Raw genomic sequence first — 41,544 nt, forward strand, 5'->3', positions numbered from 1 at the left:
AAAACTTTAATTATATATTATTTAATAATATGTATTAGTTTTTCTGGTATTATATACTGGGTTATGCCTTCTAAATATGGTAAAGAAACAGATATAATTCAATATAAGTTTAATAGTATAATTAACAATCAAGAAGAGAGCACCTCTGATTTTGCTACTATTGGGATAAATACCAATGGATTATCTCTTTTAGGAAAAAAGTTACAAATAAGTAATGATAAGATTTCTTTAATAAGTGGAGATGTACCAAGTTATTTGAGAACAAAAGTATATTATAATTATAGTTTTGATAGTTGGACGGCAAATGTAAATCTGCCTTTAATAAAATCCAAACAAGTATTGAATGTATTAGATTTAGCACCAGATGATGAAATTGTTAAAAGAAATATTGACTATAACAAAGAAAAAGGTACTAAAATTAAAACTCTTTCAATCCAAAATTTAAATAATAATTTTTTTGATGTTATGATATCTCCTAATTACATTACAAAAGTGGTTTCTTCAGCAAATTCATATATTTCCATGTACGACAATGAAAATTATTTAGTAGGAAAACTCCAATCTAATTACTCCATAAACTTTTATGATTACAGTGATACAGAAACCTTTGAAGATTATTCTAGCTCAAAATATAAAAACGATATAAATAATATCCAAGAAAATATTAATAAAAACAAACTAAACCATAATTTCATCAGAACTTCTCTTTACTTTAACAGTTCGCAGAGGGTAAAAGAATTAGCAGATAGAATAACATCAACAGCTTCTAATAATGATGAAAAATTAAGACTCATTAAAAACTATTTACTTAATAATTATAGCTATAATTTACAGCCTAATGAAAAGAATAACAATTCTCAAGACTATGTTGATTTCTTTTTATTCGATGAGAAAAAGGGATACTGTAAGTCCTTTGCTTCTGCTGCTGTAATGTTATGCCGGGCTGTTGGTATACCCGCTAGATATGTAGAAGGTTTTAAAGTTAGAAAAGAGATAGATAATAAGGGCAGCTATGTTTTAAGATCCTCTGATGCCCATGCCTGGTGTGAGGTACTTACTTCTGTAGATAAAGGCACTTGGTCAATATTAGAAACCACACCCCCTTTCGACTCCTTAAACGGTGTCGTCAGTAGCACTGAAAATTCTTCTCAAAATAACAATACTGAAAATATGGGACAGCAAAAGCAATCGGAAAAACTTAGGGATAATAATCAAGTAAACACATCTACTGTAACAGAGAAAAAAACTGCTGCTGAAGATAAACAAAACAATAGTAATAAAAAAATTAGTAATGTAAATTTAATTAAAAACCTTAAAAAAGTTCTAAATTATAATTATGCAATTATAATAATATGTCTAATTATTTTATATATCCTAATTAGATTTTTAAGAAGAAACTTTATTATTAAAAACCTAAGAACTAATGAATCTTTAATACCCCTATATGTTTTTATATTAAAAAGATTAAAGACAATAAATATAATTAAACAGCCTTATGAAACCGATAAAGAATTTGCTTTTAGAATAAAAGACAAATTAAATATTGAACATTTGGTAGAAGTCGTATATAAAGAAGCCTACGGAAATGAAAAAACTCCTTTAGACAAAAATTCCATTATATTAGCTGTTGAAAAAGCAGTAAAAAATAATTCAAATATTTTTAAATACTATATATTTTTTTGAAAATTAAACTCTTACCTATATATAGGATAGCAAAAATAATTGAACGTACTTAGGCTTTCAATTCTTTTTGCTATGCAATTATGCTAAACAATACAAACTCAATGATATTCTATGTTTATACATTTATAAATACAACATACAATCCTATAAATACGTGCATACTAGTGCTTATAGGAGGAGATTACTTTGAATTTTAAAAAGTTTTTTGCTAATATCTTTATTGTATTCATATTTTTAATATTATTTATTTCTTTAACTTTTTTAGAGGTAAGTGCTAAATCACCTAGTTCATATTACATAAAAAATACCACAAGACCAACAAAACTTTACATAGTATCTCTAAGTAAAATGACTGATTCTGAAAAAACTATGATTGTTACACTGCAAGGTCAAGTTAATAATACTTCTACTTCTCAGATTTACACACTAAGCGCTGGTGAACCAGATTATGAAATATGGCTGAATGATTTAAAATCCAATTATGATGTTAAATACGAAATGGTAGAAGATCCATGGTTACTATTAGATAAATTTAAAAATTCTATAAACGGATACGTATTATATAGCAAAAATAGCAAAACAGATCCATCTATAAATAATGCTTGTTCTTTAGCGGCGTTAAAAAAATCTATTGCCATAGATAAATCCATCGAAGAAAAGGTTAAATCTAAAGGTATAACTAAATTGAATGGCGATTGTAGTAATACTGATAAGTATTGGGCCTATAACAATCTATGGAATAAAGGATTAAATCACTCAATTGCAGTACAATTATCTCCAAATAAAACTGGTCCTCTACGTGATTATGCAATTATGTCAAAGGCACTAGTATTTTATGAAGATATGCCATCAGATTTTTCTCTTAGAGATAAGGTCTTTGGATCTATGAAAAAGGATTCTATTTGCTTAGGTTGGGGCCCAAATGAATTTCATAACGTAGTAGAAGCTTCAAAGTATGGAGTAAATGTAATACCTTCAGACTGGTCTTATAATCTAACTTTGTTAAGTAGCTTTCCATCTATACCGCTTACTCAAAATAGTGGTACTAAGGCATTAAAAGAAGATAATGTACACTATGTAACCTTTGTAATGTCTGATGGAGATAATCAGCAATGGAATCTTGGTAAAAATTATTCATCTCCTAAGTGGTATGGATCTAAAGATAGAGGCAATTTTAATATGGGATGGGCTATGACACCATCTCTATATGATTTAGCTCCTACTGTATTAAAATTGTATTATAAAAATGCTAGCTCAGGTATGAATAGTGATAATTTTATTGTATCACCTTCCGGTAATGGATATATGTATCCGAGCAAATTTGACAAAGCAGCATTAGATATGCAGGTTAAAAGCTTAAACACCTACATGAAAAATGTTGATCAAAAGTATGTAGCAATTCTTGATGATTGGGCACTAGATAATATATCTGTTTGGAATAAGTACACTGAACAACCTAATATACATGGTCTATTTTATCTTAATTTTAGTAAACAAAATGATTACAAGGGAAAGATTATATGGTCTAATAATAAACCTATAGTATCTTGTAGAGATTTGCTTTGGTCAAGTCTTGAAGATAATAATACTTTAATTAATAAAATTAACGGATATGTTAACTCAGGATTTACAGATATAAATGATCCAAATGCCTACACATTTGTCTACGTGCACGCTTGGAGTAAAACCATGGCAGATGTTCAATCCGTAGTAAATAAACTAAATAAAAATTCTAAAATACGAATTGTTACTCCTGATGAATTTATGCAGCATGTAAGTGAGAATGTTAAACATTAGATTAAGTTAAAAATAACTAATTACAGATAAATGCATTTAATGCAAAAAATTTTTTCGAGATATTCTTATAAAAGCAGGTACTATAAGAAGACTAAGTTTTATTGTAATTATAATAAAACCTAGTCTTTAGTTTTTATACAAACTAATTTATGTTAAACTAACATTCATTCACTATTTAATTCCTGCCTGTTTTAAATAATCTTTATTTACAAATTTATCTACATCTACTGAAGTTGTAATTAAATTAGAACTTTTCATAAAGTCCTCTGTTTTTTTCAACTCTGTGATGTCATCAGCTGTTAAATTAGGATTAAAATCATATTTAGGTAATACTTTAATAAGCTGATCCTGAGGTAAATTTACTTCACTGCTTATTAATTGAGCTGTTTCATTCAAATTTTCCTTTTCAAAATCAACTCCTTTTTGTACATCCTGCAAGAATATTTTAACAAGTTCCGGATTTTCTTGAGCAAACTTATTTCTAACTATATAAGTACATATTCCAAGTTTTATTCCTGTACCATCCACCAAAACTTTTCCTGCACCATTGTTTTCCATTTTCGTAATGGTAGGTTCCCACACCGCACCTGCATCAATACTTTTATTTGCAATAGCAGCACTTATATCACCATTAGTATCCATATTTATTAGCTGCACATCGTCAGTAGTCATATTATTCTGTTTTAAAATCAAATATATAAGATGGTGAGCATAAGATCCCTTTACTACAGCTACCTTTTTACCCTTTAGTTGTTTCGGTGAAGTAATGTTTGAATCTTTAGCTATCATAACAGCCAAAGCCTTAGGTCCTATAGAACTAGATGCAATAATACTTGTATCCTGTCCAGCAGCTTTTCCTATAAAAGCTGGTGAATCTCCCATCATTCCAATATCCTGACTTCCTGATGCCAAGGATTCATTTTCTGGTGGACCAGATGCAAATGATGTCCATGTTACCTTAACACCAACCTTTGCCATATCCTGTTCAATCCATTTTTTCTGCTTGGCAACAAAAATTGGTGCATAGTTCGGTATCGGTTGAGTTGCTATTCTAATTTCTTTAACTTTAACACCTGAAGTACTATTACTTTTTTCTGAAGAAACATTATTTTTGCTACTGCATCCTACAGTTAAAATAATTAATAAAACCATACTTGCTGCTAATATTTTACCTTTTCTTCTTAACATTTTATTCTCTCCTCATGTTTTATTTATTAAAGCATTCTAATAAATAGTCATGTATACTAATATATTTAACTTGCTATTTATTTTCACATACCTTATTTTAAATTGTATAATAGAAAGTTTCTTTTTTATCAGAAAAAAATTCCTTATATATGGGTTTTCTTATTTCTGAAAAATCATAACTATTTCTTTCTCTTGGTCTTCCAATTTCTATGGGAATTACTTTCTTTATTTTTCCTGGTCTTTGTGACATAATTACAACTTTATCCCCTAAATATATGGCCTCATCAATGTCATGGGTTATAAATATTATAGTAAGTTTTTTTGTTTTCCAAATTTTAAGACATTCTTCCTGCATTTGAATTCTAGTAAGTGCATCCAAAGCTCCAAATGGCTCGTCCATTAGAAGTACTTCTGGATCATTAGCCAAAGCTCTGGCTATAGATACTCTCTGCGACATACCTCCTGAAAGCTGACTTGGATATGCATTTTCGAATCCCTTTAATCCAACTAATTCTAAGTGTTGCTTGACTATATCTTGTTTCTCTTCACTTGATTTATTTCTTAATCCAAATGATATATTGTCGCTTACAGTAAGCCATGGGAAAAGTCTATGTTCCTGAAAAGCTACACCTCTTTTTAAACTTGGCTTTAATATACTTTCTCCATCCATTACAACCGTACCTTCATAATCATTATCAAGTCCGGCGATTATTCGAAGAAGTGTACTTTTACCACAACCACTGCTTCCTATTATACTTATAAATTCACCTTGCTTTATATCTAAATTAATATTTTCAAGTATAGATACTTCCTCTTTATCAATAATAAACTTTTTATTTAGATTCTTAATTGAAATACCCGTTTGAATCGATTCACTCATTTGTTCATGGCACCTCCTTAATTTTCATCTTAGATTTCCCATCTTATTAAACGTCTTTGAAGCTTTAAAAGTAAAACATCCATTATCTTTCCAATTACACCTATTATAAGCATTCCAACAATTACAACATCAGTCTGAGAAAGCTGTCTAGCATCAGAAATCATATATCCAACACCACTTGTAGATGCTATAAGTTCAGCTGCTACAACACACATCCATGCACCACTTAAACCTATTCTTATACCTGTCATTATAAATGGCAAAGATGATGGTATTATAACCTTCTTTATTAGTTTTCCCTTCGGTATTTCAAGAACACATGCTACTTCAACTAATTTTTTATCAACCTGATGAATACCTTCAACAACATTTGTAAATATAGGAAAAAATGCACCGAGAAAAATTATGTATATTTTTGAATTTTCCCCTATTCCAAACCAAAGTATGGCCAGGGGAATCCATGCAATTGGAGGTATGGGCCTAATAACTTGAATCACAATATTTGTTATTCTATCAAAGTGTTTTGACAGACCTACAATTACTCCTAAAAATATTCCACTTACAGTAGCCAGTAAAAAACCTTCTATAACCCTAAGAATACTCATGCCTATATTTTTATATAAAGTACCTGCTTTTATAAGACTTATAAATGAATCCCATACCTTTCCCGGTCCTGGTAATAATATAGGATTTACTATACCTGTCCTAAAAAGTATTTGCCAAATAATTATTATAGATACAGGTAAAATTAAGTATTCTATAATTTTATAAACGTTTTTTATTTTGTACATTGGACAATCCTCCTTATCATTAGTTATAGTGTATTTATATCATTTAAAAATATCTCTATTAGAATTAACTGATTCAGCTATACTTCTAAGTTTTTTCATTTTCTCATCATCTAGTTTCACATCATCCATAGGATACTGCCTGCCTAGATATTCATATTTAGGCCTTCCAAGAGGATGATAGGCTAAAAGTTCATGACTTACATTTGACTTTCCATTAATAAAATCAACTATTTCCTTTATATCTTCTTCAGAATCATTAAATCCTGGTATAACTGGAGTTCTTACCAGTTTATTAAGCTTAGGAAATTTTTCACACAGCTTAATAAAATTATCTATTATAAGTCCATTAGATACTCCTGTGAATTTTTTATGCTTCTCCTCATTTATGCATTTTATGTCAAATAAAACTGTATCTAAAAATTCCATAGCTTGTTCTAAATCATCCCAATCAGTATATCCACAGGTTTCTATGGCTGTATTCATTCTTCGTTTTTTTGCTGTCTTAAGAAGTTCAATGGTAAACTCTGGTTGATTTAACGGTTCTCCGCCACTGATAGTTAATCCTCCTCCAGATCTTGAATAGAATACACTGTCTTTTTCCACTGTTTTTAAGATCTCATCTACAGTCATTAATTTACCGTAAACAGAGAGAGCTTTTGATGGACAAGCATTAGCAAAAATATTTGGATCCTTATCTATATTTCTATCAATCATAATTTTATTGTCATCAGTTTTTCTAATTTCATCATCACTGCATAAGCTTAAACATTCAGTGCATCCGCTACCTAATATGCATTTGCTGCTGTTATAAGTAATCTCTGGTTCCTTCTTTTGTGATTCCGGATTGCTGCACCATTTGCATCTCAAAGGGCATCCTTTTAGAAAAACAATGGTTCTAATACCAGGACCGTCGTGAACAGAATAGGGTTGTATATTTATAACATATCCCTGTTTTTTATTATCAGAATCATTGTCTTTAATCATTTTTTCCTCCAAAACGTTTCATTGTATGCATACTTATAAAGTAGGTTTTACTTCATAGTAATATCAATAGATCTTACCTAGTGAGAGTTTGTGCTCCCACTAAGTTTAGATTAATTATACAGACTTATTATATTTCTAAATACAACCTAAGCTAAATTTTCATGTTCAGTTCTTGCAATAATGTCATTTTGCAAATCTGGTGAAAGATCTGTAAAGTAGGCACTGTACCCTGCAACTCTTACTAATAGATTTCTATATTTTTCGGGCTCCTTTTGTGCGTCCAAAAGAGTTTGTTTATTTATAATGTTAAATTGAAGATGCCATAATTTTAAATCGCACCAAGTTCTTATAAAGGATACAAGCTTCTCACTTCCACTATTCCCCTCAACACAGGATGGGCTCAATTTTACATTTAAAAGTCTAGCTGCTCTTTCTCTATGACTGTAGTTTTTAGAAGTAAAATTTGATAAAAGTACAGCTGTAGGTCCATTCACATCTGCACCATGTGAAGCAGAAGAACCATCAGCTAATGGTGTATAAGCTTTTCTTCCATTTGGAGTAGCACTAACAACTTTTCCAAAAGGTACATGGGATGTGAAGGGAACATATCTTAAATCAAGATGAACACCTAATTCTTCAGAATATTTCTCTGTGAACTTAAGAGCTTCTAAGTCTAGTGCTTTAGCAATTGAGTCTGCATAAGAATCATTGTTACCATAGCTTGGTGCATTAATAAGTAACTGTCTTATTATTTCGTAGCCTTCAAAATTATTTTCTACAGCTTCTATTAATTTTTCCATTGTTATTCTTTTATCTTCAAATACAAGCTTCTTAATAGCCGCAAGAGAATCTATAACTGTACCATAGCCTATAAATTCAAAGTAGCCAAGATCAATTCCACCTTCGATTTTAGGAGTATGAAGATCTTTAAGATCTTTCATGCAAAGATCATGTAGTGCAGAGCCCATAGGAGCCGCAAAATGCTTTGCTCTTAAATTGATTATTTCATGTTGCTGAATAAAAGCATGTTTTAAGAAATTTGTCTGCTGAGCAAGATATGCATTCCAAAATTCTTCCCAAGTCGTAAAATTTCTTGGATCTCCAGTTTCAAGACCTATATTTTCATCTCCATAGAGTTTCATTTTACCATTATAAAGAGTCATTTCTACCGCTGCAGCAAAATTTATATAAGCACATGGACTTGTATAAGTATCTCTGTTTGGCATTCTGCATTCAGCACATCCGGAAACCGCATAATCGTAAGCTTCTTCAAATTTAGCACCTTTAGCAAGTAGTAATGGTACAACTTCTTCATCATTTATTAATTTTGGAAAACCAGAACCATCCTTTATGGTTTCAGCTACTTCATATAAGTATCTTTCAGGTGATGTTCCATGAATTCTTGCTGCAAGGTCAGGATAGTTTAGAGGAAATTCTCTTTTTGATTGTAAGAACAGGTAGGTAAGTTCATTGGTAGCATCTACACCGTTCTTTGTTTGTCCTCCAATGGTAACAGCTTCCCAATGTGCATAGCCTTCATTGAAAGCTCCACCCGTTGGAGAAATATAAAGATCAATGAACTGAGCCATAGCTCCCCATACGCATTCTAATAATTCAATGGCAGAATCCTCTGTTAATGTACCCTCTTCTATATCTTTTTTATAATAAGGGTATAGATACTGATCCATTCTTCCATTAGAAATAACTGTACCTGTCTTTTGTTCCATTCTTGAGAACATCTGTGTAAACCACTGAGATTGTACTGCTTCGCGGAAATTACGTGCAGAATTTTCAGGGACCCAAGCACATACCTCTGCTATTTCTTCTAATTCTCTTTTCCTCTTAGCATCAGTTTCTTTAAGTGCTAATTCAGAAGCTAATTTTGCATGTCTTTTAGCCCATAGTATAATAGCTTCACTAACAGTAATTATAGCTTTAAGGAAAGGGGCTTTTTCCATACTGTCCACAGGACTAAACGGATCAAGAACTTCTAATTGTTTTTCCGCATCCTCTTTTATACCTTTGAATCCTCTCTTAAGTACCTTTTCATAATCATGAACCCACTGTATAGAAGAACGGAAAGATGCAGTTTCATTTACAATAAATCTTGACTTTAGAGAATCCTTTGGATCATATGTAAACTTTACTGTTTCCTTTGGAAGTGCTTTGGCTAAATCTTCATGAAAGGTTTTTCCCTTCCAGTATGGTGCAATGTCTTTTACAATTATGTCAGCATCTTCTTTTGAAATGTCAAAAGGAGACTTAGTTCTTTTGGGAAGTTCCTCAATAGCTAGATCTAGAAAATCTCCATCAAGTTCAGGATAAAGTATTCCGTATCTCCCTTCATAACCTGACCTTCCTACAATGAGTTGATTATCATCGATGTAAACAGTTATATTTTCAGCTATATGCTTTAGCGCTTTTGACCATCTTAGAATAAGAGGCTCTCCCTCAGTTTTTTTAAAAGATTCTGTAAAATATTTTGCTCTCTCCACATCAATACGAGGACGAGTGCTTTGAAAACTATCTAATATTTCATAGGCTCTTTTTCTACCATAAATTTTATGTTTACCATGAATTTCTTCCTGTATTCTTTCCTCTTGAGGTGACAAAATAGAATGAGTTGTTAACATAATAATCTCCTCCTAAGTATTTATTAATTTAATATTCACTTCATCAATTCAAACTTTTCTTACTGGATTACTATGATATTAGCATGTATGCTCTTAATTGTCAATAATTAATTGTTCCTTATTTAGGTAAGTAATTTTAAAATTTTTATTACTTATTAGTGTAAATAAAAAAACTAAGTTTTATTTTTCAATCATAATAAAACTTAGTTTTCTATATAATATATTTACACAATTTATATTAAACTTATTTTGATATCTAATTTATAAATATTTTTTTATCTCATCCACCTTATCAAGTCTTTCCCAAGGTAAATCTAGATCAGTTCTTCCAAAATGTCCATATGCTGCTGTTTGCTTGTATATTGGTCTTCTTAAATCAAGATCTCTTATAATAGCTGCAGGTCTTAAATCAAATATTTCATCTATAATTTCTACTATCTTATCTTCTTCTATCTTTCCAGTTCCAAAGGTATCTGCTGTAATTGATACTGGCCTTGCAACTCCGATAGCATAGGCTAGTTCTATTTCAATTTTATCTGCAACTCCTGCCGCTACTAAGTTTTTTGCTACCCATCTAGCTGCATAAGCTCCTGATCTGTCTACTTTTGTAGGATCCTTTCCTGAAAAAGCACCGCCGCCATGTCTTCCATAACCGCCGTATGTATCTACTATAATTTTTCTACCTGTTAATCCAGAATCTCCTTGCGGACCTCCTATTATAAATCTTCCTGTTGGATTTATAAAATATTTTGTTTTGTCATCCAATAAGTTTTCTGGTACTGCAACTTTTATTACATGCTCAATAATATCTTCCTTTATTTGCTCTAAAGTAGCATCTGGACTATGCTGTGTTGAAACTACTATAGTATCTACATGAACAGGCTTATCATTTTTATCATATTCAATAGTTACTTGAGTTTTACCATCTGGTCGTAAATATTTAAGTGTACCATTTTTTCTAACTTCTGATAACCTTCTTGAAAGTTTATGGGCTAATGCTATCGGTGTTGGTAAATATTCTGGTGTTTCAGTTGTAGCAAAACCAAAAACCATTCCTTGATCTCCAGCGCCTATAGCTTCAATTTCATCTTTTTCTCCTAATTTTGATTCTAAAGCTTCATCTACTCCTAGAGCTATGTCAGCAGATTGCTCATCTATTGATGTTAATACTGCAAGAGTACTAGCATCAAAGCCATATTTTGCACGATTATACCCTATTTCATCAATAGTTTTTCTAGCTATTTTAGGAATATCTACATAAGCACTTGTAGATATTTCTCCTACTAGTAAAACTAGCCCGGTTGTCACTGTAGTTTCTACCGCAACTCTACCATTAGGATCCTTTTCAATTATTGCATCTAGTATTGAGTCAGATATTTGATCTGCAATTTTATCTGGATGTCCTTCAGTAACAGATTCAGATGTAAATAATCTTGTCATTTTAAATCACCTTCCAATTTTAAATTAAATATACATTTATTTTCTTTGACATAATTCATATTTCTTTATAATACTTTAAATTTAATGAAATAAAAAAAGACCAAGTTTTATCTTTTTATAATAAAACTTGGTCTCCAGTTTTTCTAGTTAACCAATTCTTAGTATTCATATATGTTTTCTATAAATATATAGCTTATTGGCATATTTGTCAATACTAAAATGAAAGTTTTTGTATGTATTTTAAAAAAATTTATATTAATATTGCATGGAATACCATACCCTGTATTCTCTTATCTTTACTATTATACTAACTTTAGTTATCTATAATTTTATTATTAAAAAACACTATATCCTCAAGTTTTCTTTTTGGCACATGCAAAACATTATTTATATCTTTATAATATTTAATAGAGTTTTCTTTTTCATCTTCAATAACCGGAGTTTCATTCGGATATCCTATTGCAACAAGAGTATGCAAAATATATTTATCTGGTATATTTAACAGTCCTTTTATTCTTTTTCTATCTATAGCACCTAGCCATGCAGTTCCTAATCCCTCTTCAACTGCAGTTAGCAATAAGTTTTCAACTGCTGATCCGGCATCTACATCATAACCTTCTTTTTTTATTTCACTGTCAACAAGAATTAATATATAAGCAACTGGTTTTTCTCCATCTTGTGGATCAGCTGCTGGTCTTATATAACCAGCCCAAGCTATAGTTTTAAAAATTGATTCTAATAGTTCTTTATCATTAATGATTACATATTTTAGAGGCTGCAAATTTGCACTTTGAGGTGCCACTCTTGCTGCATCTACTAATTTTTTCAACTTTTCTACAGGTATTACCTCTTGTTTAAAGCTTCGTATTGTTCTTCTTTTAAAAATAGTTTCAAATACACTCATTTTATTTCTACTTCCCTTCATTTCAAATTATGTAACAATATTATTTTCATTACTTATATATTAAATTTTTATAAATCAGAAACTTTTTTAAATTTCCAAACAACGAAAAACATTAATATTAAAGTTACTGCACCACAAAACAAAAAGCTGGCATTAGATCCCCAATATTCACCTATTGTCCCCGCAAACAAATTTCCAATTGGAGTTGTTCCAACAAGTACCAAACTATAAACACTTACAGTTCGTCCTCTATATTCATCACTTGAATTTATTTGAATTGTAGAATTAATTGATGCCATAAAGATTATATTAAAAAATCCATATATTATTAGTATTAATATAGAAAAATAATATGTATGAACAAACCCTTGAATTATTAAACACATTGATAAAATTAAAGCACTAATAAATATTATATTGAATTTTCTTTTTGTATTTAAAGCAAATTTTACAGACCCAATTAACGCACCTATACCAGAAGCCGTTAGAAGTGTACTATATGCTCCAGCTGATTTATGCAAAACCTCCTTTACATAAACAGGTATAATCACCTCATTATTAAACGCGAAAGTTCCAACAAAGAGCATTGATATCACTGAGGTAAGTATTATTTTTTGTGACTTAATGTATTTCAATCCATTTATAATATCCTCTATAATATTGCATTTTTTCTTTCTTATACTTGCATAATAGGACTTGATGTTAATCAGTCCCATTATAACAGCTATAAAACTAAACCCATTAATAATGAAACAAAAAGTAGGTCCTAATTTAAGTAATATAATACCCGAAAAAGCAGGACCTAATATCCTGGCTATATTTACAATAGTAGAGTTCATACCTATAGCACTTATTAAGTCATCTTTACCTACCAATTCTATAAAAAACGACTGTCTTGTCGGCATATCAAAAGTTTGAACAACACCATAAATACCTGCCAATATTAAAACATGCCAATATTTTATGTGTCCCGACCATATTAATATAGCAAATACAAACGCCTGCATCATTTGTAAAAACTGTGTTATCAATAAAAGTTTTTTCTTAGGAAATCTATCAACAAAAACACCTGCAATAAGAGAGAATAAAAGCATTGGGGTAAATTGAAAAACTCCTAAAACTCCAAGTAAAAATGCTGATTTAGTAATATCATAAAAAACCCATTGTTGTGCCGTTCTTTGCATCCATGTTCCCATAAGAGATACACATTGTCCAGCTAAAAAATATCTAAAATACTTATATTTTAAAGCTGGGAAACTTTTAATAATTCTATTCGATATCTTCTTCATTGGTAGCCTCTCGCCTAGCAATTCTCCCACTGATGACACCTTCACTTAAATTTCCCCCTAGTAGATATAAGTGTCCAAATTTTTCTTCAACTTGCTTATTTTATTGTTTAGTTATATTTTGTAAGAACCTCATAATGGACACCCTTGTCTTAAGCCTTTGTCTTAAGCTAACGATTGTCACTATTAACCTCCGTATAGGACTTTCACCGATAAACAAGCACCCATGCTGGGAGCACCATAAAAAAACTAAGTTTTATATTTATAATAAAACTTAGCCTCCAGTTTTTCTGGTTAACTACTTTTAAGTATTCATAGTTGTTTTATATGTTTTATATTAAAATATATTATAATTTCTAAATCTAGCTATAGCTAGTGTTAATATTTATTTAAGTCTTATTTTTTCGTTTGTTTCAATCTGTATAAGAACTCCATCTTGAATAACTAATGTTACGGAACCATATTTAATTTCACCTAATAATTGCAATATCTTTTCTAAATTTGCTTGAGAAACAGTCTCCTTCTTTTTATATAACCTACTTACATTATTTACATCACCCAAAATATTCCCCCCTAGAAACATAAAGTTTTTATAACATTTTCTATTTTTCTTGGTTACTCAGCACATAAATAAAAACCCCCTTCATCTATAAAACTAGTTGAAAGAGGTTTTATACTTAACATACATCCCCTCTCATCTATCGCTAAACATTTAACAGCAGGATTTGGCACCTTTCTCTAATATAATGATAGGAAGGTTGCCGAAGCTTCATTAGGCCAGTCCCTCAGCTTCTCTTGATGAGATTAATTTTATTATTAGTTTACAATGTATATTTGTTTTAATATCGATTATTGCAATAATTCCATTATACACATTAGTAAACTAGGTATTTAAATATAACCAACACATATTCCTTATTATATTTTTAACATATAACTATCAATTTGTCAATAATCTAGGAAATATTTACATTACTTATTTTTAATTCTAATTGTTCTTATTACTAGACATTAAAAAATATTATATCACTATATATTATTTTTAGCTGTCTATTAACATCTTAACATGCTCTATATCACATTCTATATGACTAAACATCATTTCAGCCGCCTTTTGAGCATCTCTTTGCTTCATATATTTAAAAATTTCCAAATGCTGTTTATATATTTCTTCGCATCTGTTTTTCTCATTCAAGCTTATAATTCTATAAAAATAAACCAAGTATTTTAGATTATCCAATTGACTTTTAATACGAAAATTTTTACTGTGTTTTAAGATTAAATCATGAAACTTTGTATTCATTAAAATTATATTCTCATTTAATTTATAATTTGGTTTTTTTATTTCATTTTCTACTTCAAACAAGCTACCTTGAATTTCCTTAAGATCATCTTCTGAAGCTCTCTCTGTTGCCAATTTAACGGTAATAAATTCTAGACCCTGTCGACATTCAAAAATTTGCTGCATATCTTCTTTTGAGGGTTCATATACTCTAAATTTTCTTCCTTCTTTTAATAGTAATCCCTCTTTTTCCAAAGTTCTTATGGCCTCTCTTACAGGACTCCTACTAGTCTGAAACTGCTCAGCAATCTTTGTTTCACAAATAAACTCACCATTTTCAAGTGTACCATCGAAAATCATCTGTTTAATACTGTTATAAGCCTGCTCATAATATGATTTTGTTTTTTTAATTATGAATTTATCCATTCTCTTATGTTATCTCCTTTGACTTATATTGTACATATTACACTTAAAATACTTTATTTTGTTTTACTAAACTTGTAACCTGTAATTGCCACTATTTGAGTAATTAATCCCAATATACAAACTCCACTCCAACCAAAATGCATATAGCTATATGAACTAAATAAGGATCCAAAAGCTCCTCCTACGAAATAGGATACCATAAAAACTGTATTAATTCTATTACGTGCCATACCATCTAAAGCCTGTATTCTCGCTTGATTGGATACCAGACAGGATTGAACTCCTAAATCAAGTAATATAACTCCAATAATTAATCCCCAAATTTTAAAACCAAAGAATAGAAAAAATATATATGCTATTATTGTAATAATTATTGCTATACCAATAGTAAATTTAGGACTCTTTTTATCTGCTAGTCTTCCTACTGCCGGTGAAGCTAAAGCACCTGTAATTCCAACTAATCCAAATAACCCTGCTACTTCTGCCCCCATATGATAGTGACTTTCCAATAAAAAGGTAAGTGATGTCCAAAGTATACTGAATGCTGCAAACATCATAGCTCCATTAAATGCTGCTTCTCTTAAAACTGGCTGAGTTTTTACTATTCCACCTATAGATTTTATTAATTCACTATATTTTAATTTTGAAGTTGGCTTACATATGGGTACCGCTATCCTTATGATAACAGCTAAAATAAGCATCATTATGGCAGCAATGAAATAAACTACTCTCCACCCAAAATGTTGCCCTATAATTCCACTAAAAGTACGTGATAACAATATTCCTATTAATAAACCACTAAATACTGTACCAATTATCTTACCTCTAACTTTTGAATCAGCAAGTTCTGCTGACAGCGGCACCACAAGTTGAGGAACTACAGATGTAAATCCTACCGCAAAGGCTGCAATTGAAACTATTTTTATATTAAAAGATGAACCCATAAGCATAAGCGAACAAGCAGCGCAAATTAATAATATAACAATCATTAGTCTCTTCTCCTTTATGTCTGCCAAAGGTAATAAAAAGAACATCCCCACTGCATAACCCGTTTGAGTAAGCATTGCTACAAAACCTATATTTACTTCATTTACATTAAAAGCTCTTGCTATTTCTGAAAGCAAAGGCTGTATATAATACAAGTTTGCTACAGTAACTCCACAAGCTATTGCCATAATTAAAACTAAAGTATTGCTTAACTTAAAATTTGTTTCAATAGCAGTATCATTTTTCATAATCACCATAATCACTTCTTTCAAACAACTTTATATTTAGTCGACGTCGACTAAATATAATTCCATTATAGTAAACAAACTATTTTTTATCAATAGTTTGTTTATCTTAAATAAATAACCTCTTATTAGTATCTTTCAATTTATTTTCTACTAATATTGATTTAAAATTAATGTTTATTAATCCAATTTAATATATCTTTAAATACCACACTTCTATTAACTTCTCTTAGTATGCTATGTCTTTTTCCTTCATATAGATTAAAAGATATATCTTTTAATCTTTCTTCTCTATAAATATTAAATAATTCTTTAATACCATTACCAAAAGGATCATCACTACCTGATAGAAAAAATAGAGGCAAATCCTTTGGGATTTTTCTAAGATTATTCTTATCAATTCTATCTTTTAATGCATAAAAAAAATCCAAATAAAATCCTGTATTAAATTGTATATTAGCATAGGGTGATGATAGAGATTCCTTAAGCATTTTTTCGTCACTGGTTATCCAATCAAATTCAGTACTAGCTGGCTCAAATTTATCATTTAAATGTCCGAAAATAGCATTAAATGCCTCTAATGAAGGTTCCGATCTACCATATGTTTCCACTTCATTTTTAGCTATCCTTATTAAATTCCCAAACTTTTCTTCTCCCAAATCACTTATGGCACCAGTAAATATTATTCCATTTATACTATCCCCATATTTATAAGCATAGATTTGTGATAAAACAGATCCTAAACTATGACCTATAAGAAAAATCTTTTTATTAAAATATTTTCTTTTAATATCATCAGTCAACATTTTCAAATTGTTAACCATATGATTTAATCCATCTGTTCCAGTATTACCACCAGTATATTTATAGGATAAATCATTTATATCTCCAGCAGTCCTCCCATGGCCTAACGCTTCATTGACATATACTATATATCCATTTTGTATAAAAAAATCTGCGAACTCTTCATAATACTCAATAGTTTCACCTAACCCATGGGCAACTTGAATAATTCCCTTTACTTTATGTCTTTTTCTCGGATACCATACTTTTGTATAAATATTATTTTTATCATTATCTTTAAAGAAAAATACTTTTTCATTTACTGTATTCTCAACTTTTCTTAATGCATTTACTGACATATATACCTCCTCATAAATAGAACTTTAAGATTCAAATGAAAATTTTACTCCTATTGAACTTTAGAAGTAGTTATCATATAAACTAAAATATTTACCTTAACATATTGTAATTTTAAACTTTTAGACGAGCTAAAGGCTAAGTTTAATCTTTAAGATTAAACTTAGCCTTTAGTATATCTAATCAACTAAATTTAAATTTTTATATTAATTTATCCCCATAATTATCAAAACATTTTAATAAGCCTTCTGACCTTTTTCTTTTAATATCTTATTTAATATAGTTAAATCAGATTATTTGGAAAGTACATAATTCCTAGTATTCATATTTGTTTTATTTAATGTAATTATAATTCTTCTTAAGAGCTTTGTCAAACCTTTTATTAAAAATAAAAGTATCCTATTTTACATTAGCTTTTTAATAAACTAAGTATAAAAGGATACTTTAAAATAATTATTTTTAAACTAATTTTCATTAATAGTAGCATAATATTTAATTAGTTTATTTAATGCATTCTCAATAGAATCTTCAACATCAAAAGCTTCTATACCATTACTTCTCAAAATTCTTGAAGCTCCATCCCCTATTTGTGTTACTAAAACTATTTTACAACCTCTAAGACCTTCTATAGTATTTTTAAGTTTAGTTACATGATCTTCATTTTCACTATGAAAATCAGCTGATTTTCTTAATTCTACAAGTTTAAAATTATTCTTCTCCACTTCATAAACAAAAAACTGTTCAGCTCTTCCAAAATGTTGATTTATAGCTTTACCATCACTACTAGCAACTGCTATTTTATATGACATTTTATCACCCCACTATTCTTATAATACAGATTTGTTTGCTTGGAATTTGATTTAAAAATATTTTCCCTCAATATTAGAGGCAACATATTCTAAAGCATCATTAATAGAATCAGAAGTTTCATAAGTTACTATTCCTTTTTCAAATAGAATCTGGTCTGGGCCTACGCCAATCATACCTATAAGTACTACCTTGCAATCTAATAATAGGTTTATACTATTAAACATAGCACTTTCTTGATGCCCATTATCACCGCAGGAGGGTTTATTTTCTCTAACTTCTAGAAGATTAAATTTGTTATTTTCTATTTCATAAATTGTAAATTTTGAAGCCTTACCAAAATGCTGATCTACAAATTTACCATCAGAGCTTGCAATAGCAACCTTATATGACATCAAATCACCTCTTAAAAATAAAATTACATATATTATTCAAATGCTTTTTTGAATGCTTGATTTAAATCTGAAATAAGATCATCAGGATCTTCAAGCCCTACTGATATTCTAATTGTATTAGGAGATATACCAGAAAAATCTTGTTCTTCCTGAGTAAGTTCTCCATGAGTTGTCTTTGGAGAATTGATAATGAGAGATCTTACATCTCCTACATTTGTATGATAATTGAATAATTTTATTGCATCTAAAAATCTATTAATTTCCTCATCTGTACCCTTAAATCCAAAAGTAAAAATTGATCCAGCACCTTTAGGCAAATACTTCTCAGCAAGCTCTTTATATGGATTATCCTTAGCAAAAGGATGTTTAACCCACTCTACTTTATCATTATCTTCTAAATAATTAACTATTTTTTTAGTAGTATCTACTTGCTTCTGAACTCTTTCTGAGAGAGTCTCAATACCTATTAAAGATAAATAAGAATTAAAAGGACTAAGTGCTGCACCAAAATAAGCAAGATAATTCTTTCTTATTCTCCATGTAAACGGGAATTCAGGAAATACATCTAAGAAAGTTCTTGGTATTCCATTTTCATCTCTTAATGTATAATCTGTCTCTAAAAACTGTGGAAACTTTCCATTGGCCCAGTTAAATTTACCACTTTCCAAAACTAAACCTGCAATAGCATTACCATGACCGCTTAAAGCCTTTGTAGCTGAGTAAATAACAATATCAGCTCCATATTTTATTGGATTAAGAAGATATGGTGTAGCAAAAGTATTATCAACTATAAGTGGTATATCGTGTTCATGAGCGACTTTAGCAAGTGACTCTAAATCTGCTATTACCGCGTTTGGATTACTTATACTCTCAACAAATATTGCTTTAGTATCTGGTTTAATTTCTTTTGCAAGTTCTTCAGGATTGTGAAAATTTTCAGATTTATCTATGCTAACACCAAATTTAGGATATATCTTTTTAAAACTATCAATAGTCCCTCCATAAAGATATGGTGTTGTAAGAATTCTACCACCATTTTCAGCAACATTAAATAAAGTATAAGTAACTGCTGCCATTCCAGATCCTACTGCTACCGCTGCTGCCGCTCCATCTAAAGCCGCAACTCTCTGTTCCAAAACATTCGTTGTAGGATTACCTACTCTAGTATAAATAAATCCGGGTTCTGAAAATGAAAATAAATTTCTAGCTCGTTCTGCACTACCTAAATCAAAGGCTGCAGTTGCATAAATTGGCACAGAAGCCGCATAATTATGTTCAGCTGAATTGTAAGCTCCTCTTATCTTCAATGTATCAAACTTCAAGTTTTCATCTGCCATTTTAATTCCCCCAATTTTTATGATTATATTTTAATTAAACCTTGTAAGAACAACGGAATATATATCCTCTAGGAGCTTAAGCCCTCCACCATATCCTACATAAGAACTATTTATTATAAGTCTCTCATTTATAGGCCATGAAATTGATAGATAATGGGCTTTAGTGTCACTAGCTACTTTCTTTTCCCAGGAACTACCTAATATTAATGGATATCCATGAAAATCTGTATTCTTTATTTCATCATGTATTTTATATCCATCACTTGAGAACTCAACTTCTGCTTCTATTCCATAATTTAATTCTTTAAAATATCCTTCTATATCTTTTCTATACTTTTCTGGTGTATCATCGGTTATATACTGCTTTGATGGAAAGAGGCCAAAATCATTCACCAAAAATTTTGTTAAAGCAAGAGAATATTGAGCATCTGAAACTACAACAAACCTTTTTGCCATTACACGTGTTTCAAGAAATACATCTGCAAAACGCTCTATATAATAATAATATTCCTCTTCATGTTTAGTAATAATTTCTTCAACCTTTTCTTTTTCTACTCCAGTAAACTCACCAACGGCTCTAAGAAATTTACTAGTTTCAGTAGCTCCTATTGGAATAGTAGGATATTGAAGGTACGGAGTTCCAAATTTACTTTCTAAAAGCTTAACATTTTCTATGCCCACCCAAGGCGATACTAAAAGATTGAATTCAGCTTCTGGTATTTTATTTAAATTTTTAATTCCTCTATCATGACCAAATATTGTATTTGGTATTAACCCTAATTCTTCAACAAGCTTCTCCAGCTCTCTTAAATTTCCAAGCCAAAATGGATCATGTAATGGTATGCCAGCCCAAATATTCACAAGTCCTTTTGTCTTCTTATCTGTTGGTTTTAAATACTGTTCAATGATTGCCTTAATGACCCAATCATTTCCTTCATAATTATTACCTTTAAATCCAGGCGTAGATGCAAATATTACAGGCTTTTCAGCATCTTTAAAAGAACGTACAATTTCTTCAGTATCATCACCTATGACTTCTGATGTACAACTTGTCAATACTACATACAAATCTGCATCTATAACTTTAAGTGAATTTTCAATGGTTTCTCTTAGCTTTTTTTCACCACCAAAAACTACTTCTTTTTCACTTATATTTGAACAAGGAAATATATTATGTGAAAAGTGTCCAGAGCTTCCTGCCCCCCCTGCAAGTTTTTGGCCACAGCCAGGTCCTGAATGTAAAATAGGTAAAGCTCCTGGAATTGATTGTACGGTTTGCATAGCTGTTAAAGCACATTTATACCTTGGTTGATCTAATATTTTTGCCATATGCTTATTTTGCCTCCTTCTTTAAAAATGTTGAATTATTCTGGTTATACCACCAATCTGTATAAGGTAGTTTAACCCTAGCCGCTAAATTTTTTTCGAAGCTTCTATTTTTTATAGTATCAAGTACTGTATATGCAAAGTCCAATGTGCCTTTATAACCAAAAATCATATATTCATCATTTACACACAAGGCAGATGCTCCTTGTTTTATTGCCCATACTGTAGTACCTGGATGACGTGAGAAATATATATCTGGCTTATATTCATTTAATATATTCAAAATTTCATAATTTTGTTGATCTGCCACACTAACTTTAAAATTATAAGGTGAATGTTCTCCTAAATATTTAAGAGCTGCTGGCAATTCACCACTGTCATGTTTTTTATCATGATGCCATGATGCTGCCCAGACTACTTCCATATCTAATTCTTGAAGTACACGAGATACCTCATAGGTATAACCTGGTCCCATTCCAAGAACAGCTCTTAGACCTTTAAGTTCCTTCTTTACTTCCTCTATTTTAGGCAAATATATAGCTCTTTCTCTTTCTATATAAGCCTCAACTTCTGCTTCTTTATTTATAACTTTTCCTATACCTCTAAGCCAAGTTTCAAAACCTGAAACTCCTAATGGATTTATTGTATTTACAAAAGGCACTCCATACTTTTCTTGCAATCCATTTCCTAAATATGAACCTAAAACACCGCATATACTCACTGTTGCTAAGGATTCAGATAGATGAGATAACTCTTCAACTGTGGAATTCTGATATAAAAATAAAGGTTTAACACCAAAATTTGAGAATATATCAGTTATTTCCTCTCTGGCACTTTCATAAAAGTTCTTAAAATTTATTACATCAACCTTCTTTTCAGGTGGTTTTACAATGCTTGTAAGTACAGCATGATCTGAGGCATCAAATCCAGTTGCCCATATTCTTGATCTAAAGCCCTCACAATGTACAGCAGTTATTGGCACAGGTATCTCTTTCTTAAGTTCTTCAACAACACTATCAACATTTTCACCTATAATACCTGTTAAGCAAGATGTGCCTATAAATATTGCTTTTGGGTTATATCTTTTATAAGTTTCTAGAACTATTTCTTTAAGACTTCCTGTAGCACCAAATACTGTGTCTTTTTCATCCATATCAGTTCCTACAAATACTGTTGCATTTGTAATACCCCTTTTAGCTGCCAACTGCCTATTAGTAACATCTGTATTTGGAGCCATAGCAGTACATCCAGAAGGTGCGTGATTTATTATAGCTATATCTCTTATACCTGAAAGTTGACCTAGTGCACAACCGGCATTACAAGAACTAGACTGACTAAAGCATCTATCTCTATTTTTTAAACTTCCACATTTTGATTTATTAACAATATCATGAAGATCACCACTATAACCCGTTACAGAACCTAGACGATTCTCTCTTGTTGGTACTGCGGATATTTTAAAATTAATTGACATAGATCTAATCCTCCTAAATTTTTAAATATTTCTTATATATAGACATGCAACTGATTTATCTTTACTAATAAAGATTTTACAGTTGCATGTTGAAAATTTATAATTATCAATTAATATTATTCGTTTAAACCATATTGCATTAATATTTCTTCTAGTTTTTCTTGAGACATTGGCTTTGGTACTACGAACAAATCATTTCCGTCTATTTTTCTTGCTAATTCTCTGTATTCATTTGCTTGATCTGCTTCAGGATCAAATTGTATAACAGTTTGTTTATTTATTTCAGCCTTTGTTACCATTGGGCTTCTTGGTACAAAGTGTATTAATTGACTTCCTAGTTCTTTTGCAAATGCATCTAGTAATTCATATTCATTTTCAACTTTTCTACTATTACAGATGATACCACCTAGTCTAACTCCACCACTCTTAGCATATTTTTGTATACCTTTTGAGATATTGTTAGCTGCATATAATGCCATCATTTCTCCACTTGCTACTATATATATTTCTTGAGCTTTTCCTTCTCTGATTGGCATTGCGAAACCTCCGCAAACAACGTCTCCTAGTACATCATAGAATACATAGTCTAAATCGTCTGTATAAGCTCCAAGTTGTTCTAACATGTTTATTGAAGTTATTATTCCTCTTCCTGCACAACCAACTCCTGGTTCTGGACCGCCTGATTCAACGCATCTGATTCCACCAAATCCATCTTTTAATATAGAATCTAATTCTACGTCTTCTCCTTCTTCTCTCAATGTATCAAGAACTGATTTCTGTGCAAGTCCACCTAATAATAATCTTGTTGAATCCGCTTTAGGATCACAACCTACTACCATTATTTTCTTTCCCATAGCATTTAGCCCTGAAGTTAAGTTTTGTGTTGTTGTTGATTTGCCTATTCCACCTTTTCCATAAATAGCTACCTGTCTCATTTAAATTATCCTCCTAAATTTTTCATTATAGTTTATTTTTATTAAATTTTCACTTTAGATTAAATATTTTCTGTTACTTCTTTAGGTGTTTTGCTATAATCAGCAAACTTTATAAAATCTGCTGTTATTTTATAAATTGAAGACTCCTTAATATTACCATTTTCTACATTCTCTTTTATCAAAGGATAACGAATACTTATCCCATCTACAGCTTTTTTAAATTCACTTTCATCTAAAACTTCAATAGCTTTCCCACTTAGTGAAAGACTCTTAAATATTTCATAAGATTGATTTGGATTTTCAAAATAAAATGTCACAACTGGATTTTCTTTTATATGTTTAACTTTTTCAGTTTTCTTTGAAGTTAAAAAATATAAATCTAAACCATCATTAGAGAATGCTCCCATAGGTCTTATATATGGTCTTTTATTTTCTCCAACTGTAACTAACCATGCTAACTTTGACTGTTCTATATACTTAATTGCCTCATTTGATACTTCACTCACTTTACTAACCTCCTATGCCTATATATTTTTATGAATAAATTATACTGAATGGGCGTTTATTTATCCCTCTCAGTTTATCAACATTTTTAAATTACTCTAATTCTAAAACTAGGTATTGTTTATATAGAAATACAGTGCATTAAATTAAATTCTCTTAACTAATTAATAAAAACAGAAAGAGACCAATATCTAACTTCAAAAGACATATAATGAAGTTAGATATCAGTCTCTAGTTTTTCTAGTCAACTGTATATACATTACCAAGTATTCAAATGTGTTTATTAAGATTATAATTCTAAGAAAGTATTTTGTCAAATGTTTTTTTAATATAATTAATTTTTTCATAGAAATATCAGTTTTATGAATGCTCAAATACTATTATTCTCTTACACAATTAAATTTATTTTAATTCTCCAGTATAATAAGGATTTAAAGCATTAGTATATAAATCTGAAGCTTTTACTTTGCCTGGTGTTTCAAAGCCAGTAAATTTATTTCTTTCCGCTGCCTTAATCCAAAATTCAACTTGTTCTTGTTTAAGCCATTTTTGATCAACAGGATACGCATTACCAGATACATCTTTAACATTCATTTTTAAGTAATCCGCATCAATTTTTAATGCTTCATTATAATTATTCATTATATACTGCTGTGCTTTAAGATCTGCTACTATATATGCTTTCACTACGTCTGGATATTTTTTTATAAAATCTTCACTAAATGCACGAACAGCAAGCCCACTAGTAGTTCCATTACCAGCTGCTTCACCAATCTTATAACTTGTAGTAAGAACTTTCAAGCCAAGATTTTTAGCTTTCATATTATATGGAGCATGTAAAATAGCTACATCCACACTTCCCTGTTTAAGTGCTTGTACCTGTTGTTGATCTGGCATAACAACAATTTGATTTTTACTTACATCTGCTCCATTTCGGCTTAAAAATTCTGAATTCCAAAGTTCTGCACAGCTTCCTTTACTACTCATTGCAATTTTCTTTCCAACCAAATCTTTGGCTGAATTAATTTTTCCATCATCTCGTACAAACCATGTCATATGGGTTTTATCAAAGTCAGGACTATCTACCATACCTTGAAGTACAATTTTAAGTTTAGCTCCTGCTTGACGTGCCTGAGCAATTGTTACAACATGTCCTGAATTGTATAAATCATTATCACCTTTAACTACTGATTGGGCTAGACTTACATTAGCAGGCAAAACACCTGTATACTCAAGATTTATACCTACATCTTTTAAAAAACCTTTTTTATCAGCTATAATAATTTCATTAAAACCTGTTTGAGTTGGAACTTTAAGAGTAAATGGCTTTGTAAGCTTACCATTTACAAATTTACCTGTATAGGGTTTACTACTATCATTTTCACCTTCTGATGTAGCTGTAGCTTTTGATTTTCCACATCCTGCAAATACTGTCATGGCCATTATTACTCCTAATAATAGTACTAAAATTTTCTTCATTTGATACCCTCCATCACTAATTTTATTTTCTATTTTAGTTCACCTTTATAATATGGATTTAAATCATTAGTATATAAATCTGAAGCTTTTACTTTTTCTGGTGTCTCAAATCCACTTAATTTGTTTTTTTCAGCCACATTAATCCAGAAATTGATTTGTTCTGGTTTAACCCATTTTTGATCTGGATATGTTAAACCACCCATATCTTTTGTGTCCATTTTTAAAAACTCACCAGCAGTTTTCAATGCATCATCAAAATTATTATTTATATATTGTTGTGATTTAATAGTAGCTACTGTATATGCCTTTACTACATCAGGATATTTCTTTATAAAATCCTGAGTAAATGCACGAGCACCAACCCCACTAAGTCGACCATCACCATCTTTTTGTGCAATATCATAACTTATAGTTAATACTTTTAGTCCCCCATCATTCCTAGCCTTTATACTAAATGGGGCATGCAATATTGCTACATCTATGTTTCCTTGCTTAAGCGCTTGTTCCTGCTGTTGATCAGACATAACAACAATTTTAGTTTTATTTATATCTATTCCATTTTGACGTAAAAATTCTGCATTCCAAAGTTCTGCACAACTTCCCTTACTACTCATTGCAATTGTCTTTCCCACTAAGTCCTTTGCCGATTTAATATTACTATCATTCCTCACAAACCATACCATATGATTTTTGCGCGGATCATCACTATCACTACTTCCTGTAAGTACAATTTTCAGATTTGCACCCGCCTGCTGTGCCTGAGCAATTGTTGTTATATGACCTGCAGTAAACAAATCGTTCTGACCTTTAACTACAGATTGAACTAAGCTTACATTTGGAGGCAAAACGCCTGTAAATTCAGGAACTATTCCTACTTCTTTGTAAAATCCTTTTTTATCAGCTATAATAGATTCTTCAGTAAATCCTGTAGGCGTTGGCATTTTAAGATGAAATGGCTTTGTCAATTTTCCATTAACAAATTTACCTGTATATGGTTTTGTACTATCTGCAACATCAGATTCAGATGCATTATTATGTGACGTATTAGAAGTTGATTTTCCACATCCTACAAACAATGACATAATCGTTACTACACTCAATACTACTGTTAAAAATTTTTTCATTACTTTGTGCACTCCTTTAGTCTAAATATTAAAATCTATTTATAGTACAAATTTGACAGTTAAATATGTGTTAATTCTGTGGTTTCCAAACACAAATCTTCTTCTCAAAAGCTACTATAATATAATTTACAATAATTCCTATTAGGGACATTGTAACAATAGATGCATACATCTTTGATATCTGATATTTCATTTGTGTATCATATAATAAATATCCTAATCCAGAGCTTGCCCCCATCATCTCCGCTGCAATTAAAACTAAAATTGATGAGGTTGCACTAATTCTTATACCTGTAATAATGGATGGAAATGCAGAAGGCAATACTACTTTTAAAAATATTGTTAATTGTGGTGATGCCATAGATCTTGCAGCTTTAATTAAATTTGGATCTACATTTTTTACTCCATTGACAGTATTCAATAATATAGCAGACCAAACCCCCCAAAAAACTATAGCAACTTTAGAAGTTTCACCTATTCCGAAGAACAGCAGAAAAACTGGTAGTAAAGCAAGTGTGGATGTTTGCCTAAATAATTGAAGTAGTGGATCTACATAAAATTCAATTTTTTTAAAAGAACCTATAATAAGCCCCAAAGGTATAGCTAACAGCAATCCTAAACCAAAACCCATTAAAGAACGTCGTAAACTAATTGCTATATTATCTATAAGTTCTCCAGAAAGTAACATTTGAAAAAATGTATGCATTACTACAGAAAATGGTGGTAAAAAATTGCTATCAACAAGACCTATCCTAGGTATTATTTCCCATATTAATAGAAATATTACTATACCCAATAATTGTCTTAAATTGAATATGAAATTTACAATTTTTAAAAAAATAAATTCATCTTTTGATTGCTTTGCCTTCCTGAGTTTTATAGAATTATCTAATGTTTGATTCATTTTTTATTACCTCCTATGAAATAAAAATTTTAAATCAACTATTTTATTGTCTTGGTTCCTATAAATATTCTCCACATTTAGCAAACAAAAAAACCAGAGACTATAAGTATAAATAACTTCTTACTTATAGTCTCTGGTTTTCCAGTCGACTAATATCATAGTTTACCAATATGTTAACTTTACTTCATTATAAGTAAATTCTATATAATTGTCAATAATTATATCAAGATATCTTGAATAAATCATATAAAATGCTTTTATAAAAATATAATCTCCACCAACGTAAAGTAAGTGAAGATTACAAATTCATTTAGTCTTATCTTTCTGGTAATATCTGATGAGATTAACTCTATCAAACAAAGTCGCTTTGTTTGCAAAGACTTCATCGTAACATTCCCTCTACCTTTCTAGATAAGTCTCTCTATTAAGTTTTATATAATTATTTATAGTAGACAAAAGTAAATATTATATTATAGCCTGAAGTTTCAAACTATTGGTTCCTATTTCATTCGCCCTAATAATTGCTTTTCTAATTAGGTCTCCACTTACCTTAAAATTTAAGTTATCCAATTCGTCAGAATTGAAATTAATACTATTAGCTATACTTTGTATCTTATCATCTACATTATCTTTTATTCCCAGCTGAGCTAATGTAACTGGTAATTCTAACTTATTGAGTAAATTAACAAGACCGTCTATTTCCCTTTCACTTTTTCCTTCTAGAATAAACTGTACAATCAAACCAAAAATAACTTTTTCACCATGTAGAGTTCCCTTTGTATCTGGAATATATGTTAGACCATTATGGACAGCATGTCCTATTGCCGCTCTATGTTTTCCGCCATTTATGCTTCCAACTAATCCAGCTAAAATTATGATAGAATCAATTACATCTTTATATTGATTCTCCGTATTGTTATCTTCGCCTTCTGTTCCCAATTTATCAACATAATTTTCTAGTATATTAAGTGCTAATTTTGATGTTTGCAATCCTATTCTTAAAGTAAGATCACTACTATTTGTTAGATGGGGTGCTGCTTCATACCATTTTACAATAGTATCACCAATACCTGCATTTAAATATCTGGCAGGGGCTTTTGAGATTATATTAATGTCCGCCAATATTAATTTAGGGGAATTTTTCAATAACCAATAATCCGTATGTTCACCTTTGTCATCATATATTACAGATAGGGCTGACCAAGCTGCACAGGTTGCAGCAATAGTTGGAACTGTTACTACAGGTAGATTGGTTTTCTCTCCTACAGCTTTTACTGTATCAAGTACTCTTCCTCCACCAACTCCTATAATTAAATCCACTCCTAATTCATTAGCCAAATCAGCATATTTATCTATATTTGCAAGGGTACAATATCCCTGAAACGTTTCAACTTCATATTTAATTTTTTCATCGCTTAAGCTTTTTAAAAAATCTTCTTCTGCTATATCCAAGGCTCTTTTGCCTCCGATAATCAAAGCATGATTCCCTAATTTTGAAATATATTTACCACCTTCTCGTAAAATATTTTCTTCATTAATGTAAGCTTCTGGAGCTTTAATCTTTATCATTATATCACCCTTTCAAAATTCTTTATAGCAGCCTTTAACTCTTCAACTACTAACTTATTTTCTTCAGGTTTTCCAATTGTAATTCTAAGCCAGGTTGGCATATTATATTCGACACCAGCACGAACGGCAATCCCATTTTTTAGAATTTTATTGGATATTTTTACACTATCTTCCTCCACATTAACCATTATAAAATTAGTCTCTGTTGGTATGTATTCAAGACCAATTTCATCAAATTCTTTATAAAAGAATTCTTTGCCTTTATTATTATTGCTAACACATGCTCCTCTAAAATTCTGATCTTCTAAACTAGCTATAGCAGCTGCTTGTGCTAAACCATTAACATTAATAGGCAATCTTATTTTATTCAATTCACCAAGCAATTTCTTATCTGCAATTCCATACCCTATTCTGAGTGCTGCCAATCCATAAACTTTAGAAAAGGTCCTTAATACTATTATGTTAGAATACTTATCTACTAGAGAAGCTGTCTGTGGATAAGCTTCATTTGTAGCAAATTCATAATAAGCTTCATCTAACACCACTAATATATTTTTAGGTATTGAATCTAAAAAATCTATTAGCTCTTCTTTACCAAAAATAGTCCCAGTTGGATTATTTGGATTGCATAACCATATAACTTTAGTTCTGCTGCTTATCCTGTCCTTCACTTCTTTTAAATTTATTGAATGATTTTCAAGAGGAATTTCAACTGGAACCCCATCCATAGCTAAAGTTACAACCTTATACCAACCAAAAGATGGTGTTGGTATAATTGACTCATCTCCTGGGTTAATAAAACCTTGAGCAACTAAATTGATAAGTTCAAAAGAACCATTACCAAAAATCAATTCTTCTTCCTTCAAATTGTAGGTATAAGCTAATTTTCTTCTAAGTTCAGTGCATAAACCATCTGGATAAAGATAAACACCTTTTAATCCTTCTTCAATTGCCTTTAGAGCTAAAGGTGATGGTCCCATTGTATTTTCATTTGCTGATAATCTCAATATATTACTAAGACCTAATTCCTGCTGTATTTCTTGAAGTGTTTTAGCAGGAGCATAGGATAGTATATTATCTAATGCTTTTCTACAGCTAAGTTCTGACATAATATCATCCCTTCCAAATAATGTTAAACTTTTAATAATAAATTAACCCACATAATTTATTATTTTATTGCATACCCAGTGCAATAATTTTTCTCTATACTAAACCCTCTCATAAATAAATCTCACAATTTTATCTTACTGAAAATCTTGAAGCACTGCCGAATATATGTCTTCAGTTAAACGTAATGCACCTTCATATCCTAGGTATGATCTACTAAGTACCATCCTATCACTTATAGGTGTAGATATAGAAAGTTGATAGCCTTTAACTTCTTTGGAAATCACTCTATCCCAACCACTTCCAAGTATAAGTGGTTTGGTTCTAAATTTAGTGTTTCGCAAATACTCTTTTATATTTCCACTATCACTTGTAAAAGTAATTTCTCCCATAAATGTATTAGATCCTTCATCAAAACTTTCTCTTATTTGTTTTTCATATTCTTTAGGTGTATCATCTGTAATAAATTGCCTATCTCCCAATAAACCCAAATCATTTGTCAAAAATTTAGATATACCTAATGTATAGGCACTATCTGCTATAGTAACAAAATGTTTTGGAAGCAATCTAGTTTCAAGTAATACATCTGCTGCTCTTTCTATATAGTAGAAATACCTATCTTCTTCCTTTTTGATTACATTCTCAACAACCTTACTTTCAATGTTAAGCAAATTTCCTATAGTTCTTAAAAATTTACCCGTTTCTGTTGGACCAATAGGAAGTGTTGGATAATGAACGTATGGTGTACCAAATTTTTCTTTAAGATGAATTACATTTTTAAGCCCTACCCATGGAGATATTAATAAATTGTATTGTGCTTTAGGCACATCATCTAGTGCACTTATTCCTTGACCAGGTCCAAAGATAATATTAGCTTTAACTCCTATTAGTGATAGCAAGTTTCTCAATGTTTCATAATTTCCGGCCCAAAAGGTATCTTGATATGGTACTGTAGCCCATATATTTATAAGTTTATCTTCTATTTTATCTACTGGCTTTAAATATTGATCAATAATAGCATCAATAATAAGTTCATGCCCGATAAAATTACTACCTTTAAATCCACCTGTTTCAGCATATACTATTGATTTTTCGCCATTTTTGAATTCCTTAACAACATCGGGGACATTATCTCCTACAATATCTGAAGTACACCCAGTTAATACTACATAGAGATCTGCATCCATTACTTTAAAGGAGTTTGAAATAACATTGCGTAGTTTCTTTGCTCCACCAAAAACAACTTCTTTTTCCCCTACATCAGTACATGGTATTGAGTGTCCACCTATATATCCTGTTCCTTGACATCCATTCTGAAGTCCTAGTGTAGCCCATATCTTTGCAGCACACCCTGGTCCAGCATGTATTATAGGTACAGCTCTTTCTATAGCAAGTACTGATTCATATCCACCCAGTGTACAAACATGTCTTAACTGTTCAACTACCTCACTCATTATTTCACCTCTTCTTCAAGAAACTTAAATGTATCCTGTTCAAACCACCAAGAAGTGTATGGTAATTTAACTCTTTTTGATAGACTGAGTGCAAGATTATTATTTGCTAAAGTATCTATTATTCTGTAACCCAAATCTATTATTCCCTTATATCCAAAGGCACTAAATTCATCGGCTACCATTACTGAAGGTATACCCATTTTAGTTGGCCATACTGTAGTGCCAGGATGTCTTGATATATATAAATCAGGTTTAAGTTTATTTAGTAAATTTAATATTTCAAAATTCTGCTGATCACATACACTTATTGGAACATCATATTCTTTCTCAGATAATTCAATAGATGATTCTGGTATACTACCATGATCATATTGCTGATCAAAATGCCATGAAGCCCCCCATACCACCTTAATGCCAAGCTCATTTAATACCCTGATGTAATTATGAGAAAAACTTGGTCCCATACCAACTACTGCAGTTTTTCCTTTTAATTTTTCTCTTATTTCTTTAAGTTCTGGTGCAATTTTTTCTTTTTCTTTTTTTATATATTCCTCTACTTCATTTTCCTTACCTACAACTTTACCTAAACCTCTTAACCAACTATCCATACCTGCAATTCCATGAGGCTGAAGAGATTTAACATAAGGCACTCCATATTTTTGCTCGAGCCCATTTCCAAAATAGCTCCCAAGAGTACCACAGATACTAATTGTTGCCGCTGACTCAGACATTTTTGATATTTCATCTATTGTGGAAAAAGGAACTCCAAATTTAGGCACAAGTCCAAAATTAGCTAATATTTCTATTACATAATCACGACCACTGCCATTAAAAGTTAGCATATTAATAATTTCAGGATGCTTTTCTTTTGGTGGTTTTACTATCCTAGTTAACAAGGCATGAAAAGCAGAATCAAATCCCGTAGCCCATATCTTCGATCTGAATCCCTCACAGAATACAGGTACGACTGGTATGTTTATTTCTGCTTCTATTTCATCTGCAATACTTTTGATATCATCTCCAATAATTGCTGATGCACAAGAAGTAGTTATAAATATAGCCTTAGGATTAAATCTTTTATAAGCTTCTCTTATACCGTTTCTTAATTTAGATCTTCCACCAAAAACAGTAGTTTCTTCCGTCATATTAGTATTAATTACATTTACATTTCTTTTTTCTAGATTCCTTATATTTTGTCCCCATTGGAAATTGGTATTTTCTCCAATAACATCTGCTGAACACCCACGTGCTCCATGGTTTACAATAGCTGCATCCATTATACGTGACAAATATCCTTGAGCACATCCAGAGCTACAATTAGTAGCCTGACTGAAGCATCGCTCTTTATTTTTAAGGCAACCGCTCTTAGCCTTTTTTACAAGATCTTTAACGGTTCCAGTATATCCAGTAATTGCACCCAGTCTACTTTCTCTATTAACGGCTTCTATCCTTTTAATATTAATAGACATAAAACTTATCCCCCCATATGAAGATTTCATTATTAATTATGCATATAAGCAAAAAGACCGAGTATCCCCACTGATTGGTGAAAATACTCAGTCTCCAGTTTTTCTGGTAAACTATTATGGTATTTGTCGTATATTCCAAATATATTTAACCATGTGAAAAAGTTTCAAGTCTTTCATTTATTACTCCATAAAGTTTTAATGAAAGGTCTTCTTTACCTGGTATTCCACATGCATCCGCACGGCAATGTTTGCAATGTCTAAATACTCCAAGGTATTTTTCAGCAGTTATTCTTGCCTTATCTAGCTGTTCACAGGTAGGAGCTGGAACATGACTTAAATCATGCTGTGGTATTAAAGGTATGATGTTATATAAAGTAGCTCCAGCCTCTTTTACAGTCTTTGCTATTTCTTCTATATGTTCATCATTAATTTCTGGAATAAGCACAGAATTTACCTTTACCACTACACCTAAACTACTTATTTTAGCAATTCCTTTAAGTTGTGCCTTTATAAGTATATCTGCCGCTTCTTCTCCATGATATACCTTGCCATCTAGTACTATGTGAGATATAATCTGACTCTGAATCTTTGGATCAACACCATTTACGGTTACTGTTATAGTTCTTACTCCAGCATCATAAATATCCTGTGCATAACGATAAAGTAACAATCCATTTGTACTCAAGCATTTTACAAGATCAGGATAAGCTTTGTCCACAAGCTTAAAGGTTTCAATAGCCTGTGGTGTTGCTAAAGTGTCACCAGGTCCAGCTATACCTACTACTGTTATTTGAGGACAAAGTTCTAGTGCTCTTCTAACAGTATCTACAGCATCCTTAGGATCTAATATTCCATTTGCAACTCCTGGTCTTTCTTCATTACTATTGCAATCTCTCTTACAGAATTTACACTGAATATTGCACGCTGGGCTTACTGGAAGGTGAATTCTTCCAAAATTATGATGAGCTTCTCCACCTAAGCAAGGATGTATTTTTGCAAGATGGGCAAAACCTGAATCCTTATGAACTTTTATCATAAATTTTCCTCCTCTTAAATAAAAACTTGAATTTTATATATTTAATAATTATAAAATCCTATAGACAAAAAAGACTAAGTCCTATTTACTCCTATAGAACTTAGCCTCCAGTTTTTCTGGTAAACTACAATTATCAATTCCAAGTATTCATATTTGTTTTGTTGAAATTATTATAAATCTTATTTTAAGCTTTGTCAAATATAAATTTATTTTTTCATAAATATGACTTTATTTTTTAGCTTTTATAAAAGCTTGCTCTAAATCATCTATTAAATCTTGTATATTTTCTATTCCAATAGATAATCTTATTGCATTACAGAATGCTCCAGCTTTTTCTCTATCCTCATCGCTGAGAGATCCATGAGTAGTTTCTGCAGGTTGTGTAGCCAATGACTTCGAATCACCTACATTCACAAGAAAACTAAAGACTTCTAGACTATCAAGAAATGTATCTATTTCTTCTTGATTTCCATTAAATCCAAAGGACAATATTGAACCTGCTCCATTGGGAAGATATTTTTTAGCTAATCCACTATTAACATTATCTTCGATAGTAGGATAACTTACCCACGAAACAGCTGTATGCTTAGAAAGATATTTTGCTATTTCTTCTGTATTCTTAACTTCTCTATCCAATCTCACTGACAGCGTTTCAATTCCTTGAAGAATCAAAAAAGCATCAAAAGGACTAAGTACCGCACCAAAATTTGATAAATAATGTATTCTTACCCTTGTTGCAAACACTGCTGTTGGAAATAGTTCATATAAGTTTTTATTTTGCGCCTTATAATCTAATCTTGTAAAATGTGGAAACTTACCATTATTCCAATTGAACTTCCCATTTTCCACAATTAATCCTCCAAGTGTAGTGCCGTGCCCACCTATGGATTTTGTAGATGAGTATACAACTATATCAGCTCCAAAATCAAAAGGTCTTAAGAGATGTGGTGTTGGAAAAGTATTATCCACTATAAGTGGAATTTCATTTTCATGAGCAACTTTTGCTACTTCTTCAATATCCAATATGTTTATCAGCGGATTTCCTATAGTCTCAGCAAATATTGCTTTTGTATTAGGAGTAATAGCCTTCCTATAGGATTCTGGATCATTAGGATCTTCTACCCAATTTACTTTTATATTAAATGCTGGTAATGTATGCTTCAATAAATTAAATGACCCAGCATACAAAGAAGCTGGTGCAACTATTTCTCCTCCACCTTCTGCTACATTTAGTATTGAATAAGCTACAGCAGCCATACCTGAAGCTACGGCAATAGCTGCTGTACCTCCCTCTAGTGCAGCTATTCTTTTTTCAAGTACATCTATAGTTGGATTACCACTTCTAGTATATAAAAATCCTTTTTCCTCATAACCACGTATTCTTCTTAATCTTTCTATACTTCCAATATTAAAAGAGGCAGTTTGATAAATAGGCACTGCTGATGCATAATTGTGTTTCTCTGGATCATAACCACCTCTTAATTGCAAAGTTTCAAATCTATAATTTTTCTCTGACATGCAAAAACACTCCTTAAAATAATTTATTAAAAATTTAAAACTATATATGTTACAATAAATTATGTTCATTGTAAAATAGCTATTTTGTTTAAAGCTTGTCTATTAGCCATTATTGATTAAAAGCATAATTTTAATTGTAACCTACATATTAGATATCTAAAAAGAAATAACAAGCCAACTATATAAACACACTGACCGGTTATTTCTTTATATGCTCTATAGAAAATTATTTTATTTATAAAATCAACAAATATAATTATTATATAAAAACTCTAATGAAGATTTCTATACTAAGCATATCTAAATGCTATAATATTGTATGCTATTTTATAATACGTAAGTGCGAGAATAACTGAGTAGATAAATATCTTTCTCCGGTATCCGGTAATATGGCAACAATATTTTTACCTTTATTCTCTATTCTTTTTGCTATCTCTGTAGCAGCAAAAACTGCTGCTCCTGAAGACATTCCTACTAGCAACCCTTCTTTTTGAGCTAATTCTCTTGATGTCTCAAAGGCTTCATAATTCTTTACTTTATATATTTCATCTACTATATTCAAATTAAGTATACTTGGAATAAAACCTGATCCTATGCCCTGAATTTTATGTGAACCTTTTGATCCTCCTGACAAAACAGGTGAATCAAAAGGTTCTACTGCAATAATCTTAACACTGCTTTTTTTCTTCTTTAAATTTTCTCCTACTCCAGTTAAAGTACCTCCTGTACCAACTCCGGCAACAAAAATATCTACTTTTCCGTCTGTATCTCTCCATATTTCTTCACCGGTGGTTTGTCTATGAATATCCGGATTTATAAGATTTTTAAACTGATGTGGAATAAAGGCATTAGGGATTTCACCTGCTAACTCATTAGCTTTTGATATTGCTCCTCTGATTCCATATGTTCCAGGAGTTAAAACTAGTTCCGCGCCTAGTGCTTTAAGCAAATTTCTTCTCTCAACACTCATAGTTTCTGGCATAGTTAATATAAGTCTATAACCTTTTGAGGCTGCAACAAAAGCCAATGCAATTCCTGTATTTCCACTGGTAGGTTCAATTATAACTGAATCCTTATTTATTAGTTCCTTATCCTCTGCATCCTTAATCATAGCATATCCAATTCTATCTTTAACACTTCTTGATGGATTAAAATACTCTAATTTGACAATTACTTTAGCCTCTATCCCTTTATACTTATTGTAGTTAGATATCTCTAACAATGGAGTATTCCCAATTAAATCCACTAATTTTCTAGCGATTTTCGACATGTGATATCCTCCTAATTTCCTGATTATAATCCTGCTACATTATTATTTATATCACTACTTACTTTAAATAACAAATTTACAAATTTGCAGTTGGAGATATCTCCTCAGCAATATTACGATGCTCATCTATTATTTTAGTACTTTTTTTATCTTCTACATTGTGTAATAATTCCCATACTTTATGGCTTAACCAATTAAAATCAGGAGAATTTCTAACGTCTCCAAGTTTTCTTGGCCTTGGTAAATCTACATTTATAATTTCCTTTACCTCGCCAGGATTAGCTGATAATACAGCAACTCTATCTGCAAGAAATACTGCTTCTTCAATACTATGAGTTATAAATACTATAGTCTTATTAGTTTTTTCCCATATTCGTAATAGTTCTTCTTGCATTACTTCTCTAGTCTGTGCATCAACAGCCGCAAATGGCTCATCCATAAGAAGTACCTCTGGATCATAAGCTAATGCTCTAGCTATTGCCACCCTCTGTCTCATACCACCAGATAACTCATGAATATATCTGTCTTCAAATCCATTTAATCCAACTAAATCAATGTATTTTTGACTTATTTCCTTTCTCTCCTTTTTAGAAATTTTTTTCAATTCTAAACCATATTCAATATTTTTTCGAACATTTCTCCAAGGGAACAAAGCATATCCTTGTAATACTATTCCGCGATCTAGAGCTGGACCCTTTACCAATTTACCATCAATGTATAATTCTCCAGAAGTTGGTTTTGAAAGCCCTGAAAGTATATCCAAGAATGTTGATTTACCGCAACCACTTGGCCCAACCAAAGTAATAAACTCACCTGCACGTATTTCTAAATTAATATCTTTAATTGCAACAAATTCTTCTACTCCTTTTTGACCTCTATTTTTTACAGTGAAAGTACGCGTTATATCTTTAGCTAAAATTTTTATTTCCCTTTGATCCTTTTTAGAACTAATATTGCTATCATATTTTTTAGAAGATTCATCTTCTTTATTAATAAATACATTTTCTTTTAATACAGTATTTTCTCTACTCATATACAGACACTCCCTTTACAATCTTTTATTTTTTTAATATACTCACCTATTCTTAGATTTCTGTAATTGACAATATAAACTTCCTTTTTATATAGTTGATGAATCGTCTTTCCAAGTAATTATTATACGTTCTAATAGAACCAAGAGTTTTGTTATTACTATTCCAAGTAAAGCAATAGTAATTGCTGCGGCATATAATTTATTAATATTATAATTGTTTTGCGCATTTAGTATTAACCAACCTAATCCCTTACTTGCTCCTATCATTTCTGCAGCAATAAGCATTAAAAATGCAGTACCAACGGAAGATCTAAGTCCTGAAAAAATCAAAGGTGCTGCTCCTGGCAAAACAACTTTGTAGAAAAGTGACAACTTAGGTGTAGCCATAGCTCGTGCACCTTTTATTAATAATGGATCAATACCTTTCACACCATTAATTGTGTGGAATAATACTGGCCATATAGCTACCCAGAAAATTATTGCTACCTTTGCCACCTCACCAATTCCAAAGAATAAAATAAATATAGGGAAAAGTGTGAAAGGATTAATTTGTGCAAATACCTGTAGTAGTGGATCTAGAATCTCTTCAAATTTTTTAAACCATCCTCCTAGTAGAAATCCTAGTGGAACACCTACTAATACAGAAAGTGCGAAACCTTCTATTGCCCTTGATAAACTTGCCTGTATATGGGTAATTAATTCACCAGTTGCTAATAACTGTCCCATAGTCACTATAATATCTGATAATGATGGTATAAACTGTCTGTTTACAACTCCCATTGTAGGCAATATTTGCCATAAAGCAAAAAAGATTATTAATGCTATAGATTTTCTGAAAATTATTTCTAATTTATCAATAATCCCCCCCTTATTATCGTTACTATTAGCTGCAGCAATTTGCATATAAAACTCCCCCTTGTAAAAAATATTTAATATTATTCAGGTTGTTAAATAACTATTTTTAAATAGGCAATTACTGCTTTTAGATAAAGCAATTATTTTACGTATTTCAAATCCAGTCATTAAACAACCCTTTATTTATTATTCAAATTTGTGTGTTATGATATCTTCTGGTTTAAGTTTGCCTTTAGGTATTACTTTATTTCTTTCTAATTCATTAAGCCATGGTTTTATTAAGCTGTCATCTATTTTACTGCTTGTAGCATAATAATGGCTGGCATTAACTGGCTGACCAATAGCTTTTGAAGTTAATTCTTGAGCTTCTTTAGGATTATTATTTGCCCAAGTTTGAGCTTCAATCATAGCCTTAACAAACTTCTTAACTACTTCTGGATTCTTTTGTGCAAAGTCTTTAGTAACAACGTAATATGATAAACCTGCTGTTGGTCCAAGATCAGTATCTGCAGTATCTGCAATTTGCACCATTCCTGCATCCTCCATAGCTTTATAGTACGGTGGATGAACTCCAGCAACATCAACTAAACTTTGACTTAAAGTCTGTACTGCCTGAACATCTGGCATACTACTCCATTCTATTCTATCCCTTGACAGTCCATTTTTATCAGCTATGGTATTAGCAAGAAAATCTGCACATATATTTGTAGTAATAGTTGAAAATTTAAGCTGCTGACCTTTTTTATAATTTACTAAGTCTTTAAATGATTTAATACCACTCTTTGGATTAACATACCATCTCATATGACGATATTTAGGATCAACATCTGGTCCTGGATCTATTCCTGCTGGTCCAATACCTACTAAAGGTGCTCCTCCAGCTATAGCAACTGCATAAGTATTTGGATGTCCATCCCATATATCATTATTACCATTTAGTACTGATGGTATCTGCTGAGCTGATTGAGTTGTACCAGTGAATTCTACTTTTAATCCGTATTTTTTAAGAAACCCTTTTTTATCAGCTACAACCCAAGGTGTAGATCCACAATCAACTCTAGTCCATGTTTTTATTGGAATTAATCCGTCTTTATCTGGTTTTAAAACATCTCCCTTTGACGACGATGCACTAGCAGACTGTTTATTACCACAACCGACAGCTACTAAACTTGTTAAACACACTAATGAAGCAATAATTAATACAAGTTTTTTGTTAAATCTTTTTTTAACCATTAAAACTCCTCCTAATTTTCATCCTAAAGTTCAATAAATATTGTCATTTGTATAAAAGATCTTAATTTATATAATCATTAAAAGCTCTCCCCCTCTACAGAATAAAATGAAAAAAAGACCAAACCCCCTCAAATTCATGAGAAAACTTAGTCTCCAGTTATTCTGGTCAACCTAATATAATTATATATTATTCCTATCTGTTTAGTATACAATACTACAATTTATCTATGTTGTCAATAACTTTTTATACTTATTTACAGTATATCTTTTGTAATCTTAAAATCACATGGTCATAAAGTATTATTTTTTCATTATCTTTGAGAGATAAAACAATTTATAATAATTAAATAAATTAATTAAGGCATATGAAAATAAATAACAAGTCAAAGATAGGTTGTATATTTTGAATCTTACAATGAAACGGGTTCTGATGATAGTGGTGCTATCAGAGGGTTCTGTTAACGTAGTATGATTCATAATAGACTAGTATACTGACTAGTTATTTATTTGAACATGCCTAATATAAAAAACTAAATTATTATGTCGAATATGCAATTACTCTGTATTAACTTTGCATAAATAAAATGATTTATATATTACTTATATGAAATTTTATATTGATAAAATTAATTATTTGAAATATGAATTTATTAATATATTATTAATAAATTCATATATTATTAACATATTCTACATCATAATTACACATAAGGGTAATTTTTTTGTTGACAATATTCTAATAAAGTAATAGAATCTAAAAAAAGGCATATTAAAAATATAGAAATAGTATGTAATACTTTCTATTTAAACTGACCAGAAAACTGGAGGTTAGGTTTATCTTCTTGAATTTAAGAAGATAGATCTAGCCTTTTCTATTTACAAAAATATCTTAGATTAGGCATATGAAAATAAATAGTAAGTCAAAGATGCGGCGGATATTTTTAATCATACAAGAAAACGGGTTCTGTTGACGTAGTAGGATTCAAAATAGATTAGCATACTGACTAGTTATTTATTTGAATATGCCTTAATAATAAAAGGGAGATGAT

Annotated in this window: 34 protein-coding genes and 1 riboswitch; of the genes, 2 read left to right on the forward strand and 32 right to left on the reverse strand. The window is 30.8% G+C overall.

The annotated features are described in order from the left end of the window. Together RH99_RS06185 and RH99_RS06190 are read left to right on the forward strand one after the other, a co-directional pair. Window positions 1–1,683: transglutaminase-like domain-containing protein (locus RH99_RS06185; protein ID WP_010235403.1), on the forward strand; the 1,683-nt coding region annotated here is incomplete at its 5' end. A gap of 186 nt (window positions 1,684–1,869) precedes the next feature. Next, window positions 1,870–3,480 carry a GxGYxYP domain-containing protein gene (locus RH99_RS06190; protein ID WP_010235405.1) on the forward strand — a complete coding sequence of 537 codons (1,611 nt, stop codon included), beginning with the start codon at window positions 1,870–1,872 and terminating at the stop codon, window positions 3,478–3,480. 171 nt (window positions 3,481–3,651) lie between these two features. On the opposite strand, the gene RH99_RS06195 is transcribed toward RH99_RS06190, so the two are convergent. The 32 genes from RH99_RS06195 to RH99_RS06350 form a co-directional block, all read right to left on the reverse strand. Then, window positions 3,652–4,668: an aliphatic sulfonate ABC transporter substrate-binding protein gene (locus RH99_RS06195; RefSeq protein ID WP_010235407.1), complete on the reverse strand. Its 1,017-nt coding sequence runs from the start codon at window positions 4,666–4,668 to the stop codon at window positions 3,652–3,654. 97 nt (window positions 4,669–4,765) lie between these two features. Next, on the reverse strand, window positions 4,766–5,548 hold the full coding sequence (locus tag RH99_RS06200; RefSeq protein ID WP_010235409.1) for an ABC transporter ATP-binding protein: 783 nt from the start codon (window positions 5,546–5,548) through the stop codon (window positions 4,766–4,768). Window positions 5,549–5,577: 29 nt separating this feature from the next. After that, window positions 5,578–6,339 (reverse strand): ABC transporter permease, encoded by a 762-nt coding sequence (locus tag RH99_RS06205; protein ID WP_010235412.1) that lies wholly within the window; start codon window positions 6,337–6,339, stop codon window positions 5,578–5,580. A gap of 39 nt (window positions 6,340–6,378) precedes the next feature. Continuing rightward, on the reverse strand, window positions 6,379–7,323 hold the full coding sequence (gene hpsH, locus RH99_RS06210; RefSeq protein WP_010235415.1) for a (2S)-3-sulfopropanediol dehydratase activating enzyme: 945 nt from the start codon (window positions 7,321–7,323) through the stop codon (window positions 6,379–6,381). Between the two features lie 146 nt (window positions 7,324–7,469). Further along, window positions 7,470–9,956, reverse strand: coding sequence for a (2S)-3-sulfopropanediol dehydratase (hpsG, locus tag RH99_RS06215; protein WP_010235418.1), 2,487 nt, complete (start codon window positions 9,954–9,956; stop codon window positions 7,470–7,472). A 261-nt stretch (window positions 9,957–10,217) separates the two neighbouring features. After that, window positions 10,218–11,396 (reverse strand): methionine adenosyltransferase, encoded by a 1,179-nt coding sequence (gene metK, locus RH99_RS06220; RefSeq protein ID WP_010235420.1) that lies wholly within the window; start codon window positions 11,394–11,396, stop codon window positions 10,218–10,220. A 313-nt stretch (window positions 11,397–11,709) separates the two neighbouring features. Beyond that, entirely contained in the window at window positions 11,710–12,321 is a 612-nt protein-coding gene (locus tag RH99_RS06225) for a nitroreductase family protein (protein ID WP_243441456.1), read from the reverse strand. A gap of 47 nt (window positions 12,322–12,368) precedes the next feature. Further along, the gene (locus RH99_RS06230; protein ID WP_010235423.1) at window positions 12,369–13,634 is read right to left on the reverse strand and encodes an MFS transporter; all 1,266 of its coding nucleotides are present in this window, start codon (window positions 13,632–13,634) and stop codon (window positions 12,369–12,371) included. A 337-nt stretch (window positions 13,635–13,971) separates the two neighbouring features. Continuing rightward, window positions 13,972–14,148, reverse strand: a complete 177-nt coding sequence (locus tag RH99_RS06235) for a YezD family protein (RefSeq protein ID WP_010235426.1) — start codon at window positions 14,146–14,148, stop codon at window positions 13,972–13,974. 129 nt (window positions 14,149–14,277) lie between these two features. Continuing rightward, a riboswitch (SAM riboswitch) is annotated at window positions 14,278–14,391 on the reverse strand. 237 nt (window positions 14,392–14,628) lie between these two features. Continuing rightward, the gene (locus RH99_RS06240) at window positions 14,629–15,294 is read right to left on the reverse strand and encodes a GntR family transcriptional regulator (protein WP_010235429.1); all 666 of its coding nucleotides are present in this window, start codon (window positions 15,292–15,294) and stop codon (window positions 14,629–14,631) included. 53 nt (window positions 15,295–15,347) lie between these two features. Beyond that, window positions 15,348–16,529, reverse strand: a complete 1,182-nt coding sequence (locus tag RH99_RS06245; protein ID WP_026038419.1) for an MFS transporter — start codon at window positions 16,527–16,529, stop codon at window positions 15,348–15,350. 167 nt (window positions 16,530–16,696) lie between these two features. Further along, window positions 16,697–17,668, reverse strand: a complete 972-nt coding sequence (locus RH99_RS06250; protein ID WP_010235435.1) for an alpha/beta fold hydrolase — start codon at window positions 17,666–17,668, stop codon at window positions 16,697–16,699. A gap of 462 nt (window positions 17,669–18,130) precedes the next feature. Continuing rightward, on the reverse strand, window positions 18,131–18,475 hold the full coding sequence (locus tag RH99_RS06255; RefSeq protein WP_010235437.1) for a NifB/NifX family molybdenum-iron cluster-binding protein: 345 nt from the start codon (window positions 18,473–18,475) through the stop codon (window positions 18,131–18,133). A 51-nt stretch (window positions 18,476–18,526) separates the two neighbouring features. After that, window positions 18,527–18,868 (reverse strand): NifB/NifX family molybdenum-iron cluster-binding protein, encoded by a 342-nt coding sequence (locus RH99_RS06260; protein WP_010235441.1) that lies wholly within the window; start codon window positions 18,866–18,868, stop codon window positions 18,527–18,529. 32 nt (window positions 18,869–18,900) lie between these two features. Then, window positions 18,901–20,205 (reverse strand): O-acetylhomoserine aminocarboxypropyltransferase/cysteine synthase family protein, encoded by a 1,305-nt coding sequence (locus RH99_RS06265; RefSeq protein ID WP_010235444.1) that lies wholly within the window; start codon window positions 20,203–20,205, stop codon window positions 18,901–18,903. Window positions 20,206–20,235: 30 nt separating this feature from the next. Further along, on the reverse strand, window positions 20,236–21,534 hold the full coding sequence (locus tag RH99_RS06270) for a nitrogenase component 1 (RefSeq protein WP_010235447.1): 1,299 nt from the start codon (window positions 21,532–21,534) through the stop codon (window positions 20,236–20,238). 4 nt (window positions 21,535–21,538) lie between these two features. Continuing rightward, window positions 21,539–23,005: a nitrogenase component 1 gene (locus tag RH99_RS06275; protein WP_010235451.1), complete on the reverse strand. Its 1,467-nt coding sequence runs from the start codon at window positions 23,003–23,005 to the stop codon at window positions 21,539–21,541. A gap of 116 nt (window positions 23,006–23,121) precedes the next feature. Then, entirely contained in the window at window positions 23,122–23,940 is an 819-nt protein-coding gene (gene nifH, locus RH99_RS06280) for a nitrogenase iron protein (RefSeq protein WP_010235454.1), read from the reverse strand. Between the two features lie 59 nt (window positions 23,941–23,999). Then, on the reverse strand, window positions 24,000–24,446 hold the full coding sequence (locus tag RH99_RS06285) for a pyridoxamine 5'-phosphate oxidase family protein (protein ID WP_010235457.1): 447 nt from the start codon (window positions 24,444–24,446) through the stop codon (window positions 24,000–24,002). A gap of 400 nt (window positions 24,447–24,846) precedes the next feature. After that, on the reverse strand, window positions 24,847–25,923 hold the full coding sequence (locus tag RH99_RS06290) for an ABC transporter substrate-binding protein (RefSeq protein ID WP_010235460.1): 1,077 nt from the start codon (window positions 25,921–25,923) through the stop codon (window positions 24,847–24,849). Between the two features lie 29 nt (window positions 25,924–25,952). Further along, window positions 25,953–27,047, reverse strand: coding sequence for an ABC transporter substrate-binding protein (locus RH99_RS06295; protein ID WP_010235462.1), 1,095 nt, complete (start codon window positions 27,045–27,047; stop codon window positions 25,953–25,955). 70 nt (window positions 27,048–27,117) lie between these two features. Continuing rightward, window positions 27,118–27,951: an ABC transporter permease gene (locus RH99_RS06300; protein ID WP_010235463.1), complete on the reverse strand. Its 834-nt coding sequence runs from the start codon at window positions 27,949–27,951 to the stop codon at window positions 27,118–27,120. 465 nt (window positions 27,952–28,416) lie between these two features. Next, complete coding sequence (locus RH99_RS06305) at window positions 28,417–29,520, reverse strand: iron-containing alcohol dehydrogenase family protein (RefSeq protein ID WP_010235466.1); 1,104 nt, start codon at window positions 29,518–29,520, stop codon at window positions 28,417–28,419. Continuing rightward, window positions 29,520–30,629 (reverse strand): histidinol-phosphate transaminase, encoded by a 1,110-nt coding sequence (gene hisC, locus RH99_RS06310; RefSeq protein ID WP_010235468.1) that lies wholly within the window; start codon window positions 30,627–30,629, stop codon window positions 29,520–29,522. The genes RH99_RS06305 and hisC overlap by 1 nt, the downstream gene beginning before the upstream one ends. 135 nt (window positions 30,630–30,764) lie before the next feature. Next, window positions 30,765–32,081, reverse strand: coding sequence for a nitrogenase component 1 (locus RH99_RS06315; RefSeq protein ID WP_010235471.1), 1,317 nt, complete (start codon window positions 32,079–32,081; stop codon window positions 30,765–30,767). After that, the gene (locus tag RH99_RS06320) at window positions 32,081–33,550 is read right to left on the reverse strand and encodes a nitrogenase component 1 (protein ID WP_010235472.1); all 1,470 of its coding nucleotides are present in this window, start codon (window positions 33,548–33,550) and stop codon (window positions 32,081–32,083) included. Before RH99_RS06320 ends, RH99_RS06315 begins: the two co-directional genes overlap by 1 nt. A 145-nt stretch (window positions 33,551–33,695) precedes the next feature. Next, window positions 33,696–34,586, reverse strand: a complete 891-nt coding sequence (locus RH99_RS06325) for a radical SAM protein (RefSeq protein ID WP_010235474.1) — start codon at window positions 34,584–34,586, stop codon at window positions 33,696–33,698. Between the two features lie 228 nt (window positions 34,587–34,814). Next, window positions 34,815–36,104 (reverse strand): O-acetylhomoserine aminocarboxypropyltransferase/cysteine synthase family protein, encoded by a 1,290-nt coding sequence (locus RH99_RS06330; RefSeq protein WP_010235476.1) that lies wholly within the window; start codon window positions 36,102–36,104, stop codon window positions 34,815–34,817. A gap of 322 nt (window positions 36,105–36,426) precedes the next feature. Next, window positions 36,427–37,374 (reverse strand): cysteine synthase A, encoded by a 948-nt coding sequence (gene cysK, locus RH99_RS06335; RefSeq protein WP_010235479.1) that lies wholly within the window; start codon window positions 37,372–37,374, stop codon window positions 36,427–36,429. A 76-nt stretch (window positions 37,375–37,450) separates the two neighbouring features. After that, window positions 37,451–38,407, reverse strand: a complete 957-nt coding sequence (locus tag RH99_RS06340) for an ABC transporter ATP-binding protein (protein WP_010235482.1) — start codon at window positions 38,405–38,407, stop codon at window positions 37,451–37,453. Between the two features lie 87 nt (window positions 38,408–38,494). Then, window positions 38,495–39,310 (reverse strand): ABC transporter permease, encoded by an 816-nt coding sequence (locus RH99_RS06345; protein WP_010235484.1) that lies wholly within the window; start codon window positions 39,308–39,310, stop codon window positions 38,495–38,497. 138 nt (window positions 39,311–39,448) lie between these two features. Then, window positions 39,449–40,495 carry an ABC transporter substrate-binding protein gene (locus RH99_RS06350; protein ID WP_010235485.1) on the reverse strand — a complete coding sequence of 349 codons (1,047 nt, stop codon included), beginning with the start codon at window positions 40,493–40,495 and terminating at the stop codon, window positions 39,449–39,451. Between the last annotated feature and the right edge of the window lie 1,049 nt (window positions 40,496–41,544).

This window comes from Clostridium arbusti SL206 (genome assembly GCF_000246895.1).
GTDB classification, from domain to species: domain Bacteria; phylum Bacillota; class Clostridia; order Clostridiales; family Clostridiaceae; genus Clostridium_I; species Clostridium_I arbusti.

Excerpts from the sequence above, each read along its gene's own strand:
- RH99_RS06195 (WP_010235407.1), bottom strand. The coding sequence starts at position 4,668 with ATGTTAAGAAGAAAAGGTAAAATATTAGCAGCAAGTATGGTTTTATTA.
- RH99_RS06200 (WP_010235409.1), bottom strand. The coding sequence starts at position 5,548 with ATGAGTGAATCGATTCAAACGGGTATTTCAATTAAGAATCTAAATAAA.
- RH99_RS06205 (WP_010235412.1), bottom strand. The coding sequence starts at position 6,339 with ATGTACAAAATAAAAAACGTTTATAAAATTATAGAATACTTAATTTTA.
- hpsH (WP_010235415.1), bottom strand. The coding sequence starts at position 7,323 with ATGATTAAAGACAATGATTCTGATAATAAAAAACAGGGATATGTTATA.
- hpsG (WP_010235418.1), bottom strand. The coding sequence starts at position 9,956 with ATGTTAACAACTCATTCTATTTTGTCACCTCAAGAGGAAAGAATACAG.
- metK (WP_010235420.1), bottom strand. The coding sequence starts at position 11,396 with ATGACAAGATTATTTACATCTGAATCTGTTACTGAAGGACATCCAGAT.
- RH99_RS06225 (WP_243441456.1), bottom strand. The coding sequence starts at position 12,321 with ATGAAGGGAAGTAGAAATAAAATGAGTGTATTTGAAACTATTTTTAAA.
- RH99_RS06240 (WP_010235429.1), bottom strand. The coding sequence starts at position 15,294 with ATGGATAAATTCATAATTAAAAAAACAAAATCATATTATGAGCAGGCT.
- RH99_RS06245 (WP_026038419.1), bottom strand. The coding sequence starts at position 16,529 with ATGAAAAATGATACTGCTATTGAAACAAATTTTAAGTTAAGCAATACT.
- RH99_RS06250 (WP_010235435.1), bottom strand. The coding sequence starts at position 17,668 with ATGTCAGTAAATGCATTAAGAAAAGTTGAGAATACAGTAAATGAAAAA.
- RH99_RS06255 (WP_010235437.1), bottom strand. The coding sequence starts at position 18,475 with ATGTCATATAAAATAGCAGTTGCTAGTAGTGATGGTAAAGCTATAAAT.
- RH99_RS06260 (WP_010235441.1), bottom strand. The coding sequence starts at position 18,868 with ATGTCATATAAGGTTGCTATTGCAAGCTCTGATGGTAAATTTGTAGAT.
- RH99_RS06265 (WP_010235444.1), bottom strand. The coding sequence starts at position 20,205 with ATGGCAGATGAAAACTTGAAGTTTGATACATTGAAGATAAGAGGAGCT.
- RH99_RS06270 (WP_010235447.1), bottom strand. The coding sequence starts at position 21,534 with ATGGCAAAAATATTAGATCAACCAAGGTATAAATGTGCTTTAACAGCT.
- RH99_RS06275 (WP_010235451.1), bottom strand. The coding sequence starts at position 23,005 with ATGTCAATTAATTTTAAAATATCCGCAGTACCAACAAGAGAGAATCGT.
- nifH (WP_010235454.1), bottom strand. The coding sequence starts at position 23,940 with ATGAGACAGGTAGCTATTTATGGAAAAGGTGGAATAGGCAAATCAACA.
- RH99_RS06290 (WP_010235460.1), bottom strand. The coding sequence starts at position 25,923 with ATGAAGAAAATTTTAGTACTATTATTAGGAGTAATAATGGCCATGACA.
- RH99_RS06295 (WP_010235462.1), bottom strand. The coding sequence starts at position 27,047 with ATGAAAAAATTTTTAACAGTAGTATTGAGTGTAGTAACGATTATGTCA.
- RH99_RS06300 (WP_010235463.1), bottom strand. The coding sequence starts at position 27,951 with ATGAATCAAACATTAGATAATTCTATAAAACTCAGGAAGGCAAAGCAA.
- RH99_RS06305 (WP_010235466.1), bottom strand. The coding sequence starts at position 29,520 with ATGATAAAGATTAAAGCTCCAGAAGCTTACATTAATGAAGAAAATATT.
- hisC (WP_010235468.1), bottom strand. The coding sequence starts at position 30,629 with ATGTCAGAACTTAGCTGTAGAAAAGCATTAGATAATATACTATCCTAT.
- RH99_RS06315 (WP_010235471.1), bottom strand. The coding sequence starts at position 32,081 with ATGAGTGAGGTAGTTGAACAGTTAAGACATGTTTGTACACTGGGTGGA.
- RH99_RS06320 (WP_010235472.1), bottom strand. The coding sequence starts at position 33,550 with ATGTCTATTAATATTAAAAGGATAGAAGCCGTTAATAGAGAAAGTAGA.
- RH99_RS06325 (WP_010235474.1), bottom strand. The coding sequence starts at position 34,586 with ATGATAAAAGTTCATAAGGATTCAGGTTTTGCCCATCTTGCAAAAATA.
- RH99_RS06330 (WP_010235476.1), bottom strand. The coding sequence starts at position 36,104 with ATGTCAGAGAAAAATTATAGATTTGAAACTTTGCAATTAAGAGGTGGT.
- cysK (WP_010235479.1), bottom strand. The coding sequence starts at position 37,374 with ATGTCGAAAATCGCTAGAAAATTAGTGGATTTAATTGGGAATACTCCA.
- RH99_RS06340 (WP_010235482.1), bottom strand. The coding sequence starts at position 38,407 with ATGAGTAGAGAAAATACTGTATTAAAAGAAAATGTATTTATTAATAAA.
- RH99_RS06345 (WP_010235484.1), bottom strand. The coding sequence starts at position 39,310 with ATGCAAATTGCTGCAGCTAATAGTAACGATAATAAGGGGGGGATTATT.
- RH99_RS06350 (WP_010235485.1), bottom strand. The coding sequence starts at position 40,495 with ATGGTTAAAAAAAGATTTAACAAAAAACTTGTATTAATTATTGCTTCA.